This is a genomic window from Ensifer sp. ENS06 (assembly GCF_014852205.1).
In the GTDB taxonomy this organism is placed as follows: domain Bacteria; phylum Pseudomonadota; class Alphaproteobacteria; order Rhizobiales; family Rhizobiaceae; genus Ensifer; species Ensifer adhaerens.
This window is the reverse complement of the sequence record NZ_JACVBC010000022.1, coordinates 1-57,671: the sequence shown is the minus strand read 5'-3', so window position 1 is coordinate 57,671 and position 57,671 is coordinate 1. Positions and strand designations below refer to the sequence as shown.

The 57,671-nt window shown below is 60.5% G+C and carries 33 protein-coding genes and 2 pseudogenes (1 of these 35 running past the window's edge); 16 read left to right on the top strand and 19 right to left on the bottom strand.

The genetic code is table 11. The annotated features are described in order from the left end of the window. Window positions 1-558 carry the 3' portion of a FadR/GntR family transcriptional regulator gene (locus tag IB279_RS35175; protein WP_210338775.1) on the top strand. It extends 177 nt beyond the left edge of the window, so the window shows 558 of its 735 coding nt (coding positions 178-735); its start codon lies beyond the left edge, outside the window; the stop codon is at window positions 556-558. A 633-nt stretch (window positions 559-1,191) separates the two neighbouring features. After that, window positions 1,192-1,680 carry a ProQ/FINO family protein gene (locus tag IB279_RS35170; protein WP_246802259.1) on the top strand — a complete coding sequence of 163 codons (489 nt, stop codon included), beginning with the start codon at window positions 1,192-1,194 and terminating at the stop codon, window positions 1,678-1,680. 277 nt (window positions 1,681-1,957) lie between these two features. Here IB279_RS35170 and IB279_RS35165 read toward each other — a convergent pair whose 3' ends face one another. The 7 genes from IB279_RS35165 to IB279_RS35135 form a co-directional block, all read right to left on the bottom strand. Beyond that, window positions 1,958-2,764: an ABC transporter permease gene (locus IB279_RS35165; RefSeq protein WP_192341059.1), complete on the bottom strand. Its 807-nt coding sequence runs from the start codon at window positions 2,762-2,764 to the stop codon at window positions 1,958-1,960. Further along, on the bottom strand, window positions 2,761-3,612 hold the full coding sequence (locus IB279_RS35160) for an ABC transporter permease (RefSeq protein WP_192341057.1): 852 nt from the start codon (window positions 3,610-3,612) through the stop codon (window positions 2,761-2,763). The genes IB279_RS35165 and IB279_RS35160 overlap by 4 nt, the downstream gene beginning before the upstream one ends. 83 nt (window positions 3,613-3,695) lie before the next feature. After that, entirely contained in the window at window positions 3,696-4,874 is a 1,179-nt protein-coding gene (locus IB279_RS35155) for a PotD/PotF family extracellular solute-binding protein (protein ID WP_192341055.1), read from the bottom strand. Window positions 4,875-4,925: 51 nt separating this feature from the next. Then, a complete protein-coding gene (locus tag IB279_RS35150; RefSeq protein WP_192341053.1) occupies window positions 4,926-6,011 on the bottom strand; it encodes an ABC transporter ATP-binding protein in 1,086 nt (361 codons plus the stop codon). A gap of 1 nt (window position 6,012) precedes the next feature. Then, entirely contained in the window at window positions 6,013-8,067 is a 2,055-nt protein-coding gene (locus tag IB279_RS35145) for a hydantoinase/oxoprolinase family protein (RefSeq protein WP_192341051.1), read from the bottom strand. Continuing rightward, complete coding sequence (locus tag IB279_RS35140) at window positions 8,064-9,758, bottom strand: hydantoinase B/oxoprolinase family protein (RefSeq protein WP_309142333.1); 1,695 nt, start codon at window positions 9,756-9,758, stop codon at window positions 8,064-8,066. The genes IB279_RS35145 and IB279_RS35140 overlap by 4 nt, the downstream gene beginning before the upstream one ends. 111 nt (window positions 9,759-9,869) lie before the next feature. Next, on the bottom strand, window positions 9,870-12,728 hold the full coding sequence (locus tag IB279_RS35135) for a LuxR C-terminal-related transcriptional regulator (protein ID WP_246802258.1): 2,859 nt from the start codon (window positions 12,726-12,728) through the stop codon (window positions 9,870-9,872). A 161-nt stretch (window positions 12,729-12,889) separates the two neighbouring features. On the opposite strand from IB279_RS35135, the gene IB279_RS35130 reads away from it, so the two are divergent. Next, window positions 12,890-13,564, top strand: coding sequence for a response regulator transcription factor (locus IB279_RS35130; protein WP_192341048.1), 675 nt, complete (start codon window positions 12,890-12,892; stop codon window positions 13,562-13,564). Then, a complete protein-coding gene (locus tag IB279_RS35125; RefSeq protein ID WP_192341046.1) occupies window positions 13,561-14,904 on the top strand; it encodes a HAMP domain-containing sensor histidine kinase in 1,344 nt (447 codons plus the stop codon). Before IB279_RS35130 ends, IB279_RS35125 begins: the two co-directional genes overlap by 4 nt. 263 nt (window positions 14,905-15,167) lie before the next feature. Here IB279_RS35125 and IB279_RS35120 read toward each other — a convergent pair whose 3' ends face one another. Further along, window positions 15,168-15,614 (bottom strand): MarR family winged helix-turn-helix transcriptional regulator, encoded by a 447-nt coding sequence (locus IB279_RS35120; protein ID WP_246802257.1) that lies wholly within the window; start codon window positions 15,612-15,614, stop codon window positions 15,168-15,170. Window positions 15,615-15,697: 83 nt separating this feature from the next. Between IB279_RS35120 and IB279_RS35115 the strand changes: the two genes are divergently transcribed. After that, window positions 15,698-16,834: an NAD(P)/FAD-dependent oxidoreductase gene (locus tag IB279_RS35115; protein ID WP_192341044.1), complete on the top strand. Its 1,137-nt coding sequence runs from the start codon at window positions 15,698-15,700 to the stop codon at window positions 16,832-16,834. A 46-nt stretch (window positions 16,835-16,880) separates the two neighbouring features. On the opposite strand, the gene IB279_RS35110 is transcribed toward IB279_RS35115, so the two are convergent. From IB279_RS35110 to IB279_RS35080, 7 genes are all read right to left on the bottom strand, one after another. Beyond that, window positions 16,881-17,396 (bottom strand): sensor histidine kinase KdpD, encoded by a 516-nt coding sequence (locus IB279_RS35110; RefSeq protein ID WP_192341042.1) that lies wholly within the window; start codon window positions 17,394-17,396, stop codon window positions 16,881-16,883. A 19-nt stretch (window positions 17,397-17,415) separates the two neighbouring features. After that, window positions 17,416-17,691 (bottom strand): ABC transporter permease subunit, encoded by a 276-nt coding sequence (locus IB279_RS35105; protein WP_192341040.1) that lies wholly within the window; start codon window positions 17,689-17,691, stop codon window positions 17,416-17,418. A 228-nt stretch (window positions 17,692-17,919) separates the two neighbouring features. Then, window positions 17,920-18,591, bottom strand: a complete 672-nt coding sequence (locus IB279_RS35100) for a 4'-phosphopantetheinyl transferase superfamily protein (RefSeq protein WP_192341038.1) — start codon at window positions 18,589-18,591, stop codon at window positions 17,920-17,922. Continuing rightward, entirely contained in the window at window positions 18,588-22,211 is a 3,624-nt protein-coding gene (locus tag IB279_RS35095; RefSeq protein WP_192341036.1) for an ABC transporter ATP-binding protein, read from the bottom strand. Before IB279_RS35095 ends, IB279_RS35100 begins: the two co-directional genes overlap by 4 nt. A gap of 96 nt (window positions 22,212-22,307) precedes the next feature. Next, window positions 22,308-24,401 carry a TonB-dependent receptor gene (locus IB279_RS35090; protein WP_192341033.1) on the bottom strand — a complete coding sequence of 698 codons (2,094 nt, stop codon included), beginning with the start codon at window positions 24,399-24,401 and terminating at the stop codon, window positions 22,308-22,310. 157 nt (window positions 24,402-24,558) lie between these two features. Next, window positions 24,559-25,842 (bottom strand): MFS transporter, encoded by a 1,284-nt coding sequence (locus IB279_RS35085; RefSeq protein ID WP_192341031.1) that lies wholly within the window; start codon window positions 25,840-25,842, stop codon window positions 24,559-24,561. An 82-nt stretch (window positions 25,843-25,924) separates the two neighbouring features. After that, window positions 25,925-26,467: an aspartate 1-decarboxylase gene (locus tag IB279_RS35080; protein ID WP_090298815.1), complete on the bottom strand. Its 543-nt coding sequence runs from the start codon at window positions 26,465-26,467 to the stop codon at window positions 25,925-25,927. 346 nt (window positions 26,468-26,813) lie between these two features. Between IB279_RS35080 and IB279_RS35075 the strand changes: the two genes are divergently transcribed. From IB279_RS35075 to IB279_RS35045, 7 genes are read left to right on the top strand one after another with little or no spacing between them, the layout of a single operon-like run. After that, window positions 26,814-30,776, top strand: a complete 3,963-nt coding sequence (locus IB279_RS35075; protein ID WP_192341029.1) for an SDR family NAD(P)-dependent oxidoreductase — start codon at window positions 26,814-26,816, stop codon at window positions 30,774-30,776. Window positions 30,777-30,797: 21 nt separating this feature from the next. After that, complete coding sequence (locus IB279_RS35070) at window positions 30,798-33,785, top strand: type I polyketide synthase (RefSeq protein WP_192341026.1); 2,988 nt, start codon at window positions 30,798-30,800, stop codon at window positions 33,783-33,785. 24 nt (window positions 33,786-33,809) lie between these two features. Then, the gene (locus IB279_RS35065) at window positions 33,810-37,094 is read left to right on the top strand and encodes a non-ribosomal peptide synthetase (RefSeq protein WP_192341024.1); all 3,285 of its coding nucleotides are present in this window, start codon (window positions 33,810-33,812) and stop codon (window positions 37,092-37,094) included. Then, entirely contained in the window at window positions 37,091-40,414 is a 3,324-nt protein-coding gene (locus IB279_RS35060) for a condensation domain-containing protein (RefSeq protein WP_192341022.1), read from the top strand. Before IB279_RS35065 ends, IB279_RS35060 begins: the two co-directional genes overlap by 4 nt. Window positions 40,415-40,427: 13 nt before the next feature. After that, window positions 40,428-43,529, top strand: a complete 3,102-nt coding sequence (locus IB279_RS35055) for a type I polyketide synthase (protein ID WP_192341020.1) — start codon at window positions 40,428-40,430, stop codon at window positions 43,527-43,529. A gap of 5 nt (window positions 43,530-43,534) precedes the next feature. Further along, window positions 43,535-47,941 (top strand): non-ribosomal peptide synthetase, encoded by a 4,407-nt coding sequence (locus IB279_RS35050; protein WP_192341018.1) that lies wholly within the window; start codon window positions 43,535-43,537, stop codon window positions 47,939-47,941. Next, window positions 47,938-48,759: a thioesterase II family protein gene (locus IB279_RS35045; RefSeq protein WP_192341016.1), complete on the top strand. Its 822-nt coding sequence runs from the start codon at window positions 47,938-47,940 to the stop codon at window positions 48,757-48,759. Before IB279_RS35050 ends, IB279_RS35045 begins: the two co-directional genes overlap by 4 nt. Window positions 48,760-49,246: 487 nt before the next feature. On the opposite strand, the gene IB279_RS35040 is transcribed toward IB279_RS35045, so the two are convergent. Then, window positions 49,247-50,557, bottom strand: coding sequence for an aspartate aminotransferase family protein (locus IB279_RS35040; RefSeq protein ID WP_192341014.1), 1,311 nt, complete (start codon window positions 50,555-50,557; stop codon window positions 49,247-49,249). 97 nt (window positions 50,558-50,654) lie between these two features. Here IB279_RS35040 and IB279_RS35035 point away from each other — a divergent pair, with 97 nt between their 5' ends. Then, entirely contained in the window at window positions 50,655-51,509 is an 855-nt protein-coding gene (locus IB279_RS35035; RefSeq protein ID WP_192341012.1) for a LysR family transcriptional regulator, read from the top strand. Window positions 51,510-51,588: 79 nt separating this feature from the next. On the opposite strand, the pseudogene IB279_RS37035 reads toward IB279_RS35035, so the two are convergent. The 3 genes and pseudogenes from IB279_RS37035 to traA form a co-directional block, all read right to left on the bottom strand. After that, window positions 51,589-51,976 (bottom strand): annotated as a pseudogene (locus IB279_RS37035) (type II toxin-antitoxin system HigA family antitoxin). 2 nt (window positions 51,977-51,978) lie between these two features. Further along, window positions 51,979-52,271, bottom strand: a pseudogene (locus IB279_RS37030) (type II toxin-antitoxin system HigB family toxin); the annotation flags it as partial. A 407-nt stretch (window positions 52,272-52,678) separates the two neighbouring features. After that, window positions 52,679-55,957: a Ti-type conjugative transfer relaxase TraA gene (traA, locus tag IB279_RS35025; protein ID WP_192341095.1), complete on the bottom strand. Its 3,279-nt coding sequence runs from the start codon at window positions 55,955-55,957 to the stop codon at window positions 52,679-52,681. Window positions 55,958-56,147: 190 nt separating this feature from the next. On the opposite strand from traA, the gene IB279_RS35020 reads away from it, so the two are divergent. From IB279_RS35020 to IB279_RS35010, 3 genes are read left to right on the top strand one after another with little or no spacing between them, the layout of a single operon-like run. Then, window positions 56,148-56,939 (top strand): NYN domain-containing protein, encoded by a 792-nt coding sequence (locus IB279_RS35020; RefSeq protein ID WP_192341010.1) that lies wholly within the window; start codon window positions 56,148-56,150, stop codon window positions 56,937-56,939. 10 nt (window positions 56,940-56,949) lie between these two features. Next, window positions 56,950-57,249, top strand: a complete 300-nt coding sequence (locus IB279_RS35015; protein ID WP_192341008.1) for a mobilization protein — start codon at window positions 56,950-56,952, stop codon at window positions 57,247-57,249. Next, a complete protein-coding gene (locus IB279_RS35010) occupies window positions 57,246-57,509 on the top strand; it encodes a PTS glucitol/sorbitol transporter subunit IIC (protein ID WP_192341006.1) in 264 nt (87 codons plus the stop codon). Before IB279_RS35015 ends, IB279_RS35010 begins: the two co-directional genes overlap by 4 nt. Window positions 57,510-57,671 lie beyond the last annotated feature (162 nt).

Sequence of the window (57,671 nt, the reverse complement as noted above, 5' to 3'; positions counted from 1 at the left end):
GTCATGCAGGCGGGGCCAAATGGCGGTCCGGAAATCCAGGCGACATCGATGGGAACGGTCATCCAGCAGATGCGCCAGTATTTCCACTTCCAGGATCTCGACTTCAAGGATGTCTACGAGCTACGCAAAACGCTCGAGGTGATGATAGCGGAAAACGTGGTCGGCCGGCTAAATGAGGGGCAAATCATGAGGCTTCAAGCCAATATCGACACCTGCATTGAGGCCTCCCGGATAGACGATCGGGAGACCAGTCGCATCGTTGAGATCGAGTTCCACGACATATTGTGCGAGGCTTGCGACAATCCGATACTCGTGTTGATGTGTCGCTTCTTGAACGCTCTGGCCCGGGACCTCGTCATCCGACGAACCGACAGCCTTAGAGAGCATGCAGAATTTGGCCAACACAACATCGGTGCTCACATCAGCCTACTGGATGCGTTGAGGCGCGGGGACGCCCAAGCTGTGCGCCGGGTAATGTCCGAGCACATGCATTGTGTTGAAGGTTTCATGAGTTCACTCGACGCGACATTCCACATGGACCTGCTGAGCCGGGGATAGATGCTGATCTGGAATCATCACCCACGCACTCCTAACAATGGTAGCATGAGAATACGTCCGACCGAGCGGAAGTTTGCAGGCCTTTCGCAAGTCTTTTTTGCATCGCGGCTGTGGAGTTTCCGAAGTAGTGCGACGTATCTGTTTGCGGTCTCCTGCTGGTCGCACTGAACAGCAGGTTCAACTTATCGAGCCGCTGGTGGCAGCAGGCTATGTTACTCGCCAACGGCGGGGTCGCCGGTGGCAATCGGCGAACCGCCGCCGCTTTCTGAAAAGCGACATTGAAGAGCAAACTCGTTACGTCGCCGGTATCCGCTTGCCGGGCAGGCTGATGTTGGAGAAAGAGACCTTAAAGGCTTTGTCGACTCTGTGCGGCGGAGGATGCGGGTTGTCATAGCCTTCTAGTTCCAGGAGTTTCGACGCAACCGAATGCCGACAAATACCAGAAGACGAGATGGATCCTGCTGCGACACGGGCAACGGCGAGTCTTGATGCAGAAGCAGCAATGGGATTAAGAAGCGCGTCCGACCAGCCTGAATGACGAGACCGAAGCGCCGATCTCAGATCTTGATTTCGCCCTCCTTGGACATACCGTTAACCGTGACAGTGCCCATATTCGTTGCTACAGGGGAGAAAATGATGCATGAGAAAACGTCGATGAGCAAATCGTCGAGAGGCAACTCTAGCCTGGTTGCAGCACGCGATACGGATGTGCTGAAAGCGCAGGCAATCAATGCGCTTCTCACTCAGCCGATCGCAATTTTGCCCGCGGAAGCTGGTGACCCGATCAGACCTTTTGCTCTCGGACTCTGGGCTCAAATCAGGCAGCTTCTGCTACCCGATCTTAGTGTCTCGACGCTACGCCGCGCGACGGGGGCTTATATCCACTCAAAGAGGTATCTTCTAGCGGTCGCGCAACGGGGCTCCGTCCGCCACGACATCGACGGGACACCGATCGACAAAGTGTCCGAGGCTGACAGGCTGGCAGCTGGAGAGAAAATTGAGAGCCTCAGGAGACGCGATGACGCCCGAAAGGCGGCACCGGCACTTGACCAGTCCATCTCGCTTTCAAAGGCGGACATGATCAGGGCGACGCTACTTAATCGGAACAGTCCGCCGCGCTAAATCACCTCAAGCTACATCCGATCCTTGGCAGCGCGAGCACTTTTGCCCTGGACAGGCTTGCTCACGTAGGAAATCCATCGGCCTCGCGGCTATGGAAAAGCGCGCGCCAGGTTTCGAGTGAGTATGTGGCCTCTTGCAGACCCGGTAACGAGCGCGGAACTCTCCTCAACTCAGTGAGCACGCGGAATGCCCGTCGTAGCGAGCAATTATTCGCGAGATCCCGGTTCCCGCCTGGAGGCTACCTTCTGGGCTCAGAGTGAGCGCGTCATTCCAGTCACTACACCGAGTGTTTTCTTGCCGCGGCCAGGAGGGAATAAACGGTTATGATCACGACGCAGAGGACCGAAATAAGGAAAATCGCCCCGGACATGGCATAGATAACCGGCGAGGCTCCCGAGTTCATTTTACCGAACAGCGCCACTGGCAGGGTGTTTTGTCGGCCTGCCAGATAAAAGGCGCGCGTGAATTCATTGAGCGATAGGAGAAATGAAAAAATGAAAGCGCTGACCAGTCCCGGACGGATCAAAGGCAGAGTGATATCGTAGAATTGAGACCAACGCGTCGCGCCCAGATCCGCGGCGGCTAGCAGATAGGAACGCCGCACAGCAGCAAAGCTCGTCAAGATGACAATGAACGCAAAAGGCATCGCCCAAAGCAAATGACCGGCGATGACCGTCAGGCCGGACGCCTTGATACCTGAGTGCGTGAAGACGGCCGACAATGCCAGCCCCTGGATAGCACCGGGCACGAACATAGGCAGGATTACTATCAAGAACCACGTCGTTTGCTGTGCGCGTATCTCGAAGTAAGCAAGAGCCGCCAGTAGGGACATCCCCGTCGCAAGGACCGCCGTCGCGGTCGCGATCATCAGCGATTGTTCCAGAGCGCCGACGAGCGCACCTTCCGTCGACAGCGCCAGATACCATTTCAGGCTCAGATTCGACATGTCCGGCAGCCCCGGCTGCAGGGCGGGATTGAAGGAAACCGCCAGCAAATAAAGGGGCGGCGCGTATATAACAAGCAATCCGACGACGGTCACCGTCCAGAGGAGAATGTGATTGACCCAGCCTTCTCGAAGCATCATGGCGCGTGATCCTCGAACAGGGACGAAAGTCTAAAGATCCAGTTCCCGATCAGGACCAGAGCGAAGATAGCCACGAGTACGATGGTCGAAATGGCAAAGGCGAGCGGATAGTTTGCGACACGCATAACATCGTTGATCATAACCGATACGATTGACGCCCCGGCCCCGCCCAACATCTGGACTTCGGTCGAAGACCCCACCACCATCACGAAAACAAAAAGGAACCCCGCAAAAACGCCGGAAACCGTCAGCGGCAAGAGAACGGTAGCTACCGTTGTCCAGAAGCCGGCACCCAGATCCTGTGCCGCCGCCATGAGGGTCCGATCGACACGGCGCATCGACAGAAGCAGCGGAAAGATTGCAAAGGGAAGATAAGAAGCGACCAGCCCAATTAGAACCGCGAAATTGCTGAAGAGGAGCCAATCGAGCGGCGCTGCGGTGAGACCGAGGTCCTGTAGAGCGTTGTTGACGGCACCAGTGCGCCCCAACACGAGCCGCCACGAGAAAGACCGGATCAAATAAGATGTGAAAAACGGAATGGTGATAAGCGCCATCAAAACGACGCTCAACCGGCGTCCCGCCAGGAAATGGACCGCATAGGCGGTAGGATACCCGATAAAAAGGCAAATCAATGCCGTTGCAATAGCCTTCACCAGCGTGGAGACGATGACCTTCCAGCGCCCCGCTTCAAGCACAGCCGCATATCCGGAAAGGCTCAGATCAGGCCTGATCCAGTAGGTCTGCGGATCCCAACTCCAGAAACTCCAGATAACGACCACGCTAAGGGGCACCAGCCCAAGCGCAAGGATCGCCGCCATCGGTGACATTATGAAAAGCGTGGCAATCATCGGTCGGGGTCCGGGCATGCGCTTCCTTCCAGGTAGCCAGGTAGCCGGCAGCGACAAGGAGATCGTCGCTGCCGATAATGGGTCTAGGCGTTGCGCAGTTTCTGCCACCATTCCTCGTAAAGCTGAAAGTTGTCCGGCCGAGCGTTCTGCCAATAGACCTTTCCAGCGAACTTCGCCTTGACGTGATTGGCGAGCCTCTCGACTTCCTCCGGCTTGTATTGATCCGGGTGCGCTTTGGCATAGGCGGAATTGTTGTCGGTCGGCACGAGATAACCCCGCGCCTGGCCAAGTTCACAGCCATAGAGGCCACCAAGCAGCCCGTTTACGAATGCGTGGGCAGCATCCGAAACGCCGCGATCGCCTGCACCTCTGAGAAGAACGGTGTTGTTGCCCCAACCCTCGTAACCCTCTACAGGGGCGGCATACTCGACCTGGAGTCCGCGCTTGCGGCCTTCATAAACGATGGGTTCCCAGCCTGTCATGGCATCGACTTCCTGGTCAGCAACGAGCTGGACGCCCTGTTCCCAGCCGCTCCAAAACGTACGAAATTGACCATCCTTCTTGTGCTTGATCAGGAACTCCATGACGAGACCAAGTTCAGACTCGCTGAGATTTCCCGGATCTGCGATCGGCTTGTTTTCGCTTTCCTTCAAATACATGGCTGCAAAGATGGCGCTGTTGATCCATGCATCCTCCATCGCGACCCTGCCCTTAAGCTTTGGATCGAAAATCGCGCCGTAGCTGTCGACCTTGCCGAGCTTGTCCGGACGATAGATGATGGAGTCCGCATTGACGACGGTAGGAATCCCGTACTGTTTGCCTTCAAGCTTCAGATACGGAATGTCCTTGGCCCAGGTCCAGACACTCTCGTAATTTGGAATCTTAGCAAGATCCCACGGAATGATGGCGCCTTGGCGCGCTAGTTCTTTTTCCGCACCGCCCTGAAAACCGCCGACGTCAAACAGGTCATTGGCGTTGCCAGCGGCCAGGCGGGCGATAACTGGACCGAGATCGTTTCCATTGTCCGTGAATTCAGGAGCAACTCCACTTTGAGCGGCAAGTTCTTGCCATTTGTCTCCGATGTCCAGCGTCGCCGTCGCCCAGAAGGCCACGGTTTTGGTCTCCTGCGCAGCAAGGCGAGAGGCAAAGCCAAGGCTTGCCGCAGAAAGGGCGAGCCCGCCTGCACCCATCAGCTTAACGAAATCGCGTCGTTGCACATTGCTGTGCCGTCGAGAGAGAAGCTGTCCGTCATCCTGTTTCATTTTTGTTCCCCTTTTTGCTTTTTGCACGCACTGTTTTCCATATGAAGATCATCAAGCAGCGGGCGAAAATCCCCGATTTGAGATCAGGACCGCCGCATTCGGCCCAAGACCCACGCGGATCCGCTGCCCGATTGAAAACCGTCCGATTGATACGTCTGCTTCGATCGGGACTACGAGCGTCTGTCCGTCCGAAAATGCCAGCCTTAGGTCATGATGGAGGCCGCGAAACGTGACGTCCGCGACTGTCAGCAGCAGCGTCGGCGGCGTACCGAGCGGCGCCAGAAATAGACGATCGGATCGAATGGCAACTATGGAACCCGCCGGATCAATCGGCCCTACGACGTTGACTGGCAGCGATTGGCCGGCGACAATCACGTGCCCGCCGCTGCCGGCCACGACGACGCTCTCTGGCTGTAGCAACGTGTCGATGCCGACGAACCGAGCGACGAAAGCGTTTGCCGGAGCCTCGAAGAAGCGGCCCGGTGTATCCAGTTGTTCGATCCGCCCCCGGTGCATCACTGCCATCCGGTTTGAGAGACTTAGGGCCTCGTCCTGATTGTGAGTGACAAGGATGAAGGTCGCGCCTGTACGTTTGTGCAGCCGGCCGAACTCGTCACGCATCTGTTGGCGAAGGCGTTCGTCGAGACCCGTCAGGGGCTCGTCGAGTAGCAGGATGCCAGGCTCCATGACCAGCGCGCGGGCCAGCGCCACTCGCTGCCTTTGGCCGCCCGACAGGAGATTGACGTTGCGGGGGCCAAAGCCCGAGAGCTCCACCAGATCGAGTGCTTCGTTGACTTTTGATGACAACGTCCTGCCCGAAAGGCCCCGAAGGCGCAGGCCGTAGGAGACATTTTGCTCAACGTTCATATGCGGAAAGAGCGCCAGGTTCTGGAAGACGGTGTTGACCGGGCGCCTGTTGGCCGGGATGTTCACGACGTCTTTGCCGTCAAAGGCAATGCGGCCGGTTGTTGGCCGGTCGAACCCTCCGATGAGCTTCAGGAGCGAACTCTTTCCGCACCCAGAGGATCCAAGCAGCGTGAAAAACTCGCCCGCCTTGATGTCCAGTGAGACGTTATCGAGCGCCTTGATCGGACCATAATCCCGGCTCACGTCATGGACCTGAATAGATATCGCCATATCAGCCCGCCTCTGCGCTGCGTTCGCGGATGATCAGGACACCGGCATCACTGATGCTCAGTCTCTGGTTTTCCTGAACCAGCGTCGTTGCGGTGGGCTCCTCAACGATCATCGGCCCCAACATGGACTGGCCCGCAGCAAGCAAGCCGCGCGCGTACACCGGGCATGATACCCAGCCGCGATCGCCGAAATAAACACTCCTGTGTCCCGTTAAAGCGGCTGACGCCGACGTCGTGCCTATTTTCGGCAAAGCGATGACCGGGCCATTCAGCACGGCTTCCAAATGCAGCGTGGTGATCTCAATCGCTGATTTTGAAAGCCTGAACGAGTAGGCACGCTCGTGGGCGATGTGGAACCCTTCGGCAAAGGCATTGATGTCGTCACCGCGCCGGAGTTGCGTGAAAACGCCATGCTCCTGACCGCGATACCTGGCCTCGACCCGATAGGTGAAGCGTATGTCGGCGTGCTCTCCGGTGGCGAAATAGGCGATCGCCTCCGTCTCCAGCTCATCGAACCGACGGGCCAACTCCCCCAGCGCGTCCTGCGAAAGGGGGGAAAACCATGTCTCGCGAAAGTCCGCCCGAGGTTCTGCGGCCAGCATGCCCCAGGCGGAAAAGATGCCGGGATAAGGTGGTATGACGGTCGCTTTGACGGTGAGATCGCGCCCGAGCCGCGTTGCCAGCGCGGGGCCGGCGCCGCCGCTGACGACGAGGACCGCATCGCGCGGGTCATGGCCGCGCTGTACGGTTACCAGCTTGAGGGCGTTGATCATGCTGGCATGAGCAATGTCGATGATGGCAAGCGCTGCGTCTTCGATGCTCAGTCCAAGCGGAGCAGCCACAGTTGCGATCGCGTCCACAGCCTTCTGCCTGTCGAGGTGCATGTTGCCGCCGGCAAAGGTCGCTGGATCGAACACCCCGATGGTAAGGATTGCATCTGAAAGGGTCGGCTTTTCACCGCCGCGTCCGTAGCAGGCCGGTCCCGGTGCAGAGCCGGCGCTTTCAGGTCCGACGCGCAAGGCGCCACGTTCGTCAATACGAGCAATGGAGCCCCCACCCGATCCGATCTCAACGATATCGACGACCGGCACTTGCACCGGATGGCCGGGCGCGATGCGGCTGTGTTCCAGCTTGTAGTCAACCTTCAGCGTCGGGCGCCCGTCGTGGATAAGCGAACATTTCGCCGTCGTCCCGCCGACATCGAGTGAAAGAACCTCGCTCTCGCCAAGAGCGCTGCCGATCCTTGCCGCGCCTGCTACTCCGCCCGCCGGTCCAGACTCAACAAGCGTCAAAGGGCTCCTCGCCGCCTGATCGAACGTGGATATGCCGCCGTTCGACTGCATCGCATAATAGGGGCAGGTAAGATTTCGACGGGTCAGCGCGCTTTCCAACCGCTCGAAATAGTGCCGGATAATTGGCTGTACATAGGCATTGAGAACGACAGTATTGGTGCGCTCATACTCGCGCCACTGCCGAGCCACTTCGTGGCTGGCACACACTGTTGTCCCCGGCAGGGCGTCTGCGAGGATGCTGGCGCACAGGGTTTCATGTTCGGGATTGGCATAGCTGTGGAGAAAAAGGATGGCAACCGCCTCGACCGCCTCAGCCTGGCATCGGTCGATGATCGGTCGTAGATCGTCGATTTCCAACGGTACGAGAACATTGCCGATGGCATCGAGTCGTTCCCGGACCTCGAAACGAAGATGCCGCGGCACAAAGGGCTCGGGGCTGTGGAAATGCAGATTATACAGATCAGGTCTGTTGCCACGACCGATCTCCAGCACATCACGAAAACCCGCCGTGGTGACCAGCGCTGTGCGCACACCCTTTCGTTCGGTGATCGCGTTGATGACTGTGGTTCCACCATGAGCAAAGAACGTGACATCGCGCGTGCGCAGACCGTCCTTGTTCTCGGCGGTCGCGATCGCATCAAGGATGCCGATCGACTGGTCTTGCACCGTGGTAAGGCTCTTGGCGGTAAAGAGTTCGCCGCTACGCTCATCATAGCCAACGAGATCCGTAAACGTACCGCCGACATCGGTTGCGAGCCTTATCATTGCTCTTTCCTTCTTTCATAGCCATAGAGGCTGACGGCGTCGAACGCGCTCAAAAATCCATTGCGCAGATCATTTTCGATCAAGTCCGCCTCGCGCTTGCGCGCATCGCCCCATCCGCCACCGCCGCCTGTAACAACCCGAAGGATGTCACCGGCTTTCAGATCGATATGGGCGACACGACCGTGGGATCGTGGCACACCCTGGTCGGCCGGCGCGACCTGCAGAACATTGGGAGTGCCATGACTTCCCCCATCCATTCCCCATGGCAGCGTGGCAGTACGTCCAAAGCTGCCATAGGCGGATGCATGATCGCCGAGAACCTCATATTCGCGCACGATGCCGAAACCGCCGCGCCTGCGTCCCGCTCCCGTGCCGCCTTCAATATTGAAGCCATAGCGTTTGACGCGCAGCGGAAATCGCGCCTCGATGACTTCTACCGAATAATTGTAGGTGTCCCCATCGGTGAGCGCGATCAACGCACTAGCGCCATCGCGGTGCTGACTGGCGCCCCAACCACCATGCTGGGGCTCGATATGAATAAACGGTTGGCCGCTTTTATCCTTCCCGGAAATATAAACGACACAAAGGCTCGAGTAGGAGCCGGCGGAAAATCGCGACGGCATTAATGGAGCAAGCGCCTTCCAGACAAGTTCGGACGCGTGAACCGATCCCTCATAGTACCAGCCCGTCGGTGAGGGTTTCTCTGCAGTGAAGATCGTGCCCGCCGGGGCAATCACGGTGAGCGGGCGGAACCATCCCTCGTTCGACGGATCCTGAGGTCCGACCATGGCCTTGACGATGGTCTTGACGGCCGACTGCAGTGCGCCCCGGGCGCAATTGATCGGTCCGGGGACAGCCGGCGGACAGCCGGTGAAATCGGCGGTGATGCTGTCCCCCATGATGGTTACCACGACCTTCACCGGGATTGACGCCGTGGTCACTCCATCACCGTCAATTATATCGCTGGCTTCATAACGCCCATCGGGAAGCGACGCGATCGCACCGCGACTGCGTTTTTCGCTTTCGTCGAGCAAATTGGCAAAAGCAGTCTGGACGATGTCCGCGCCATACTTGACGCAAAGCTCCATCATCCGCTGAGCGGCCACCCGGACTGCTGCCACCTGCGCATTCAAGTCACCAAGTGCAATTTCTGGCAGGCGGACATTTTCACCGATGATGTGCAGAATCTCGTCTGCAAAAACGCCCGAGCGAACGACTTTCACGCCGGGTAGCCTTAGCCCCTCCTGAAAAACAGACGTGGCATCGGGGGCAAGACTTCCGGGCACCGAGCCACCGACATCCAGGTAGTGCGCCACATTGATCGCGTATCCAAGGATCTCGCCATTGACGAACAATGGTTTGACAATTGCGAAATCGCAGGCGTGCGTACCACCAGCATAGGGATCGTTCGTTAGCAGGATGTCGCCATCCATGAGATCGTCTGCGAACTTTTCGAGTAGTGACTTGACCTGTACGCCGAATGTCCCGGTAAACAGTGTAATACCGTTCATCTGTGCGACCAGTTCGGCATCAGCCGTCAGAAGGCCGCAGGCGAAATCGAGGACCTCGTAGATGACCGGGCTCATGCTGGTGCGAGCCATGACAATTCCCATTTCATCGACGGTCGCCATCAGCTTTCCCTCGATGATCTCCTGCGTTACGGAATCGACAAGTCTCTCGCCGCTGGTCACCAGTTTCACCTCCTCGACACTTGTGGAGGAAAGACTAGGAGCGTTTAGCGCGCAGCGGTAGCCTGCCAGAAGGGTGGGACTGTCTTTCCTCGCCCCACCCATTCGGGCGGGTTACGCGAGTGGGCCGGTATCACGTCCGGCCATCACCGCAGCCGTACGGGTGGTCACATTCAGCTTGGAGAAAATGTTACGCAGGTGAAACTTAACGGTATTATCGCTCAGCTTGAGCCTGCGACCGATTTCCTTATTGCTGAGCCCCGCGCTCAAAAGGCGCATTACGCTGCGCTCGCGGTCGGTTAGGCCATCCGATTTGGGCACGCCATCTGACCCCACCGTCCGAGTTGAGCTTCCTCCGCACTCAAGAGCGCGGGAGAGGCGTTGCGCAACCACTGCGGGGACATTCATGCCAACGACGAGCCGGCGCAGGCTATCTGAGAATTCAACGCCTTCAATATGAATGGACGCCCGATACTCAGCCACCGGTAGCGAGAGCATGAGATCGGAAAGCCGGGTTGCCGCAATGTCCAGCCGACCCTCGCAAAGCAGAAGACGAATATCGAGAAGTCCGAGCTCGATCCTGCGCGGGATGTGGGGCTTTGACGCCTGCTGGACGACTAACCTGTCCAGCAAGCTGCGCGCCCGGACGACGTCGCCCCGTGCCGCATGAATTCGCGCCCAGAGCAGTGCAGGAACGCAACCGCGCAGGTGAACGCTGAGATTGTTGGCTGCTTCGGCGTCGCCACCTCGCATCGGGAAGCCGCTCATGTCGGCGTAGCGTGCCGCCTCCTCAACGTCACCAGCTGCGATAAGGAGTGTCGCTCGTTCGCCATCGATAAGCTTCGTCAATCGGTCGAAGCCGCGCCTGCGAGCAGCTGCTCGCGCACTGTCGATCGCGGCGTCGGCTGCGAGTAGGTCACCGTTCAGCCGGAACACGCGCTGTTGCGCCATGAAGCCCGCCGCGAGCAGATCGAACCATGTATCGTGGCGCTCCAGGTGCGGCAAAGCCCACGACAGAGCGGCGGATCCCGGGTCCGGCTCTACGCGCATTGATAAAACCTCGCTCAACAACACCTGACCGACTGCATCTAAGTCGCTACCTTTGCCGATGTTCTCCTGGGCTTCAGTAATAAGGCAGCGATAGGCGTCGGCGGCGCCGTTACTGTCGCCACTGAAGAATGCCGCCTGGCCGATATGCGTGTAGAGGTGCATAGCGCCAAAGTCCGCGCCGCCGTCTCGAAACGCTCGCATGGCGAGTTGCCCGTAGTGCAGCGCCCGTTCGAGATCCGTGCGGATCAGGAAATTGTAGGACAGCATGTTTAGCGCCAGTGCACGATGGATCAACTCCATGTCGTTCTCATTCACCAGATCTGCTTCTAGAGCAGAAAGGTCGCCGGCGGTTACCCAGCGATCCGTATAGAGCGAAAGAAGCACCCGGACCACACGGAAATCACGTTTAAGCTCGTCACTGTTGCAGGCACGTTCGGCGATCACCAGATAATGGTTGGCCGCATCGAGCTCGCCCGCTTTCGCGCTGACGACTGACAGCCCAAGTGTGGTCAGAGGAAAGCGAGAGAGAGTGATTTCGGCAGCTTTTGCAATCAAGGTCTCAAATAGGAGCGCACCACCGCGGGTCGTGGTATAAACGCGCCGCCATCCACCGGCATTTTCGATGATCTCTGCAGCCAGTCCTGCATCGCCCGCCAGGAGAGCATGGCGCACCGCCGCGTCGCAATCATGGCGAACCTCAAACCAGCGCGCGGCTTTTCGCAGAATTGCGTGTGCATCGATCCCTACCCTTTCCGCTTCCTCCTTGAGAAAGCTGTTGAAGACCGGATGGTATCGAACCCATGTCCCCTGCCCGTCGAGAACGGCGATGGGCAATGCGCATTCTCCAAGGCGGCTGAAGAGCGCTACAGCGTCGTCTCTACCCGAGATAGCTGCAACGAGTGCGCGACCGATAGCGGGCAGCGCCGCCGTCTCTGTCAGGAAACGCCGCATATCCTCAGGCAAACTGGAAAACACTTGCTCGGAAAGATAGCGCCCCATTTCGGCATTGTTGCCGTCGAATGAGTCCAAGATCGTGGTCCTGTCAATGTTTTCGGCCACCAGAACCCGAACCATCTGCAGGGCCACTGCCCATCCTTCGGTGCGTCTGTTGAGGCGTGCGATCTGCTCGTGTGTCAGACCCTTCGCCGCGCTGTCAAAAAACTCCTGCGCCTCCGAATCGGAAAAGCTGAGGTCTGCGACACCTATTTGTCTGAGTTCGCCACTAAGCCGGAGTACCGAGGTTGGAAACCGTGGTGCACTCCGCGAGATCAGCACGAATCTGACATGGCTGAGCTCCGCCGCTGCCAGGAGCTTGGCGATAATCGCCTCAATCGCATCGGTCTGAGCAAAATGATAGTCGTCGAGAAAAAGCGTGAGCGGTTCGATCCGGCACAAACGGGTGACAAGAACTGAATACAACGCGGCAACGGGCATGCTGCTGACGTCAAGGCCGCGGCCCTCCTCCGGCACAACAATCTGAAGGCTATCCAGAAGGGACAGGAGGAAACGCCCTTGATCGCAATCCGCTGGATCAAGCGGTACCCATACAGAGTCCTCCCCATGCTCCTTGACGAGATTATGCCATTGTGCCGCAAACGACGTTTTTCCATAACCGGCGGGCGCCAGGATGGTCGTTAGCCGCCTCGATCCGGAGCGTTGTAGGTGCTGCAACAGCGACCGGCGGCTGATGTGAAAGTAGCCAGTCGCAGGTGGTTGAAATCGCGTTTGATATGTGACCATTTCCACTGTCTGCTCAAGTAAAAAGGCAGATTGCGATCTATGGATAACATCCTCGACGGGCTTCGCAAAGCGGAGCGATGACGAAAACAAAGTTGCACTTTCCGAGCCAAAGGTTGGGAGTGTGGTCGGGTTGAGGAAACTCGGTTGGATTAGTCCGATCGGTAGCAGGATTGCAATGAACATGACGAGCTGAAGATAGGCTCGCGCGAAGGTCGAAATCGAAGCCGAGATCGCATTCTCCAAAGACAAAGGTTACGGTGGCCCGCACCCGTTGCGACGCGGCGTAATGTTCCGGCAACCGTTCTTGCTCTAGGCAGGCGAAAACCACATGGAGGCAGATAGGGATGCGTCTTCTTCTCGTCGAGGATGAATTGCAGATGGCGGAGGCACTGAGTGCAGCCCTCGGGCGCTTCGATATCGTCGTCGACCATGCGCCGACGCTCCAGTTTGCGCAGGAGGCTGTCATGGACGACCTGCACGACGTCATCGTGCTCGATCGCCATCTGCCGGACGGCGACGGTATGGCTTTACTGCCGCATCTGCGATCGATCCGATCGACCGTACCTGTCATCTTTCTTACGGCGCTAGGCTCGCTCGATGAGCGGATCCACGGTCTCGACATGGGAGCGGATGATTATCTCGCCAAACCGTTTGCTGTCGAGGAATTACTAGCCCGCATCCGCGCCGTGCTCCGACGGCCGTCCACGCTGGCGCCAATGGTTGCCCGAATAGGACACCTAGAGTTCGATCTGGGCAATTGCCAGGCCAGGATCGAAGGCGAGACCCTAAACCTGACTCGTCGGGAAGTGCTGGTGTTGGAAGCATTGGTGCGACGGCAGGGGCGAACCGTGCTGCGACGGGAACTGGAAGGGGCGGTTTACAGCTTCGACGACGAGATTCAGTCGAACGCCCTGGACTCGCATCTGTCGCGGCTCCGCAGGAAACTCTCGGAAGCAGGCTCTGGCGTAGAGATTCACAGCATGCGCGGCGTCGGTTATCTCCTCAGGGAATCAAGATGAAATTGTTCGCTCGCGACTCGCTGCGTTGGAAACTGGTATGGCAGCTTCTTGCCTTTCAGGCCGGTATTATCGTGCTGCTGGCCCTCGTGCTTACCGCGCTTATCATACGATCCGATATCGGCGGCATGCTCGCCGACCCGCAAGCTATCGACGTAGTTAGCCATGCCGTCGAGCGCAATCAGGAAGGAAGCCTGGTCCTGATGACGACGCCGGAACTAGCGCAGTTGCGGGCAAAAGCTCCGGGGCTCTGGTTCATCCTGCGCAGTGAAAGTGGCGAGATCCTGCAAGATGGCCCGGTTCCGGACATCTACAGTATCCTGAGCACTCATCTCGATCGGATTAGCTTCGTTGACATTCGTGACAAGGCGTCGCCCTACGTGCTCTCAGCGGCGGGACGTACGACCGAGAGCACGGCCGGCACCCTCGACGTCATGGTCGGTGGGGTCCCTCTCATCGAGGCCAGCTTTGCGGTCCTGTTCCTGTCCAATCTGCTGCTGTTCCTGGTTCTGGTTCTGGTTGCGCTGATCGCCATCATAGCCCTGCCATGGATCGTCGGTCGAGCCTTTAAGGAGTTGTCGGCGGTCGCCGGCGACGCGGAGCGCATCAACATTGACCGGCGCGGCGCACGTTTGGCGCACGCGGGTGTGCCACTTGAAGTGCGTCCGCTGGTGCACGCTATCAACGATGCGCTGGAGCGGCTCGATCGCGGCTACGAACGCCATCGGCGGTTCATCCTTGACGCGGCCCATGAACTGCGCACGCCGATCTCGATCCTTCAAACGCGAATAGAGGCGATGCCGACCGGAACCACGCAGACACGACTATTTGCCGACGCTGGTCGTATTGCCGCGCTGGCGGAACAATTGCTCGACCTGCAGCGTATCGACCGCAACGACGAGACGTTCTCGCGCGTCGATCTCGTAGCCCTTTGCGAGCGTGTTGCGGCAGACTTGGCACCTTTGTCGATCGCCTCTGGCTACCAGCTTGCGCTCGATACCGACGATCGCCCGGTGTTCGTGATGGGATCGGCCGGGGCGCTGGAGCGTTGCGTTATCAATCTCGTGCAGAATGCCATAGAGCATGGCGGCCAGAGGGGCGACATAATTATTCGCGTGGGACCGGGCGGCGTTATCGAGGTTTCGGATGACGGGCCTGGAGTTCCATTGGCAGAGCGTGAACAGATATTCGAGCCGTTCTATCGCCTGCATCCTCGCGAGCGGGGTGCAGGCCTCGGCCTCAACCTGGTCAAGGAGGTCATGAGCCGTCACGGTGGTCATGTCACTGTTCTAGACAGCCTCGCGGCAGGGGCATGCTTTCGACTGACCATGCCAGCATGCTGATGCTCCTCTTCTGATGGCGTGACCATTCGTCCATACCAGGCAGCGCCCCCGGCGAGCCTCTTCATCCTCGAATCTCTATGTACGAAACCTGCAGCCTGCATGCCGTGGGGCCGCCGACAGATTTGCTCGCAACCACACTATCGGCATGCAACTTCCTTTTGAGCAGTCTTCCAAAAGCAAACGGAAGGTAGCGGGCGAGTCGCGTTACGGATTGGTGTGAGCCGAGGCAGTCCGATGGCGGCGTTCGATTGGGACGACGAATTTCAACAGCCCGTCAAGTTCGCGTGGATGCGCTGGAGCAGCTCCGTCAGCGTTCGCACCTCTTCGGGCGAGAGCCCGGCGAGTGCTTCCCTGTTGTTGCCGCGCAGAACATCGCGTCCCGGTTCCAGCCTGCGATAAGCCTCAGCTTCCAGGGATACCAGGCTGCTGCGTTTGTCACTCGGATCTGGCGTTCGCCGGATCAGGCCGTCGCGCTCCATGCGGCCGAGTAGCTGTGCCATACTGGGCTGCTCCACCCCCGCGATGGCTGAGAGTTCCTTCTGTGTCAGCATTTGGCCATTCTTCAGGGCGACCAGCACGGGAAGCTGGGCGACACTGATACCGACGTCCTTCAGCCCCTCGTCATCAAGCCTTGCCAAAAGCCGCGCGATCCGCCCGATCACAAGCGTTGGCATCTCCTGCGGCCGCCAATCAGCTTCGTCATTCGTCATCTTGCATCATCCCGGCTTGCATTTACATAGGGCCCTATTTATACAACATAGGGACCTATGTTTTCAATAAGCGAGATTTTTGAGTGTTACAACATCCCACCGTCGCCATTATCGGAGCAGGTCCAGCAGGGCTTACAGCAGCGTCGATCCTCCAACAGCACGACTGGCAAATCGCGATATTCGATGCTGAACCCTCGGCACAAACGCGCGACCAGGGGGGCACTTTGGATTTGCACGCTGAGACCGGTCAACTGGCCCTTGACAAGGCGGGCTTATTGCCCTGCTTCAATCGGATCGCCCGACACGAAGATCAGGATACCCGCGTGCTCGACTATCGGTCCGCAACGGTCCTGGCGGAAGATCTGCCGGCTCCGGGCGAAGGACAAAGGCCCGAGATTGACCGTCGCGCCTTGCGTGAACTTCTCCTTTCTTCGCTTGCCGCAGGTTCAGTACGCTGGGGTCATCGCCTGGAAAAAGTAACGAATGACGTGAGCGGCAAGCATCGCCTGAATTTTGAGAATGGCAGAAGCGAATGCTTCGACCTTGTCATCGGCGCCGATGGGGCCTGGTCGCGTGTGCGACCGGCTCTCACGGACGTGCAACCCGTCTACACCGGCACAACCTTCGTTGAACTGTGGATTGACGCGATCGATGTGCGGCACCCAGCGCTCGCGCGGATGATCGGTCGCGGAACCATGTTTGCCTTGCACGCCGGATTAGGCCTGGTGGCTCAGCGAAATGGCAATGGGCATGTTCGGGTCTATGCCGCGATCCCAGTCGCGCCGAACGAAGGCCGTCGACCAGATATTGCACTCGCCGGGATAACCAAGAACGGACTCTTGAAGCGGTTCGGGGGCTGGTCTGAGGGACTCCTGCGGCTGATCTCCGATGCCGACGCGATCGCGGCAATCCGCCCGATCTTCGCACTTCCTGCAGGCCTGCGTTGGACGCATCGTCCGGGCCTCACACTCGTTGGCGATGCCGCCCACGTCATGCCGCCGGTCGGAGTTGGCGTAAATCTGGCCATGCTGGATGCAGCCAATCTGGCCGAGGCTCTGGTTTCGGCGTCTGATTGGCCGCTGGCTCTCACCCAATTTGAGACGATGATGCTGGACCGAGCGGCCGGCATCGCCGACAACGCCGCCTCCGGTTTTGCTGACATGTTCTCCGCGGACGCGCCTTCGGGCTTACTGGACCACATGAACAGCAGGCGAGCATGAGGGAACCGACCTGGTCGTTCGTTTTCCAGGTCTATCTGCCGCCGGCCTACTCGATCCCATGGCCGATGAGAGCGGTGCTAACTTGTACATCTCGAGCTGGAGTTCCACCCGGCTGGGACCTTGGGAGCTCCAGTGCGATCGTCAGGCCGCCCGCTTCCTCATTCAAGGCTTCCACTACTCCGCCATGCCACTCGATGGCGTGTTTGGCAATCGCCAAACCCAGCCCATAGCCACCGGTTATACGGGCGGCCTCACCTCGAGAAAATGGGTGGAGGATCCGGCTGAGGTCGGCTGAGGGCACGCCATGTCCTTCGTCCGAGATCGTAATGCGCAATACATCGTTCTCGATTCTCGAAATGACGCATACCTGCGTGCCATCGGCCGTGTATTTGACGGCGTTGCGCACGACATTCTCGATGGCCCGGTAAATCAGTTCGCCATTGACCTTGGCCACGAAGGACGCTGCCCGGTCATGATTGACCGCGGCGCCGCGGGCGTGCGCTTCGAAAGCCGCATCTGCAACGATGTCATCAAGAATATCAATGACATCAAGTGTCTGCACCTCAAGCCCGTCCTTCGACTCATCTGTGGGGCGGGCCAACGTGAGGATCTCTCCGACGAGACCGTCGATTTGGCAAAATGACGCCGTACTCCGGCAACACGAAGTACAGGAAGAAAAGCTGCATCAGGAGCGGCGTGTTTCGCAGAAACTCGATGATTGCAATCGCTGGCCAGGAGATCGCAGGCGAGGAGGAATTCCGTAGCAGTGCGAAAATCAGCCCTGCGACCAGAGCAATAGAAAAACCGTAGATCATGGCGAGGATCGTCGTGCGCAATCCGATTAGGAGAATTAGCATTCGAGGCTCAACGGAACCAAGGGTAATCGCGATGCCATTTTATATCTGGTGGCTACCTAATGCCGGACCAATGTGGCGATGAGCGAGATGAGATGTGCAAGTCGCACCCAGCGCGAACATTGTTGCCGCAATAACGACAGAGCTGCTGACCATGCGGCCCATCCGCCGATACGAGGCGGCGCACTCGAATATCCCAGGTCTGTCGCCACTCCATTAAGCGGCGCTTTTCTAGCGCTGAACCTCGATTTGACATCTGACCGCGGCTGCGACGCAACCGACATACTCGCCACTGTCACAGGTGATATCGTGGCAATGAAAGGCGGATACTCCGTTCTCCGCCCGAGCCAGGCTCCACTGTCCTTGGGGAGATAGCCTGGCTTCAATAGGGACGACCACATCCGAAAGAGCTTGCGATAGACCTTTGCCCAGCGCCTTCACCACCGCTTCCTTGCGGGTCCAAAGCGCCAACAAGCGCATACTGGATATAGTCCGTCCCGTTAGACGCCGCTTCTCGGCGCTTGACCAGACCGATGCGAACCACTCGACACTCGTTGCCCGATCGCAAGCCTCGAGGTCGATCCCCACCGAGCATGTTCCCATGGCAAATAGCGCTCTGTGCGAACTGTGCGAGAGCGAGAATTGCGGGCCTGCGCGAATATGCGGCTTGCCCCATGGATTGAAATCATAGGCAACGTCCCCCGGCGGGCAATCGAGCTCGCTGGCGAGAAGCCAGCGCATGGCCTTGTGGGAGGCCTCGTAGTTGCGCGCATCATCAACATGCAGAAACCGTGCGCAACGCTCCCGTTCCGTTTCGTCAAGCCAGATGTTTCCGTCGAGTTTTTTCCATTTCGGATCTCGAAGGTCAAGTGACCAGACCCGCACCACTGGCAGAACCGTCATGCCTCACCTTCGGCTGCAGACGTTTCGTCGTCAAGCGAGCGAAGGGTCCAGCTTCTGGATTTCTGATAAAGCCTTCGTAACGTTGCATAGGTGGCATTCGCCCGCAGGAGTTCTTGGTCGGTGCCGCGCTCGATGATGGCACCATCGGCAAGCACGATTATCTGGTCGGCCTCCGCTGCGATATCCATGTTATGAGTGGCGACGAGCACGGTCTTTCCCATCGCCGCCACCTTCAGCGCCGTGCGTATCTTCTGCTCTGCCTCCGGATCCACGGACGCCGTCGGCTCGTCCAGGAGCAAAATTGGAGCGTCATTGAGGATCGCCCGAGCAATACCGATGCGTTGGCGCTCGCCTCCTGAGAGCGACAGGCCACCGTCACCGACGACGGTATCGTATCCGTCGGGCAGCCCCTCGATGAATTCGTGCGCCATGGCCGAGCGCGCTGCCCCTTCCACGTCCTCAGCAGTCGCGTCCGGAACGCCCAGCCGAATGTTCGCGGCGATTGAACCGCATATCAAAAACGTCTCCTGAAAAACGACAGAAAACGAACCATGCACCGCCCGCGGAGCAAGGTCGCGAAGATCCGTTCCTCCCAGACGCACCGTGCCGTCGAGCGCATCCCAGAACCGCGTCGCAAGCGCAAGAACTGTGCTCTTGCCAGAGCCCGAAGGCCCAACGAGGGCTGTCATCGTCCCCTTGGTGGCGGAGAAGGAGATATTACTCAGCCCAGCACCACTCTCGTAGCGGAAACCAACCTTTTCGAAGCGGAGATCATGCGTCTGTCCGCGGAGCAAAGCGCCATTCCCCTCTTGCAACGTAGGCTTCGATAGAATGCCTCGAACCTCGCGGGCCGAGCGGGCAACGGCTCGCCCATAGCTCATCAGATCAAGCACCTCGAACATCGGCCGGTAGAAGACCAGCCCGACGACGACAAACAGCACGAAGAGGTCGAGGTCGATCTGGCGGCCGACCAACAGGCTGGCTCCGGCAATGATGACGCCGACAAATCCGAGCTCAAGGACGGCTGGTGCAGCAGCTGCCGAGAGTGCAAGCGACCGCGTTGCGGCCCAACTTGCCGCCCTCTCGTGCGCCAATGCATCGCTGAACCTGGAAAGCTTGCCATCGAGGAGGCGATAGGCGCGGATGACCGGAAGCCCAAGCAGGAACTCAACGCTACGCGCATTGGCCTCCTCGCGCGAGGCCACCAGTCTGTTCCACGCCTTGCCGTAGCTCTCGCTGCTGGCAGCAAGCACCAGAAGAAAGATCGGGACGCCTGCAAAGAGCGCCAAGCCAAGCCGCCAATCGAGGACGATCAGAACGATGCCTGACAGCAAGGGAACGAAAACGGCTCGGACCATTTGCCCCGGTGGCGTCACGAAGTCCAGCTGGAAGAGGTGCGCGGAGAACAGCGTGTTGAGCATCGCTGCGCCCCGTGACTGAAAGAAACCGATCGGCAGTGCGGCAAGCTTTGCCACGATCGCGCGCTGCAGATTGGAAACCGCATCACGTTGGACCCCGAACAGGCAGCGCTGCGCTGCAAAGCTGAAAACCCCAGCCAGAAGATAGCAGGCAAAAAGCGCCGCAGTGGCGGCGGCAAGAGCCGATGCAGTTAGTCCCCCCTGCGCTGCCGCCAGTAATACGCCAATCGAAATCGCAACGGGGGCCGATACCGCAAGTACTTCTAGCGACAAGAGCGGAACCGCCCTGCTGAAGATGGCGCGGCTTGACTTGCCGCTGAGCTGCAACCAGTCGCGCCAGCCTTGTGCAAAGCGCGCGGCACCTTCCTGGGATTCCCCAGACTCGGAGCAGACTTCTCGGCGGTGCGCTGGATTTGAACCTGTTTCGCGACCGTTGGTCATCGGCAGGGCGAAGTCTTCGAGGGCCAGCGGTACGGGACCGGTGCCCTCGTGCGCCTTCCAGAAACGGGCGTATTCGAGATCGGCGAGCAGGTCGACATGTGTCCCGGCCGCGGTGATCTTTCCCGCCTGCATGAAAACGATCTGATCCGCGTGGCGAATGGTGTGCAGCCGATGGGCGATGACAATCAATGTTCGGTCGCGCGACAACTCGCTCAGCGCCTCCTGCACGAGCGCTTCACAATCGGGATCCAGCGACGCGGTCGCCTCGTCCAGGAGCACGATGGGCGCATCCTTGAGGATAAGTCGGGCGATCGCGATCCGCTGACGCTGCCCGCCCGAGAGATTTCCGCCGTTATCGCCAACGCGCGTGTCGAGGCCTTCCGGCATCCGGTCGGCAAATTCCAGTACCTGGGCGCGCCGGGCGGCCACCCGCACTTCGTCAACTGAAGCGTCGGGTCTGCCTATGAGAATGTTCTCAAAGATCGTGTCGTTAAACAGGAAAGTATCCTGGAACATGATGCCGATGCGGCCTAGCAGATCGGCCTCGGGCATCGTCCTGACGTCGACGCCGCCGATGCTCACGACGCCACTCTGCGGATCCATAAACCGGGCGATAATGCGAGCCAGCGAGCTCTTGCCGGCACCGGAGGGCCCGATCAGCGCCGTCATGGTTCCGGGCTCGACCCGCAGGTTGATGTCGCGCAGAACGCCAACCCCGCCATAGGCAAGGCTCACATCGCGCAAGACGATGGTATCATCCTCTGGAAGCGTGCTGCCACCAGTCGCCGCCAGTTCATCCGCTTCCATCAGCCAGGTGATGTTCCTTCCGGCGAGCGATACCTTCCAGAAGAAGGAGCCCGCCGTGTAAACGAGGTTGAGCAGCGGCTGGGTGAAGACGAGCGCGATCAGCACGAAGAGTGCGAACGTGATGACATCGAGTTGACCGGCGAGATAAAGAGCGCCGCCCACGGGCACGATCAGCATTAAGGCCGCGCGCAACCCGACGAGAAAGACCACCCAGGGCTTCAGACTGGCAAGCTCAGCGCGCCGATTGATGTCGGCAAGATCACTGATAATCTCCATCAGCCGCGCCGAGACCGCTTCGTCTGCGCCAAAGGATTTGAGCGTCTTCATGCCACGAACGAACTCGATCGCAAGTCCGTTGAAGGCGACGATCTTGCGCCCGTATTCGCCGATCAATGCACGTTTGCTGCGCATCGTCAGCATGTACACCGCGATCAGCAGCGGCAAAAGCAGAGCGAGGACCAAGGTTAGCCGCCAATCGAAGAAGGCGAGAAAAGCCAGCATCAGGATCGGTGTCGCAATGCCGCAGGCAATATCGGAAATAGCATGAGCGAGCGCGTCTTCAAGGCTATCGACATCATCGCGCATGACACTCTTCAACCGGCCGGTCGCGTTGCGCGAAAAGAAGTCCAGCGGCAGAAGTACACATTTGCGCGCGATCGCCAACCGAAGCTCGTGCAGCACGCCGAAGGAGGCCGCATGCGCAACGAGAGTGGAGGCGACAAGGCAGAGATGTTTCAGCACGATCGCGGCAACGGCAGTCGCGGCAAGCCAGGGCAGATCGTAGGCCATTTGAGACATGTCGGCTGCCAACGCCAGGGCAATCAGCCGATAAGCGACGAGGTAAGGCAGGATCGTCAAGGCGGAAGCCACGATCGCCAGAGCGCATGAAAGAGCAAGCAGCCACGCCCGTGATTTGGCGTGTGCAGCGATCGGTCTGGCCCAAGCAAATGTCATGTCACCTCCGCATGGAAACAAGGCCTGCCGCAGCCGCGCACCCTGCTTCCGAAAAAAAGTGATGGCGGCGCGCGTGACGTCGCCATCTTCAGGCTGTCAGAACTTCGCGGTCATGCCGACGCCGACGGTGCGCCCTTGGCCAACCACAAGCCCGATCGCGGATGGTGAGAGGAAGGAACCGAAGGCTTCGTATCGGTTGTCAAAGACGTTGCGGGCAAAAGCATAGACCTCGAGATTGTCCTTACGAAAGCCGGTCGATAAGTTCACCAGACCGTAGTTTTTCAGGAAGGTATTGTTGACCGGGTCGGCCGCGCGTCGGCCAACGAACTGGTACTCCGCGGTTCCGAACACCTCACCATTGATGAAGCCGTTCTCGACGGGATGGTTGACGTCAAGCGCCGCATTGGCGGTCCACTCCGGTGCGTTGGGAACCTTGTTACCGCTTCGCACGCCTGCTGGGTCGCCCGCCGGCACGTTCTTGAGCTCGGCATGCGTATAACCGACGCCGCCGCGCAGAGAGAGCCAGTCGTTGGCGGCAAACCGCCCTTCGAGTTCGAAACCCTTGGTCTCGTAGTCATAGGGCAGGATGGTGAAGCTCTGGGTCGCGACACTGTAGTTGTAGGTGGGGCCGTTCTTGACGTCGTTGAAGAAGACACTGCCGTAAAGGCTCGCCCGATCGTCGAGGAAGGATAGCTTTGCACCCGCCTCATAGGCCCAAGAGGTCGCGGGGTCGAACGGCGTTTCCGGCAGACCAACGGCCGCGTTCGTCATGAACACGTCAAAGCCACCGGAGGAATGCCCCCTACCGATGCTGACATAGGTCATCAACTCGTCCGTCCACTCGTAACTAAGTGACGCGCGCCCAGTCGCGTAGGTCTCGCCAGTCTTTCCGTCCTGGTTGAAGAATGGGACCGTGCCCGGAAACCCGTTGGAGACGTACCGTCCCTTGTAGTCCTGTTCATCGCGGGCAAAACGAAGCCCGGTCGTCAGTTTGAGACGGTCCGCCAGCGGCACAGTCACCTCGCCGAAAGCGCCATAAGTCTGACTGTCGAGCGATGCGTCGAACGTGCCGTTCGCATAGGGCGAGAAGCTTCCGACGATGTTGCGAAGCTGATTGTAGCCGGAGCGGAAGTAGCTCACGCCGCCCACCCACTGAATCTCGCTGTCCTCGTAGGAACTCAGACGCACCTCCTGGCTGAAGATCCGCTCGCGCTGCGCCAAGCGGGCATGGTCGGTGGCCGGATTGGCGAAGAACGACGGGGGCAGCCCGAAGAGTGCCGAATAGAGATAGGAGTCCGTCGTGTCGACGATGTTCACAGCATTGATGCGCTGCCCGCCTGTGACCGATGTCAGCCGCCCGAACTCGAATTCATGCTCGACGGTGAGAGTGCCGCCGAGAATGTTGCGGCTGGCTTCCTGGTGAATGTCCGTACCGCTGATAGGATATTTGGGATGTCCACGCAAAATGAACTGCGGCAGGTTGACCATCCCATTTTCATAGAAGCCGCTGAAGGTCACTGTTGTGCCTTCGGAGCCTTCCCATTTCAGCGTGCCGCGCGCGGCCGACAGGTCGCGGTTACCGTCCTTGCCACCGATGATGCCGTTCGGAATGTCGCCGTCGAAATTGCTATAGCGCACCGCGCCACGGGCGTAGAGTTGATCGGGTATCAAGGTCCCGCCAGCAACGAGATCGACGAAACGATAGCCATCGCTGCCGACCTCAGCCCGGGCCAACGCCTCGGGCGTACCGTCGGCCTCGTTGGTCACGACGTTTACAACGCCACCGAGCGTGCTGCGTCCATAGAGCGAGCTCTGTGGCCCACGAACGACCTCGATCGTCTGCACATCGAGCGGCTGCATTCCGGCGCCGAGCAAGGTTGTCGGTGCGCCGTCATAATTGAAGGTTACCGTCGTGTCGGTCGAGTTCAGCGGACGGATGAGAGCGCCCATACCGCGCATGGTGTAGGAGGCCTGCGTCGGGTCGCCGATGTCGGCAAAGTAGAAGTTCGGCGCCGACCGCGTGATCGAACCAGGCGCATCGGCAACCGTGTTACGCAGGTCGTCCGCTGTCAGCACGGTGATGCTCAGCGGCACACGAGCAATGTCTTCTTCGTGCTTGCGCGCCGTAACGACGATGCCTTCGAGAACCGTGGTATCTCCGTTGGCCGTATTCGGTTTCTCTTCGGACAATGGTTTCGGCGCTGGTAGTCTCGCCTGCTTCCCCTCCTGTGCGATCGCATTTGTGGCCATTAGGCTCACGAGTACCGAGCAGACTGAGGCATTCAGGAGATGCATGCGGTAGTCCTTTGACACGATCTAGTCCCTTTCGACCATCGTACTGAAATTGCTAGGAGATATGATGCGGGGTTGCAGCCGCCGGCCGTCCGGCGGCAAAGGCAACGATGGCGGCGGCGACAAGCAGGAATGCAGAAAGCAGGAAGACGAGCGAATAGCCAATGACACCTGCAACCAGGCTCGCGCCAAGGCCCGCGCCGATTGCAAGGGCGGAGTCGACGCTCTGCAGCAACGAAAAATCCGTGCCCGCCTGATGTGCCGCGCACCACCCCATCATCTTGACGAACAGGCCGACATAGGCGAGCGCGAACAGCGCGCTTTCCAGTATGACGAGAACGATGATCGCTTCGACGGCATATGACGGCTTGCCGATGGCAACGCCCCAGAGCCCGACGACGCAAGCGGCATGAAGCAGCGCGAACAGGCAGAGGAAACGGGATACGCCGAGCCCGCGAATGAAGATCGGGCCGATCACAGCACCGCAAATCCCGGCGATCACGGTTCCGATGCCGACGACCCATGAAACCGTTGCCAGCGACAGACCTGCGTCAATCATGAAGGGGCCCAGCAAGGACGCCGCCAAGCGTCCGCCGAGCTGGTAGAGGACGAGGAACCCTATTCCTGTAACCAGTTGCGGACGCCGGAGCGCGCCGAGCAAGCTTGGCGCGGGATGGTTTTCCACTCGAAACGCTGGAGCAGAAAGGGAGCCCGAAGCGACCTTCACCACGGCGGTCAGGACCGCCAAAATGAAGGCCAAAACACCCATGGCGACAGACCAACCGAACGCCACGTAGAGCGGCAACCAGGCGCTGGCCCCGAGAACGTAGCCGACATAGGTTCCTGCGACTTGCGTGCTTCCGGCAATCCCGCGGCGGCTGGTGGGGACCGCTTCGATGGCGAGCGCATCCGTCGAGATATCCTGAGACGCGATGACGACCATAACCAGGAGCAGCGCGGCCGCCATCCATGCGGGATTGAAGGTTTGAGAGAGGTTTTCCGGATTCAGCAGTGCCGCACAAAGGAAAATCAGCACGAGTGAAACTTGGCAAAGGTGGATGACGGCGAGGCGTCTGGTCGCCAGGCCCATTGACCACCGATCCATCGCCGGCGCCCAGAACGGTTTCAGCACGAGCGGCGAGAACAACAGATATGTCAGGCCGATCTGGGCAAGCGGGACGCCCTTGTCGCGCAGAATCGACGGCAGCACGAATTGTGCGAGGCTGGCGGTGAAGCCTTGCGCCGCATAGAGAATTCCAAAAACGGAGACAACGGTGACCGCGGTCACGCTCCGCGCCGCTGCAGCCGCTCTTTCGTCGGCCAGATCATTAACTGCCATGGAGCGATACCACCCTCTTGCCACTGGCCGCAGGAAAACACGCGGCCAGGCGAACCGAGCCGCGTGCCTTCAGAATTTTTTTTCAAAGGACCGATTTCAGATGACGCGAAACGACGTCCGCGACAGCGTGGTCATCAAGCCCGCGCTGCCTCAGATCCGTCGTGAATGCGTCCACGTCCACGGATCCGATCTTGCGGACGTTTGCGCGGGTCGGCGGCTCGATCACCATACGGAAATCGAATGCGCGCTCCGGCGTCTGGTTGACTTCGTAGTGCAGAACTTCCTCGACTTCGTTTGAAGGGCCGAAGGTAAGGACCTTGGGCCGGATGTCGTAAAGCTGCTGTTCCGGAATGTAGGTCGAGGCGCAAATGATCAGAGAGTCGCCCTTCTGGCAATTGCGGGCAGACGGTCCATTGAGGACGCAGCAACGCGACCCCGGATCGCCATAAATCACGTAGGTGTACCAACGCGCGCCGTTGCTCTTGTTGAAGAGATCGACGAATTCCAGAGGTCGGATCCCCGCCTGTTCGCATTGATCGGGGTCCAAGGTGATTGAGCCGTGATAGTCGAGATCGGATCCGGTTACCCGAATGCCATGCATCTTTGCCCTTACAACCTGTAGCATAGAAAACTCTCCGTCGACGTTTAATCAAACGGTGAATTAAGAAACATGACTATAAGAGTCAACAAATATTTCGCGGTAACGGCTGAACTTTTTTGCGGTGCAAAAAGTCACACTTTAGAAGCCCTCAAAAGTAGCAAACGGCGAAACATTTATTCTTGACTCTTCGAATCATGTTTTCTATAGGAATCGTCTGCAAGTTGGAAATGGCCCAACTTATCCATTGATTGTATTGCGCTTTCCAAAAAAATAATCCGCCGGCGACCTAAAAATGCCGCCGACGCGATCGCTGACAATGCTCGTATAAATTGATCACAGATTGATGACGTCTGTGGCGTGAGGAGCGTTCATGAACCGCGTAATCATCCAATCCGATTTCTGCGAAGGCGATGTGACGAAACTTGATTTTTCCTCTTCGCTCGGCGAGATCGAAGCGCTCGCAAAAAGTGTATACAATGTTGTCGACGCGGCGCTGCTGGGCGACCGGCTCTTTGTCGTAGCGCGTGATACCGGCGGAAGCCCCGAATTGGTCGAACGCCTGGCCAAGCAATTGGGCGGAGCCCTCGACAAGCTGGACGTCATCCTTGTCAACGCCATCCCGCGTACGCCATGCGGGAGTGTCGACACCCGGTCGCTTGAGGCGATCGCTCCCATTTCCACTCGTATCGTCGGGGCTCTTACGGGCCATTGCCAAGCGCTTCCCACCCTGAGGCGGATAAGAACCGCTCCTGCGCTGCGTCACATCGACGACGTCACCACCCCTAGTCCATTGCTCGGGGAGTTGTACGAGGCGGTGACGCTTGACCGTCTTGCGGTTGGAACGGACGTGATCGACCGGCCGGCCTCCTATATTGACGGTGATGCTGTACCCCCCACGGAGGAAACGATCGCAATCGTTGACGTCCTCGAAAGGGCAGGGCGGACGAAAGGAGGTATTCGTTTTCTTTCAACGACCGGCACAAAACACATTGCCTACAGCCAGTTTCGAGACAGGGTCGTGCAACGCTCCGCGGCATTGCGCGCGGAAGGCTTCGGGCCGGGACAAAGCTTGATCCTTTGCCTCCGTGACGCCGAAGACTTTGTTGTCGCCTTCTGGGCATGCCTGCATGCTGGCGTGACCGCGATCCCGCTTCGACCGCCGCGCCAATGGTCCGAGGAGGACCCTATAGCCAGGCGTTTTCGCCATATGTTCAGCCTTCTCGACGCGCCGGCGGTTCTGGCCGACTTGCCCGACCATGATGGTATCCGCGCCGTCCTGTTCGGCGCCGATCTCCCCTCTCCGCATTTGCCGGTGGCAGCTGAAGGCCATGCCTTCGCTTCCCCGGCTTATCAGTGGCCGGCCGCGCAGGCGGCGATGATCACCTTTACGTCCGGCAGCACCGGCCTGCCGAAGGGCGTTCCGCTCAGCGCCGCCAACCTAGTCTCCACGCCTCTGAACCTGCGGAAGAGTCTCCACCTCGCGTCAGGCGACGCTCTTTTGAGCATCATGGCACTCGACCATGCCGGTTCGCTCGTCGGTTTTTGCGGGGCAGCAATCTGGTCCGGCGCCGATCTGGTCGTTGCTCCGCTCGACCCTGTACTTGCGGAACCATCGCTGCTGGTTGAATGGCTCGCGCGCGAGCGCATCACGCACTCCTGGGCACCGGACTTTCTCTGGCAATTGCTTGCCGGGGCCGCCGCCGCAAACGAACCGACCGATCTCACGCGGCTGAAAGCGCTGATATCGGGCGGAGAGAGCGTTCGCCGGGAAACATTCGTCAAACTCAAGCACGCGCTTGAATGCCACGGCGTCTCTGACAACATTTTTCGGACCGCCTGGGGCATGTCGGAGACGACGTCCTTCATGACGCTTTCCGCCCCTTGGGACGATGGTGAAAGCCACGCGGTGAAGGGCGGTATCCTGGACAACGGAAGACCGCTTGGCGGCAACGCGTTCCGGATCGTCGATGCGGCGGGAAACACGCTACCGGAGACGATGACGGGACGCCTTCAGGCACGCGGGGTTTCGGTGTTTTCGGGCTATTCGAAAAACCAGGAGCTTTGCCACACCGAAGACGGTTGGATGACGACAGGCGACCTTGCCGAGATGCATGATGGGCGCACCATCATATGCGGGCGCGAGAAGGAAATGCTGATCGTCAACGGTCAGAACATTCCGCAGGTCGAAATCGAAGGGCAAATCGAACGGCTGGAGGGCGTTCTGCCGAACCACATCGTCGCCGTTGCTACGCGCAATGTTCTCAGCGAGCGCGAAGAACTGATCGTCTTCGCGGTACCGGTGGATGAGGATTTGGCGGACGAAGAACGAGCCGAACTGATCAGGCAGATTGCCGGAACGGTCTCGGGGTTCTGCGGCGTCAGACCCGCCCATGTCCTGCTTGTCGCACGCGCCGACATTCCGAAGACCGGAATAGGCAAGCTTCAGCGCAGTCTGCTTCGAAAGCGTTTCGAGAGGGGGGATTTCGCGGCCGAAGTGCGAGCCAACGACGTTCTGCTGCAAGGCGAAAGGCATGTCTTGGCCGATGTGCGGCAGCCGTATTGGGAGTCGATACTCCCGACGGGTGGCGAATTCCGGCTCTCGCAACGCTCTTTCGTTCTTCTCGGCGACGAGCTAGGCGAAGTCGCAGCCCTGCTTTGCAAAGACGGTGCGCAGGTGATCGAGACACAGGCGGAGAACCTCGAGCTTCCCACGACTCGAGATGATCTTACCATTATCGACGCTCGCCCTCTGGCGATCCGACCGGACGATGCCGCCGCACTCCATGCTGCCGTCGCCGGTGTCGCCACGCTCTGCGTCGAGTTAGTACGGCAAGGCGTCTCGCGAGCAGAACTGATTGTCGTAACCCGTCAGGGCATGACCCTCGTCGACGATCGTGCGACCCGTCTGCCGGCAGGCGACGTCGTTTTTGGCGCCATCAGCGCCCTTCATGCCGAGAGCCCGGGCCTGACGACCCGTCTCGTGGATATCGACACCGAAAGCCGAGCGGCGGTCATCGTCCCCTGGATAAGGGCGCGACTTCCTGCGAGAGCCTTGGCCTTCAGGCAGGACAGCTGGCGCGCTCTGCGTCTCGGGCCACCGATCGGCCGAAGCGATGCCAAACACTTTTCATCTCTCTCAGCCGGTGACGTGGTTCTCATCACCGGCGGTCTCGGGCGCATCGGACGGCATCTGGCGCGCCGCCTTGCCGTTGTTGGTGGTTGCCGCGTGCTCCTCGCCGGGCGCCGCGCGTCCGCTCAGATTGCCCGGGACCTCGCCGAGGTGTCCGAGCACGCCGACGGTCGTATTGCCTATGTCCAAGCAGACATTCGCGATCCCGCCGCGGTGGTGCGAGCCTTCGAGTTTGCGCAGGAGAAATTCGGGCAATCACCCGCGTTCGTTCTCCATTTTGCCGGCGAAACCGGTCGCTCTCCGATCGCTTCGATCGATGAAGCGACGATCGAAGCATTCCTCGGCGCGCGCATCGATGGTACCGCCAATCTCACCCGAAGCCTCGACTCCCATGGCGGCGGTACACTGGTCACGTTTTCATCGGCCTTTGCCTACATCGGTACGCACGACCACCTGGCGCGTTTGGCGGGGGAGGCAGCACTTACAGGTATGGCTACCCGTTTGACACAAGCATACCTAAACGTGCGGCAGGTTTGCCTCGTTAGCGCGCCGTGGCTCACCGAAGAACAACCCCAGGGGTTCAGCAGCTACTTGCGCCGACAAGGGCTGCATGCGCTTTCACCTCTTCAGGGAGCGGCGGGCATCGCCGTCGCCCTCGCTTCGACCGAGATCTCGGCCGTTACGACGCTCGGAATAGACAGTGGGTCCGCGGCCTGGGCGGATTTCGCCTTCGCTCCGGCAAGCGGTATCGAGGAAATCTCCGTCGAGAGCGAAACGGCTCGCAGCGCTTGCCTTGCTGTTCTCGATGAACTAGCTCCCGGACATGTTTTCCCCATTGCCGTGGTCAACCGGCCGGCCGCGCGGACGGACAATGCCGGCCAGTTGGTCGGCATCATCATCGAGGTCTGGCAGGATGTGCTCGGCAGCGACCGGCCCTTCCATCCAGACCTCAATTTCTTCGATGCCGGCGGCACCTCGATCGCAGCGACGAAGGTTCACGCGCGCCTTGTTGCCAACGGATTTGAAACCGTCGGCCTGATCGACATCTTCGTGCACCCTACACCGAATGCGCTCGCAGCGTTCCTGGACGCCCGTTCCAACACAGCCCCCGTGCGGGGGAATTCCTTGCTGGACGAGGCCCGGCGTCGCCAGAAACGTCGACAGGTCGCGCGGCGCGACCGCAAGCCTGCACCACGCGCTTGATTGCAATCATACGAGGACGACATGCTTCACAATCCCACGCACGGCATGACCACTGATCCAGCCGCTGCTGATCAGGCCATCGCCATTGTCGGCATGGCCGGTAGGTTTCCGGGGGCCGACGACATCGAAGCCTTCTGGAAATTGCTTCGTGAGGGCGGTTCGACCCTCAGGACGCTCGACCGTGACACGCTGAAGGAAAACGGCCGTAGCGACGAGGAGATCGAGGGCCCGGGTTTCGTGCCCGTCGGCGGCCACATGGACGATGTCAGCCGGTTCGATGCCGCCTTCTTCGGCTTCACGCCGCGCGAAGCCTCCTTCATGGATCCGCAGCTGCGCGCAATGCTCGAGACCGCCTGGCATGTTTTCGAGGATGCGGGCAAGGACCCGTTCAGGAACGGCACCAACACTGGCGTCTTCGCCAGCATGAAGATCAGCAGTTATCTGCTGCGCAATCTGGTGCATGAACTGGAACGTGGCGGCACCAACATCGAGACGCTCTGCGTTACCATGAATGGCCAAGACTACGTTGCTACCTGGATCGCCTACAAGCTTGGCCTGACCGGGCCGGCCATGAACGTGCAGACAGCTTGCTCCAGCGGCCTTTCCAGCGTGGCCATCGCCTGCCAGCATCTGCTCGACTACGGCTGCGATACGGCACTTGCCATCGCCGGTGCGATTACGGTTCCGCAGAACCGCGGCTACATTGCCGAGACGGACAGCATCCTCGCTAATGGCGGTGCGTGCAGGCCCTTCGACGCTTCGGCCGACGGGACCATCTTTGCAGACGGAGTAGCGGGACTTCTGCTGCGGCGGCTGGACGACGCCGTCGCCGACGGAGATCGTATCGTTGCGGTCATTCGCGGCTTCGCCATGAACAATGACGGCAATCGCAAGGTGAGCTACAGCGCCCCGAGCGCCGACGGCCAGGCAGAGGTCATCGCTTCCGCCCTCGCCATGTCGGGCCTCGATCCGGCCGATATCGACTACATTGAAGCGCATGGGACGGGGACACACCTTGGCGATCCCATTGAATTCACGGCTCTCGACAGGATCTATGGCGGCATCGAGCGGGAAGATCCCTGCACGATCGGCGCCGTCAAGGGCAATGTCGGACACACGGCCGAGGCGGCGGGCGCGGTCGGATTGATCAAAGCTGCACTCGCTGTCGAACGTGGTTTCATCCCCGCCAACGCCAATTTCGATAGGCTGAATCCGCATATACGCCTCGAAGGACGCGGTTTCCGGATTGCGGACCAGGCGATCGAATGGCAAAGGGCAGGTTCAAAGCGCCGCGCAGCCGTGAGTTCGCTTGGTTTCGGCGGAACCAATTGCCACATCGTATTGGAAGAGGCGCCGGCCCCAGCACCCATTGCCGCACGCGCGCAAGGTCCGCAGACCCTAGTGCTTTCCGCGCGCTCGCGCGACGCGCTCGACCGTCTTCGCACCCGTTACGTCGGCAAACTGAATGGTCTTCATCAGGACCAGCTGGCTTCGGTCTGCCATACTGCGCTTGCCGGACGGGCTCATCTGCCCTGGCGGCTTGCGGCGAGCGGAAGTGATGCTGTCTCTTTGCGCCGCGCGCTGGCAAGCCAACTCCTGCCATCGGCGAAAATCACGGATGCCCCTCGCCTCGCATTCATCTTCGGCGGTCACGGTATCGAGAGTTTCGGCAATCTTTCATCGCTCGCCGCGCATGTTCCTGCGTTCTCCGATACCCTCAACGAAGGCCTCGCCTTGCTCGGCGAGCGAGGAGAACCGGTGCGGCGGACACTATTCGACCAAGCCATTCTGGTCGGTGCGGAAGCGGCAGTCCTGCAAACAGCAATCGTGCTGCATGGTATCGCCATCGCACGAGGGTGGCAGTCTCTCGGCGTTCAGGCGGATATTGTCGTCGGTCACAGTCTCGGTGAAATTGCCGCCGCTCATATCGCCGGAGTATTCGACCTGAGTTCCGCGCTCGACCTTGCCTGGGCACGTGGCTCGGCGATGCAAACCTATGCCGAATCCGGTGCAATGCTTGCCGTGACCACCGACGAGGAAAAGGCACGCGCACTTGCCCATCAGCATCGTCTCGACGGAGTGCTGGTCGTTTCGGTGATCAACGGTGACAGCCAGTGCGTTATTTCCGGCGACCTCGCCTCGGTCAACCGGCTCGCCGCCGCCTGCAAGGACGGCGGTATCAAGGCCAAGCGACTGCCTGTCGCCTATGCCTATCATTCACCCTTCATGCGGCGCGCGGCGGACGCGATGTCCTCAGCGGTTGCCCGAATTCCTTTCCGCGCACCGACCCTACCGATCATTTCGGGCATGAAGGCGACCCACGAGGACGGCTCCGAGATGGCGACGGCAGCCTATTGGCGCGATCAGATCGTTCAGCCTGTGCGGTTCCGCGACGCTATCCTGGCACTTGCCTCCCAAGGCATCACCACCTTCCTGGAACTGTCTGCGGAGCCGCTCTATGCGGCGGCCGCCCGCGCGACGCTGACAGCCAAATCGGTCGACGCGGCCGTCATATTAACCGCGGACGGCGAAACCAACCCGGCTTTGGCTTTCGAGAGCGCACGTGGCCGACTGTTTGTCGCCGGGCATGCGGCTCAATCGAGCTCCGCCGGCGGGTGGGCCGACCTGCCCAAGTACCCGTTCGCCGAGACACGCTTCTGGATCGATCCGGTCAAGCGCGAACCCGCTTCCACTCCCTTTCCCGCGGTTCAGTCGCTGGCGGACGTCGCCTCATCTCGACAAGACGGCGAGCCCCCTGAGGAAGATGCCCTTCTGCGTGAATTGAGGGCGATCTGGAGCGAACGGATCGGCACCTCGGTTGCGGCCGACAGCGATTTCTTTGCGCTTGGCGGCAGCTCGATCGTCGCCTTGGGCATTCTCGCCGACATTGAGATGGCGCTTGGCATTCGCCCGCCCCTGACGAGCTTCCTCGAAGCGCGAACGGTGCGTGGCCTCGCCGACGTCATCGAGCAGATGCTGAATGCCGAACTTTTGCTTGAAACCGCCTGACACAACACGGACCCGAAAGCGATCATGAACGCTCCTCATCTCACCCGCAGCTCCCGAGACAGTATCGCCGAACGTCTGGCCGCCCGGCGCGACCGCCGCTCCCCTGTTGTCGCTGATCCGGCTGCCCGTCACGAGCCCTTTCCCCTTTCGGACATGCAATATGCCTATTGGGTCGGGCGCGACAACGCGCTCGAGGACGCAGGCGCTATTCAGTTCTATCTCGAATTCCGGACAGGCGATCTCGATCTCGCAAAGTTGGAAGCCGCCTGGAACCGGTTGATCGAGCGCCATGACATGCTGCGTGCGGTCGTTACCGACGACGGCAAACAGCGCGTCCTTGCGACCGTCCCCCGTCAGACGATCGCGATGGAGGATTTGTCACGGGCAACCGAAGTGGAACAGGATCGGCTCCTTGAGGAAAAGCGCAACCGTCTCCAGAAGGAAAGTGCGGACCTCACGTCCTGGCCGCACTCGCATCTTTCCTTCACGAAGCTTGCTGCCGACGGTGTCGGGCATTTGCACATGAAACTCGACATCTGGTGCACGGATGGCCGCAGCATCCAGATCATGTTCGATGAACTGGCAGCCTTTTACGAAGACCCAGATCGCGCGATGCCGGAAACCGACCTGTCGTTCCGCGACTATATGCTGGCGGTAGAACGCTTCGAAAACGGTCCGGAATGGCAGAAATCTTTCGGATGGTGGCAGGAACGGTTGCGCCACCTGCCGCCACCGCCACCTCTGCCAATCCGACGGATTTCGCGCGCCGGGGGCCTGCAAACGTTTGTCCGGCTCGACGATCGTCTTGATGCCGAGCAGATCAGATCATTGCGTGCCCACGCATCTGGTCGCGGGCTGACGCTGGCTTGCGTCGTCCTTGCCGCCTACGCAGAAGTCCTTGGACGTTGGAGCGGCACTAACGATTTCACGGTCAACGTTCCCCGGTTCAATCGTCTCGATTGGCACAAGGACATTGACCAGATCATTGGCGAATTCGCCTCCTTCAGCCTGCTCGAGGTGCGTGGCGACGGTGGCCAATCCTTCGAGGGTCGCGCGCGCGCCATTCAGCAACAGATGTGGCAGGACCTCGAGCACCAGAGCGTCTCGGGCGTGCGGCAGCTACGCGAATATGCGCGCCATCGCGGCGGCATGGAGGCGGGCGCGATGCCGATCGTTTTTACTACGCTGCCTGAACGCCGGCCAGGCGATTCCGGCGACATCACCCATCGTCTGGGCTTTCTTGGCGAGATCGTTCAACTCGTAAGCCGTACGCCGCAAGTCTGGATCGACTGCCAGTATGGCGAGTACGGCGATGCGTTGATGTTTAATTGGGACGTCATAGAATCCCTGTTCCCGCCGGGATTGGTGCGTTCCATGTTCGAGAGTTTCTCGTCGCTTCTGAAGCGACTGGCAACCGACAGTGACACCTGGTCCTCGCCAGCGCCGCTCGAGTTGCCGGCCGAGCAACTCACGCGCCGAACCGCCGTAAATGCCACCGTGTTTGCCTCTGAGGAGAAGACACCCCTCTCCCGGTTTCTTGGCCATGCGGCACGCACTCCCGACGCCGTCGCCGTTGTCGATGCGGCCGGAGCAGAGCTAACATATGGCGGGCTCGCCTTGGAAGCCGCGGGTATCGCCGCCCAACTGACGGCAGCGGGCGCAAAGGCTGGCGACCGTGTTGCCATACTGTTAGCCAAAGGATGGCGGCAGCCTGCCGCAATCATGGCAACCCAAATGCTTGGTTGCGCCTATGTGCCGCTTGATCCAGCCAATCCGGCCGAACGCGTAGCGCGCATATTATCGATCGCCAAGCCCGTAGCGCTGATTGCCGATCGCGACGTGGCTCCCGGAGACGAGATCGCCGTGATCGGGCTCGCGGAAAAGCCGGCCGGATTGGCTCGAGCAATTCCCGCCGCGCCGGCCTTCGACGGAGATGCCATCCTTTCCATCATTTTCACCTCGGGTACGACGGGTCAGCCCAAGGGCGTGATGATCTCGATGCGCGGCATCGCCAACGCACTGCAATTCAGCGAGCGCCATTTCGACCTTTCGTCGAGGGACCGCTTCATCGCCATCACCGGGCTCCACCACGACATGGCCATGTTCGACATCTTCGGGCCGCTAGGCGTGGGTGGCGCGGTCGTTTTCCCGGACGCCAGACGCGATGTCGATCCCGGCCATTGGCTGGATCTCATCCACCGTTACGGCGTCACCCTCTGGAACAGCGTGCCACGCTTCATGGAGCTCCTGGCAACCGAGGCAGAACGACAATCGATGCGGCTGCCCGAAGGTTTCCGCCAGGTAATCCTTGGCGGCGACTGGTTACCCGTCGACTTGCCGGCACGGCTGCGGGCATTGCAACCGACGATCCGGGTGACAAGCGCCGGCGGTCCGACCGAGACTACGCTCTGGAACATCACTCACGATGCCTTCGACCGGCCGGAAGATTGCCCGAGCATTCCTTATGGAAAGCCGATCGGCAACAGCCACTATCATATCCTCGACGAAGCGCTGCGCGATTGCCCGGAATGGATGCCTGGCGAAATGTATTGCTCGGGCGTTTGCGTTTCGCCGGGCTACTTCGACGATCCCGTCCTGACGGCGGAAAAGTTCGTCATCCACCCGACGACAGGCGAACGGCTCTACCGCACCGGTGACCGCGGTTGCTATCGGCCGGATGGTTCGATCGAATTCCTGGGACGCAGCGACTTCCAGCTCAATCTTGGTGGATATCGCGCCGACGCGCTCGAGATCGAGGCCGCAATCAACGCCTGCCCGGGTATTCAGGATGCGGTGGTCGTATCGCATGGCGACAAAGAGAGCGCGGCGAAGATCGTCGCCTTCTACCGCACGAATGGCGTCCCGCCCTCCGAGATGGAGTTGCGTGCCTGGTGCGGCGAGCGCCTGCCGCCCCCGTTGGTCCCAAGGGCCTTCCAGTTGGTGGACCTCTACCCGTTGAACGCCAACGGCAAAGTCGATCGTCGCGTGCTCGGGACGGTCGACTTGCAGGTGGAGCCGGGGGCGGCCGGAGGCGTGCCGCAAACGCCGCTGGAAAGTTTCGTTGCGGCTCTGTGGCAGGAAGTGCTCCAGCAGCCGGTTGCCACCACCGACGCTAACTATTTCGAACTTGGCGGTGACTCCCTCAACGCCATGCGGATCCTGCTGAAGATCGAGGAAACACTCGGTCTTCGGCCACCGCTGGCGCTGGTTTTCACCCATGCGACCGTCGGAGAGTTTGCCGCCGGCCTCTTGGAGCTCATCGCCGCCCGCACGGCCACGCCCCCCACGATTGAGGAAAGCCTCGGATGAATATCAATGCCATCTCCACGCTTTCAGTCGAGGCACTCGCCGACCTCGTGCGCAAGGGTCCCGCCACCTCGGCCCCGGACCCTCAGGCCGACCAGTTCCCAAGCGCGGACCCGGCAAACCCGGAACTCTCCTGGGCGCAGGAACGCCTTTGGTTTCTGGATCGCCTTGCGCCGTCCAATCCATTCTACAACCTTCCCTTCTGCCTGGAGATCAGCGGTCCGCTTGATGCCTCCGCGCTCAAGCGCGCTTTAAATGCCATCGTTCAGCGCCATGAACCGCTGCGCAGCGTTTTTCCCCACGATGGACCGTCGCGCCAGCAGGTGATTGAAACACTCGAAATCGCGGTACCGCAAATCGATCTCAGGCAGCTTGAGCCGGAAGCCCGGAAGCTGGCGGTCGCAGACGACATCCGGCGCGAGGTCTCCGAGCCGTTCGATCTTTCGACCGGACCGCTTCTGCGCGCCCGGATCCTCAGCGTCGAGGATGGCAAGCATTTCCTCGTCTACGGCTTCCACCACATCGTCTTCGACGGCTGGTCGGCCAGCATCTTCAATCGCCAGCTGGTGGCGCATTATCTTGCCACCATCGGCGACGGCACGCTGTCATCGGCGGGAAATGTCGAGCGCTATGCGGATTTTGCCTTGTGGCAGCGCGAAGCGTTCTCCGGCGAGAAGCTCGACCAGGAAATTGAGTTCTGGCGGGCACGCATCGAGGACGTACCACCTCTGCAATTGCCGACCGATCGGTCACGCCCACCGGTGCAATCCTTCCGCGGCAAGACGGCGCTCTTTCATTTGGACATGGCGACGCGAAGCGCCGTTGAAGAGCTAGCACGAAAACACGCTGCCACGCCTTTCATGGTTATGCTTGCCGCCTTCCAGATCGCGATGGGCCGCTATGCGGGCATGGATCGCTTCCTGATTGGCAGCTCCGTTGCCGGACGCACCCATCCTTCAACGCAGGAGATGATCGGCTTCTTCATCAACAATCTGATCCTCAGAACCGATCTCAAGAACAGTCAAAGCTTCCGATCGATGGTCGAGCAGGCCCGCTCGGAAGTGCTCGAAGCCATCGCTCACCAGGACTATCCATTCCAGCAACTGGTGGAACGCATCGGCGGAGCACGCGACCTCGGCCGCAATCCGATTTATCAGGTTTCCTTCACCTATCAGGCGCCACCGCTCGAAGATGGCAGTGCCGGACCACTCACGCTACGGGCGGTTCCGATCGAACAGGACGCCACCCATATGGACCTTGAGGTTCTTGCTTGGCCGGAACCCGAAGGCATCTGCGTCTGCACGCTCTTTGCCGAGGACCTCTTCACAAAAGAAACCGTTCAACGGCTCCTCGACGCCTTTCGGCACGTCCTAGTCGCGGGATTGAAGGACCCCGAGACGCCGATCGCCCGGTTGCCGCTCGCCAGCGCCGAAGCGGTCAGGCGTTGGGCCCATGTTCCAGGGGCAGCGCCTAAGCCACGCCGCGACCTCTGGCTCGAAATCGTCAAGCAGGCGGAACAGCAACCGAACAAGCCAGTCCTTTTCTTCGAAGATGGACGAAAGCTGTCGTGGCAAGAGTTGATGACAGAGGCAGAACGCCTGGCGGGCGTTATCGCCGCACACGCGCCGGCTAACGAGCCCGTCGCAGTCCGCTTGCAACCTGATCTCGGTTACATCGCGACGATCCTCGCGGCACTGCGGCTCTCGCGTCCCTGGATGCCGATCGACCCCCGCCGTCCCGGTGAAGCCGTCGGCGAGATGCTTGAAAGCGCCGCGCCTGGCTGCCTCGTCACTTCCCACGACCTCTGGGAACAGACGCTCTGGGACGGCCCCACGTTCTTCGTCGAGGATTTGCCTTCGGGTGCTCCAGTCGTTGCCGCTTACCGTGTGCCGGACGATGATGACTGCGCCTTTATCCAGTTTACCTCCGGTTCCTCCGGACGCCCGAAAGCGGTGGAGGTTACCTACCGCGGATTCATGAACCGTCTACCATGGGCGCTTGGCACCGGGCCCATGTCGCACGACGATCTCGGTTGCCTGAAGACGTCGCCGGCGTTCGTTGACGCTGTTGGTGAGTTGTTGGATTCGCTTGCGGCAGGGCTCTCCCTTGTGGTGCCGCATCCAGACACCGCACGCAGCCCTCACGACCTTGTTGCGCTGATCCGGCGCATGAACATCACGCGCCTGATGCTGACGCCTTCGCTCGCCGATGCAATCCTGACGACGCCCGGCATCGACAGCTTGCCGCTGCGCACACTCATCCTCGGCGGAGAGAACATCCGCGTTGACCTTGCAAAACGGATCCTCGCGGCGTTGCCTGCCGATGCCCATCTCGTCAACTACTACGGTTCCACCGAAGTCAGTTCGGATGCTGCCTCGCACCGCATCCTTGCGGACGATCTGGACGGGGCCTACGCCTTTGTGCCCATCGGCCGGCCGCTGCCCGGCACCGAGATCTGGCTTCTCGACGAAAACAGTGATCCGGTCGCACCGGGAATACCGGGCCAGATCCACGTTGCGGGGGCCAACCTTGCCAGCGGCTACCGACGGCAGCCGGATCTGACGGCCGAGGCGTACCGTACCTGGCAGGCACCTGACGGCCGGAGCCTGCGTCTCTATGCGACCGGTGACATCGCCACCCGCCGGGCTGACGGCATGCTTGTCTGCCTCGGGCGGCGAGACACGCAGATTAAGATACGCGGAATTCGTATTGAAGCGGGAGAGGTCGAGACACGGCTTCGCGAGTATCCGGGTGTCGCCGACGCGGCCCTAGTGCTTCATGCCAAAGGTGACAACGCGTCTCGGCTGGTTGCCCATGTGCGGCGCGATCCGCATGCGGCACTCGATGCCGCGACCCTTCGCGCTCATCTGGCCCGTTTTTTCTCCCAAAGCGTTCTGCCGGAATTCATCCTGGTTCACGATGCGCTGCCAATGACAGCGACCGGAAAAGTCGATCGACGTCGCCTGCCCCCGCCGCCGGATCGGGTCACAGAAACAGCAAGACCTGTGACGCAGCCATCGAGCCCACTCCAATCACTGCTACGGGCGTTCTGGGAGGAGGTGCTTGGCGTCAAGGGGATCGGCGTCAATGACAGCTTCTTCGATCTCGGCGGAAACTCGCTGCTGCTGGCGCAGCTACATCAGCGGTTACTGGCAAGCATCGGCTTTCAATTTCCTCTGACAGACCTGTTCCAGTATCCGACGATCGAGACGCTCGCCGCGCATCTCGACCGTTCGGCGTCCAACTCGGACAATGCTGCAACAGCCGGTTTGCGCGCCGATGCGCGCCGCCAGGCCCTGCGACGCCGCGCGCGACGGACTTGAGGGACGGTCAAGCATGAACGACACAAGAGATACCTCCGGCGATATCGCCGTCGTCGGCATGGCCGGACGGTTCCCCGGCGCGCGGAACGTCGAAGAGCTTTGGCAAATGCTGTGCGAGGGCAGAGATGCCTATCGGGTGGTGCCAGAGGGCGAGCTCGCGCGGTCAATCCATCGCGGCATTTATCGGGACCCGGCCTATGTACCTGTCGCGCTCCCGCTCGACGGATATGAGTACTTTGACGCGGCCTTCTTCGGCTACTCGCCGCGCGAAGCCTCGTTCATGGAACCGCAGCAGCGCCTGCTCTTGGAGTGCGCCTGGCACGCCTTCGAAGCGGCGGGGCGCGTTCCCGGCGACCGGGATGGCCAGAGAACCGCCGTCTTCGCCAGCACCAGCGCAAGCAGCTATTTGGTCGGACACGTGATGCCACACGTAATTTCGGGCGATGCGGACATGCTGGATGCGACAATCGGCACCGACAAGGACTACGCCGCGACCCGCATTGCCTATCGCCTTGGCCTGCAGGGGCCGGCGTTGGCGGTACAGACGGCGTGCTCGTCCTCTCTCGTCGCAGTGCATCTCGCCTGCCAGTCCTTGCTGACGCAAGAATCCGACGCGGCACTTGTCGCCGCTTGCTCTCTGCCGCTGCCGAGCGAAATCGGCTATCTCCACGCCGCGGCCGGGATCAGAGCGCGCGACGGCCGTTGCCGCCCGTTCGATGGAAAGAGCAGCGGGACGCTGTTTGGAGCAGGCGCTGCAGCCGTGCTTCTGCGGCGCTATGACGACGCACTTTCCGATGGCGACCCGATCGTCGCGATCATTCGCGGCAGCGCCATCAACAATGACGGTGCGACGCGGCTCGGTTTTACGGCACCAGCAATCGACGGCCAGGTCAGGGTGATCACCGAGGCGCTCGGAGTCGCAGGCGTCGATCCCGCCGAGATCGGCTTCATCGAATGCCACGGGACGGGCACGCCGATCGGCGATCCCGTCGAAATCTCGGCGCTTCGGCAGGTCATGCGCGACGCCTCCGATCAATCCGTCGAGCTAAGGCGTGGCCGGTGCACAATCGGCTCCATCAAAAGCAATATCGGCCATCTCGACACAGTTGCGGGGCTCGCCGGTCTAATCAAGGCGGCGCTCGTCGTTTCCAGGGGCCGGATACCGGCCATGGCGACCTTCTCTTCCCCCAACCCAGCGCTCGGTCTCGAGACTACGCCGTTCCGGATCAATCACATGGCGGAGGACTGGGACGTCCTTGTCGAAAATCGACTTGCCGGGGTCAGTTCGTTCGGGTTTGGCGGAACCAACGCCCACGTCATCCTCAGCGGAGCTGCGAAACCAATCGTAACGCCAGCAGACGCTGGCAGGTCGCGTCTCATTCCTCTCAGCGCGGACGCACCACAGAGCCTCGACGAACTTTGCGCGGCCATCGCGAAAATGGCCGTCGATACCGATGTTGGACAGCTTGCGGACAGCCTGACCTTTGACCGCAAGGAACTGCGATACAGGCATTTCGCGGTGGCAAGAACAGGCACCGAGGCAGCAACACAGCTCGCTGCTGCCACCGGAGTGACACGGCAGAAGCGCAAGGTCGCCTTCCTGTTTCCCGGCCAGGGCTCGCAATTTGCAGGCATGGCAAGAGCGCCCGCGGCCGCCATCCCCGGTTACCACGAGCATCTTGAAGACGTGGTGCGGGCCTTCGAGACCATCGGCCGACCCGACGTTCGATCCTTCCTCTGGGGGACGTCAACACCCGACGACAACCGCGCCACCGTCTTGGCGCAACCCGCCCTGTTCACCACGCAGTACGCCCTCAGCCGGCTGTTGATCGACTGGGGCATCGCACCGGAGGCGATGATCGGACATAGTATAGGCGAATACGTTGCTGGGTGCCTTGCAGGCGTCTTTGATTTGGCCACGGCTGTCCGGTTGGTTTCGGCGCGCGCGGAAGCGATGGCACTGTGCCCTCCCGGTGCCATGGCGCTGGTCGGCCTCCTGGACGAAGAGGTCGAGGAAATCATTGTAAAGGCCGGACTTAATGTTTCAGTTGCCTGCGGCAACTCTCCGCGTCACAGCATCGTCGGCGGACCGGAATCGGCGATCGACGCATTCCTGCGTCTTTGCGTGGACAAGCAGATTGTCGCAAAACGCCTGGAAACGTCCCACGCCTTTCACACTGCCGACATGAATGCCGCCTGCGGACCGCTTGCTGCGGCCTTTGCCGGCGTATCGCTTCACGCTCCGAAAGTGCCGATCGTATCGACCCGATCCGGCCGCTGGCTTTCCGACAGCGAGGCCGTCGATCCTGCCGACTGGGTCGCTCAGCTGCGTGACAAAGTCCGCTTCCGTGCGGCGGTCGAGCAACTCTGCAAAGAGGGCGACTGGGCGATGGCCGAGGTGGGAGCCGCGGGCGGGCTCTCCGGCTTCGTCCGGGCGACGCGTCCGGAACAGATGGTAACAGAGCTTTTGCCAGGGCGCGGATCGCCGGACACGGATCCGGAGGCGAAGCTGCTGAACGGTGTCGGCAGGCTGTGGCAGCAGGGCGCAACTCTTGACTGGAACGCGCTTGCCGGGCCTCGGCAAACGGAAAAAATTGCTTTGCCGCTCTATCCGTTTCGCAGGGACCGCCATTGGTTGGAGCCGGCCTACGACACTCTCATAGCTGCCTTTGCGGGGCCACGCCTAGCGGTGACGGCGGCTCCCCAAACGCTCGAGCCTGAGCTCGACGCCCCAACCCAGGGGGCAACGGAACGTTTCGCGCCCCGCCCTTTGCTCGATACCGATTACGGGCCGCCCGTCGGCGCGCTGGAAACCGAACTCACCGCCCTTTTTGAAGCTGTTCTCTATACGCGTCCGATCGGGCGAGACGACGACTTCTTCAGCCTCGGCGGCCAGTCGATCCTGATCCTCGATCTCGTCAGACGCGCCCGAACCGTCGAAATCCACCTCGAGCCAAGCGATCTTTTCGAGAACCGTACGATCGCAGCGCTTGCCGCCGCCATCGACGCACGAACCGCTAGTTCATCGTCCCCGCCTGAAACGCGGTCGCTCGACCCGCAGCTCGACGTCGAAGGCGATGATCTCCAGCGACTTCTCGACATGATCGAAGGATGAGCTATATGCAGCAGAACAGAAACGTAGAAGACATCTTTGCCGCAACGCCCCTGCAGCAGGGAATGCTCTATCACGCGCTGAGTGAACAGGATCCAAGCGCCTATCTGGAGCAATACACCTTTGTCGTCGATCGCGCCCTGGATGGACCGGCCTACCAGAAAGCCTGGCAGAAGCTCACGGATCGCCAACCGATGCTGCGTTCCTCCTTCCACTGGGAGGGACTGCAAAAAGCCTATCTCGTCACACACAAAACGGCGTCGTCGCCGGTGACGCTCGACGACATTGCGCATCTATCCGCGCATGACCAGAACACAGCTGTCGAGGAGTGGCTGAGACGGGACCGTGATCGGGGATTTCGGCTCGACAAGGCACCCCTCTTTCGGGTCCATGTCCATCGCCTGGCCGAAGAACGCCACCGCATCACCCTGACGCTTCACCACGCTATCGCCGATGGTTGGTCACTCACGATCCTGCTCAACGAATTGAACGTAATTTATGAGGCGACGCTTGCGGGAGGGAATGCCGACCTTGGCGCGGCACCGTCGGTCCGCGCCTACCTGGAATGGCTCGGCAAAAGGGATCATCAGGGGGCCCGAGGCTTCTGGCGGGAGCGTCTTTCGACTGTCGGTGCTGCCACCCCGATACCGCTTGCCACCGAAGGCGGTTCAGGTTCTACGAAAGGACAAAGCCGATCCCGTTCGCTCGTGTTTGACGAGAGCGACAGCCAGGCTTTCCGCGCCGCATCGCGCAAGATCGGCGTCACCGAAAGCACGGTTTTTTCGGCAGCCTGGGCCCTCGTGCTTTCCCGCTACGGCGCGCTGGATCAGGTCATGTTCGGCGAAACAGTATCGACGCGCCCGGCTGAAATCCCAGACGTCGAGCGAACTATTGGCCTGTTTCTCAACGTCCTGCCGAATGTTGTCGAGATTGATGAGGAGGCCACCTGCCGCGACTGGCTTCGGGGGGTACAGAGCACAAAGGCCGCGGCGCGCCGGCAGGATTTCTTTCCTCTGGTCGAGATGCAGCCGCTGTCGGGTCTTCCACCAGGTACGCCACTGTTTTCGACCATGGTCGTTTGGGAAAACCAGCCGGGTGGCGGGGAAGGCAGCGAGACCGGAAGCAATTGCACTGAGCCGGTTCGCTCCTACGAAAAGAACAACTATGCGCTGATGCTGGGAGGTTATCCAGAAAAGCGCATTCGATTGGCCCTGACTTATGATCCCGTGCGCTTCGACGAAAACGCCATCGATTGCCTGCTTCATCAGGTTCGCGGCTTTATGCTGCAGCTGGTGGCTGCCCCCGATGGGACAGTATCGACCTTGCGGCTCGACGCCACGCGATCGGCAACGGAGAGTGTTGCGCGTGGCGGCCCTGCCCTGACACTTGCCCACGGCGATCCCTGGTCTTGTTTCGACACGCTGGTAAGTCAAGCAGGCGAAGCGCCGGCACTTGTCGACGAACACGGCGACGAAATCAGCCGCGGCGAGCTCAGTAAGCGCGCCATCGCGATCGCCACGCGCGTCGAGGCGGCCTTGCCCGGTCGCGGACAACTTGGCATCTGGCTTCATCCGGGGGTCGACTATGCGGCTTCGATCCTGGCCGCTCTGCGTCTCAACCGCCCATGGCTTGCGCTCGACCCGAGGCGGCCGCAAGCAGCCATCCTGGAAACGCTTGCCGAACACGGTCCCTGCGTCATCGTCACCAGCGGCGATCTGTGGACCATGGACGAGATCGATCTTTCCGGCGCCAACCCGGTTGTCGATTGCGCGACCATCGGACCGGCTGGGCCGGGCCCAACGCTGCCAACTTTCACACCACCGGCGCCTGAAGACATCGCCTGTGTCGTCTTTACGTCGGGCTCGACGGGAAGACCAAAGGGTGTCCAGCTGCCCCATATGGCCCTCGCCAACCGATTGGCATGGATGGCACGCGATGTCCCAACGGGACCTCGTGGCTTGGGCTGCCTGAAAACATCTCCGGCCTTCGTCGATGCCGTATGCGAAATTCTCTCGCCGCTCGTCTTGGGATACCCGGCCGTTGTACCGGATCCGGATACGGCACACGATCCCGTGGAACTGTGGCGCGTGGTCGCCGAACGGAATGTGACACATCTCGTGTTGACGCCAACGGTCCTGTCGGCTCTGATCGCGCAGAACGACGGAACGCTGCCTGGGGTCCGCGTCCTCCAGGTTAGTGGCGAGGCCTTCTCGCCGGTACTCGCCACACGCGCGCAAGATCGCTTTCCAAACGCCCGAATTCTGAATTTTTATGGCTCCTCGGAAGTGATGGGCGACGCGACCTGGTATGAACTGCGGGGCGGCGAAAGCGAGATAACCATCGGCCGGCCGATTGCCGGCATTGATGCCTGGATCCTCGACGCCGAGGCCCGCCCATTGCCCGATGGCGCAGTGGGCGAATTGATGATCTCCGGGGCCGGGCTCGCCACCGGCTATCTCGGCGATCCGGACGGATCGGCCAAGGTTTTCCGCATGTGGACTGGACCGGATGGCAAGGCGCGCCGTCTCTATCGCACGGGCGACATGGCCTTAAGGCGGGCCGATGGCGCGTTGATGTTTCGCGGCCGCAGGGACAGTCAACTGAAGATCCGCGGCATCCGCATCGAGCCCGGGGAGATCGAGGTGCATCTCAAGGCGCACGACGCAGTCGACCAGGCTGTTGTCGCACCGTTTGCGGCCACGAGCGACGACCCGCGCCTGGTGGCCTACGTCACGCGACAACAAGGCACCTACATCGAAACCCAGGAACTCGCTTCGCAGCTGCGTACCCTGCTTGTGCGTCGCCTACCCCGGTCGATGGTTCCCGATGCGATCGTCGTGCTCGATGCGATGCCGAAGACAGCGACAGGAAAGGTCGACCGCCGTAATCTGCCTGCGCCCTCCTTCGCAGCAAGGACAGAAAACGGCGTCATCGAGCCCCCCGCAACCGAAACCGAGCGGCAGATGCTCGAACTGTGGACCACAACGCTCGGACGTCCCGTCGACAGCACGAACGTCGATTTCTTCGAAGCGGGTGGCAACTCGATCCTGATGACCCAGCTTTGCTTCAACATCCGACGGCAATTCGAGGTGGCGTTCCCGATCCGCGCCGCCCTCGAGCACCCGGACGCGCGCGGTCAGGCAATGCTGGTCGACGCGCTGAAGACAGGCACCACGGCACCCCTGAACTCAGATGGGCCAGTGGATCTGGAAAAGGAGTCCCGGCTTGCCGAAGACATCGCGATCCCGACTGGCCAGGTGGCCAAATGGCCATCCTCCGGCGCTCGCATCTTTCTTTCCGGCGCCGAGGGCTTCATCAACGCCTGGCTGCTTGCCCGATTGCTCGACGAGCCCGGTGCCCTCGTCAGCTGCCTCGCCTCGGCAAAAGATGATGCCGAGGCCCTCGACCGCATCGCCTCCCATCTTCGAAGCTTCGCATTGTGGACGGAAGCACGCGGCCGAAAGCTGCGCGCCGTTGCCGGAGACCTAGGTTCGCCGCAGCTAGGCCTCAGTTCCAGACGTTGGGCAGAACTCGCTCACGATACGGACGTGTTGTTCCACACGGGCGTCCGCATCAACTTCGTTTCGCCCTATGACCGTCTGCGCCCTTCGAATGTGCAGTCGACCCGCACAATGATCGAACTCGCCGTTTCCGGCACGACGAAACCCTTGCACTTCGTCGGCAGTCTCGGCGTCATCGACCACAGCACGGCGCGCGCCGACAGCCCTGCGGCAGATGAAGCTTCCCCAATCGATTGCTGGCAGGGGCTGCCCAATGGCTACCTGCAGGTACGCTGGGTATCCGATCGGATGATGCGGCGCGCACTCGAGCGAGGACTTCCGGGGTCGGTGATGCGCATGACGACCGTATGCGGCGATCTCGTAAATCACCGACCCAATCCGCAGGACATGTTCTGGCGTCTCGTCGAGCTCATGATCCAGAGCGGTGCGGTTCCCGATGGGGAACGGCCGGTGAACTTCGTGCCGGTGGACCAGGCGGCCGACGCGATGATTACCTTGGCAAAGGGTCAAACAGCAGGGGGTGCCATCCACCACCTCTGCAACGCCGCCGACCTGAAATGGCGAGACATTGGCCGCGTTCTTCGTGATCTCGGCTATTCCATCGATTGCCTGAGCGGCCCCGACTGGGTCGCGCGCGTGGCCTCAACGGTCGATCGCGCTTCCCCCCTCTGGCAGGAAACGCTGCCGCTGATCGGCGATGCATGGCGCGATTACGAACACTTCATCCCGATCCGCTCGGAAAAAACCAGAGCACGCCTCGCCGCCAACAACGTCAAGTTCCACCCCGTCGACGACGAGCTTCTGGCGCGCAACATCCGAGCGCTGATAGACCTTGAGAGACTTTCCTCCCCCTCCAAACGCGTCGCGACGACGAAAACCAACGAGTTCCTATGATCCGAACCCAGTCCCCCTTCGCCCGATCCCCTTCTCCCTGGCTGAGCTATGTCACGCGGCGGGAGAACGCGCGACTGCGCCTCTTCTGCCTTCCGTTTGCGGGTGGCGGTGCGGAATTCTATCGGGATTGGTCGACGATGCTGCCCGACGACGTCGAAGTCTGGCCGGTGCAATTGCCCGGCCGCAGCACGCGTATGAGGGAGCCCGCGATCGATGACATGGCAGTGTTGGTTTCAACGCTTTCGGATGCGCTCGCTCCCTACCTTTCCGAACTGCCTTTCGTCTTTTTCGGGCACAGCATGGGCGCTCTCGTCTCCTACGAATTGACCCACCGACTGCGAACAATGAGTTTACCCATGCCCGACGCCCTGTTCCTGAGTGGCCGTTCGGCACCGTCGCATCCCGTCGGTCGGTTCAAGCATACGCTGCCCGACCAGGACCTCGTCGAAGAGCTTAAGCGCTTCGACGGCACGCCCAGAGACGTGCTGGACGCGACAGAGTTGCTCGCGCTCGTCCTTCCGGTTCTGCGAAACGACCTTAAACTACTCGAGACCTATGCCTTTGACCTGAACCGCACACCGCTCGACATCCCCTTGTTCGTGAGTGGCGGCAATGCTGACGGCTTGGTTTCCGTTGAAAGCCTTTCCGGCTGGTCGGAGGTTTCGACTGGACGAACGGAGGGTCGGATCTGGGATGGAGGGCACTTCTATCTTACAAGGCAGAAGGATGCCTTTCTGTCGGCCCTCTGCGCGACGCTACGGAACGTGCCGATACGAGAACGGCAGCGCGATGCGATCACCGAGTCGGGGCATGTTTAGTGCCGACCTTGCCTCCGCGGCAGTTCCTTGACATAGGGCCAGCCCGCCTCCCATCGGTCGACAGCTTGCCGGTCACGCCCCATGGACGAGCTCCAAAGCTTTCTTGCACATAGGAGTCCGGAAAGTTCGCAAGCGCTTTCTCGAACTTGGTGCGTGAACACGGCCGTCATGTTCGGAGCGGCGTGGATCGCAAAGGTGCCAAAGCCGGCAGCCGTCCGATTGGGTACGACGTTCGACAGCTGCTCGATCGTGAGCGAGCCAACGTCAACGTCGTTGCCAGAATTGACTATCCTTGTGGCCGTCTTCAGGCAAGCATCTCAAAGCAACTCTAAAAATCTGGGATCATCGTCCTAAAATGACTGTCCGATAGAGTGTCTTGAAATTGCGGCCCTTAACCGGACAGCAGCAACAGTACGTTGATGTGGTGATACTGGCTTCTGTTCGGACTTGCGGCCCCACCACGCCCGATGGGACCGGCGACGTTCATTCACATGGCGCTGACCATCGCCCCGATCGAATCCGACAGAATCTCCAGCCCCCGATCAATCTCTTCAGGCGTGACGGTCAAGGGAGGAGCAATACGGAACACGCCGCCCATTCCCGGAAGCTTGACGATGTTCATGCTGAGGCCGCGCCGCATCGCTTCCTCCATGATCCATGCGCCCATCTCGAAGCCCGGTGCCTTCGTCTGGCGGTCGGCGACGACCTCAAGGCCAAGGAGCAGACCACGCCCCCTGACGTCGCCGATGCATTCGAAGCGCTGTTGCAGCGACAGCAAACCGCGTCGCAACTGAGCGCCGCGGACGAGCGCTTTTTCCACTAATCCATCGCGAGCGACGACGTCGAGCACCGTCACGCCGACGGCAGCCGGCAATGGGTCGGAGACATGGGTGGTGTAGAAGAGAAAGCCCCGTTCGTGCGCCTTCTGCTCGATCTCTTCGGTGGTCATGACCGCCGCAAGCGGAAGACCTGCCCCCAGGGTCTTCGACAGGGTGAGAATATCGGGCGTCACGCCGTCCCGCTGGAAGGCGAACATATGCCCGGTCCGGCCAATGCCCGTCTGAGCCTCGTCGAGGATGAGCAACATGCCCCGTTCATTGCATTTCGACTTGAGCGCGGCAAGGTAGCCGGGCGGCAGCTCAAGGACCCCGCCGCTCGACAGAATAGGCTCGGCAATGAAAGCCGCGAGATTGCCCGTTGACTGCCGATCGATCAGCGCGAAGGCGTCGTCGAGTTCCGCCTGCCAATCGTTTCTGCCGTCGGGCCGGGTGAACCGCGGTCGGTAGGAATTGGGGGCCGGTATCATGAAGGAGCCGGTGGCGGCAGGGCCATAACCCTTCCGGCCCGCACTATAGGTCGCTGAGGCTGCAGCACCCGTCATGCCGTGCCAGCTCTGCGCAAAGGCAACCACCTCATGACCGCCAGTCACCAGCTTTGCCATGCGAATGGCTGCCTCATTCGATTCGGCACCCGTGGTCAGGAGTTGTACCCGGTCGAGGCCGGGCGCGAGCGCAGCAAGGCGGCTCGCAAGTTCGACGACGGGTCTGGACAGCATACCGCTGAAGAGATGGGCGACCGACCGCATTTGCCGGTCGACGGTTGCGACGATATCGGGATGGGTGTGGCCAAGAACTCCGCTCATTTGGCCCGACGTAAAATCGAGGATCGCCCGACTGTCCGCATCGTAGACGAAGCTTCCCTCCGCCCGCTCCACGATGATGGTTTCGAAGTCGGGGCCATAACGCGTGAGATGCCTGTTAGCAAACGCCCAGAACTGAGGATCGGAATTCAGCGACATCGGAGGGTTCCTCGTTGGCAATGCCCAATGGCTACCGCGCGTCTGGACTTCGGGCAAATTGATAGTATTCAAATCCGATATCGAGTATTTCGATATCATGAGAAATCTCGATCTCGCGCTCCTCAGAAACTTCACCGTGATTGCCCGAACGGGCTCGATTAGCCTTGCATCGCAGCAGATTGGGCGCACCCAGTCGACGCTCAGCATGCAGATGCAGCGGCTCGAGGCGTTTTTCGAGCAGGCGCTCTTCCATCGCACCGGGTCGGGGGTGCGCCTGACGGCGGTCGGCGAAAAACTTCTGGCGAACGCGGACCGTCTGCTCGCCGGGCACGATGAGATGCTGGCCGAGATGGGAGGCACGGGGCTCAACGGATTAGTCGCGCTGGGTTGCCCGGAAGATTATTCCATCGCATTCCTGCCAGGTGTCCTTGAGAGCTTTTTTGAACGCCACCCGGACGTCGAACTCCGCATGGTTTGCGCGCCGACCACCGAGCTGCGGCCGCTTCTCCTACGGCGACAGCTCGACCTCGCGCTTGTTTCGGTCGCAGATATGGCAAACGGCGAAGTCATTCGGAATGAGGACTTCGTTTGGGTCGGCAAAACTGCAGAACCGGCGATCCTTAGCCGTGCCGCCCTTCCGCTCGCGCTGTCTGCCCCCACGACGCTCGACTACCGAGCCGCCTGCGACGCGATGGAAACGATCAACCGCCGCTACCGTGTCGCCTTTGCTAGCAACAGCCTCGCGGGTCTGATTGCGATTGCCCGTTCCGGCCATGCGATCAGCGTTTTGACCAGGACTGCGGTGCCATCCGACCTCCACATCATATCGGCAGAGTTGCTGCCAATGCTTCCGACGATCGGCATAGCGCTGGAGTTTGCCGAACCCCGCCCCTCCGCCCTGGTAAAGGCCTTAGCCGCCCATATCAGTGCGCTCCTCCCGGACGCACAGTGAGGGCTCTCAACGAGGTGCATTGCCTATTGGCGCCAGAGCGCTTGGCGGGCCAGAGAGCCGTGGTTTGAGATCCGCCTTGTCAAGCTACCTCGCTTTCGCGGCCGACCAGATGATACGGTTCCACAGAGGGAATACTCCACACTTTATGAAGCCGGTGGATCATCTCCACGGTCAAAGCGCGCCTCTTACTTAGGACTTCAGACGCCCGAGAGCGCAAACCTTAAATCACGGCCAGGTCGGCCGGAGTGCGGCCGAACATTTCCATGTGCGCCTTTATTAGCTCAATGGGTTCAGGTGCCTCGATCGGGTAGTGCGCGTCTTCATATGCCTCGATGAGGGCCGATAGAACGTCGAAGCGGTCAGCCTCTTCAGTCCCGGGTTCCGGCTGGTTCTCGAAATATGCCGAGACCTCTGCAATAGCCCAGCGCAACGTCATCATCATTCCTGATGGCTCGAATGTTGTCCATGACACCGTCTCCGGGTTGATCTGATTATACTCTTTGTTGGTGCCAACAAACTTGATCAGCACCCGATTAGCGAAACAGGCAACGTGGACGATCAGGCGATACTTGTTGCCGGAAATGTCGAATATGATGCGATTATCGCTCACAAAGTCGATGTTGGCACCGAACATCGTCTTCACATCCGCTGGTCCGTCCACGCCGCGCTGCCAACCATTGCGTACTAGGTCTTCAGAGGTACTTTCGCTTGGGGATGCCGCGGTGGATCACCACCGCACACGGGACCGTTCCTTGCGGCGATGGCGGTAGTGCTCCCAGCGCGCGATTCTGCTTCTCGGTGCGTGCGAAATCGCACTTAACCCTCAAAATTCGCGCGGTAACCACTCGACCGCAGAAAAAAAAAACGCGGTTGCGTTTAACCTGCCTGAAACCCACGCAGACTGGCCGGGACCTGTTCGTTGTGGCGGCAACCTATTCCGCGATACTCTCGCCACACGGATTTTGGGAACGATAGGATGTCTCGAGAAGAGTGGCTTGCAATGTTGATCGAATGGGTGAAACGCGGGGCGACTCTACTGCGCCTGGTTCCACCTGCGTCCGTGAAAACCGAGAGTTTCGAAATTCACGGCGCGACGGCGAGGAATGTCGTGCGGATCTTAGAGGCGTTAAAACAGCACGGCGACCCGCGATCCTCAAGGCCGTGACGGCTCACATTCTCAGTCCCAATCCCTTTTTCAGCCCGCGAGTGAGTTCGTACTTGCGGGTCAGCTCAGCCCGCTGTGCTCGATCGGTAATGCGCGCGACATCCTTGATCCGATCAAGCTTGGCGGAGACCTCCGGCCCGAGCCGCGCGGTTTGGTTCTTCCAGTCGCGCGGATCGGCGCTGCCAAACCGCTGCTCGAGCGCTTGGGCGATGTTCTTTGCCTCCTCGATTGCCTGCTTCCCCTCCGGCGTACCGGATAGCTGCTCGAGGAATTTCGGCTTCTCCGATTGCGACAAGCCGTCGAGCTGCTTCAGGATGGCCTCGCTTCGGGGTGTGAGCCCCGGAACCTCGACCACATCCCGCCTCTCACGGTTCCACTTTTCTGACCGGCACTCGGCCTCAAGCCGACGCTCCCAGGTCCGACCAGCCGATGCGACGTGATGACTGAGCGCCTTGGCATAATGGCGCGAGGCCTTACGGTCCTTGTTATCGCCCAGCAGACCAGTCCTGCCGCGCAACTCCCCGAACTGCTCCGGCCGCTCGGCAACGGAAGTCGCCAACGCTTGCCCCCCCATGCCCTTGTCGACGATGGCAGCGCTGAACCTGGCAGCGACGCCATCTGGCTCGACATAGACATGCCGCCCAACCGCACGCACCGCCGCCATCGCCCGTTCCAAGTCGGGTCTTGCCTTCTCACGCGCTACATCCTCGACGCTGCGAGAATAGCGCGTGACCGCCGGTACAAGCGGTTCGACCTTTTCGGACGGCCAGCTCGTTTGCGGCCCGACTGAGGGCTGATGACCGCCGGGGGAACGAACGAGCGCATCGCGGGCGCTGTCTACAGCCCGGTCTGGCGAGAGGTTCACGGTAATTTCGCTCGGAACGCCAAACTCTTCCGCAAGGCCGCGCCGCTCGGCAAAGGTGCTGGTATAGTCGAGCGTCGTTTCCTTCGCCCCCGATCGGCTCATGCTGGCGCTGAGCGCCTTCATGTCCTTCAACTCTTCGCGACCGGCAAAGAGCTGCACATGATCGCGGTGGCGCGTCATCGCCACATAGGTCAGATGCCGGTCCATGGTGCTCGATGTCATGACAAAGGCGCGATCGACCGTCGCGCCCTGAGACTTATGGATGGTGGTCGCATAACCATGGTCAAAGCTTTGGTAACTGTTGACGGGTATGGACACCGCTCGGGCATTGTTCTGCCCGCCGCCGTCGAGACGTATCTGTAGTGCGTCCGGCTCGACGGCCTCCACGGTCCCCAGCATGCCGTTCTTCACACCAAGGTCGCGATTGTTTTCGAGAAGCACAATCCGATCGCCTGGTGCAAAGGACCGCTTGCCGTCGTTGGTCTGGTAGACCACTTCACGACCCAGCGCGCTTTGCTCATCCTCGCCACGCGCCAGCCGGCCGCGCTCCTGAAGCGATGCACGGATATCCGTATTGATCGCACGGACATCGACCCGCCGATGCGCCAATGCAATGCGAGATCCGGGCGAACGTTCTTCCAGATCGGAGACGTAGTCGCGAACCAAACTTGCTCGGGCCTCATCCCTGTTTTCCGAAAACTGAACTGCGCCGCGATCGGCATAGATCGCCAACCCCTCGCCGGTCCGATGGGTGGCAAACGCGATCGACGCCTCGCGCTGCCAGCCCTGGCTCTGCCGCCGGATTTCGGAGAGTTCGACCGCGCCGACACGCTCGGCAATCGCCCGGAACGGAGAGCCTGCCCCGATCGCCTGCAGCTGCTCATGATCGCCAACCAGAACAAGTTTCGCACCCCGTGCTTCGGCCTCGATCACGAACCTCGCCAACTGCCGACTTCCGACCATACCCGCCTCGTCGATGACGAGAACGTCACCCTTGCCAAGCTGTCCCCTGCCCGCCTGCCAGCCATACTCCCACGACGCTAACGTGCGCGCGACAATGCCGGAGGACTCCTCCAATCCCTCCGCCGCTTTTCCGGCAAGTGCTGCACCATGAACCCGGTAACCCTGCTTTACCCAGGCATCGCGTGCAGCAGCAAGCATGGTCGATTTTCCGGCGCCGGCAAAGCCAATCACCGCCGCGATCTGCTGCGAACCGGTGATGTGCTGCACGGCTGCACGCTGCTCCTCGCTCAACCCGGAACGCTCGATCGCCCGCTCCCGATCGGTGAGCAACATTTCACCGCGTTCGACTTTCCCAGAGAGCGAGGCCGCGGTTCTAGCCCTGATCGCATCGTCCTGGAGGCTCAATGCCTGATCGACATGATGTCGATTAACGCCATGGCCAGAGCACTGTCCCATTCGTTCAGCGCTCGTGGCCATGGCGTGTTCGATCTCCACCATCTCCCGCGTCGAATACCGAGCCAATTCTCTCTCGGTCTCAGGCTTCAGCTCGACTAATGCCGGCGACGCCATGACAGCGGCAAAGGCGTTGCGAAACCCGTCGACATCGTCGATGTAGCGATGCAGCGCGCGAGCGACATCATGGCGATCAAACACACTCTTCTCGCCAGTGATGATCGACAGAACCTGCTCGGGTTTTTTGCGGATCAGGTCGGCATTGGATCGCGCCGCCTTCCGCTCGATCCGTTCACGCGAGACGGCCAACCCACGCCGATCCATCTGCGAGGCATGCACACCCATATGCTCGGTCGGCTCGATCTCCAGACCACGTTCGAGATGCGAGCGGTGATCGACCCGAACATCCAATCCGAGCCGTGCCAGATGGCGGTTTGTTTGGTGCTCCCAGAGCTGCCGGATATCGCGAAGCTGCATGTGCGAAGTTGGCTGATCGTTGTTCAACAGCCATTTGTTCTCGCGCTCGATCAGCGTCTTTTCGCCAAGCCCGTGTTCGCTCACCACCCGCGTCGTCATCACCACATGCGCGTGATAATTCCGGATATCACTTTCGCCTTGCGGCTGGTGAATGGAGAAGTCCACCGCAGCGCCATAGCGGTCTGCCAGATCCCGCGCAAAGTCGCGGGTGAGCGCCAAACGATCGGCCGCACTCATCTCATGTGGAAGTGCTACCTCGAACTCACGCGCAACCCGCGCATCCTTGCGAACCTCCGCCCGCTCCACCGCATTCCAGAGCGTCGAGCGATCCAATGCCCAAGGCGCCTCGACACCATCGGGAAGAACGATCTCGGAATGCTCGACGCCCCGCTTCTGCGTGAAATCGTGCGTGATGCCGTCGCGCTCGTTGACGATCTTCGTCGCGGTTCGATAGGCGATGGCGGCAACCGCGCTGCGGCCACCACTTCTTGCGATCGGCTTCATGCTGCAATGGTAGATGGCCAAGCGACACCCTCCAAAGTCGCACAACCATACCAAGCACTGAGTTGCGCAGCAACTCGTAAGTGCGCCCTTAGCACTTCGTTCGCTACGCTCCCTGCGTTCGGGATTGGGCAAGACGCACACTCCCCGTGCCAATTCAGGGTTGCGCAAAACGCAGAAGCGCCTAATTTCAATGCAACCGGTGGAGGGCCAAATGGCAACAGAGAATTCCGCAACACTGGCACTGCTGATCGACGGCGACAACGCTTCGCCAAAGATTGTCGTCGGCCTCATGACCGAGATCGCCAACTACGGGATCGCCAGCGTCAAACGTATCTACGGCGACTGGACTGGTCCAAACCTCAAAGGCTGGAAAGAGTGCCTGCTCGAGCATTCCATTCAGCCCATTCAGCAGTTCGCCTATACGACCGGAAAGAACGCAACCGACGGCGCGATGATCATCGATGCCATGGACCTTCTTTATACCGGCCGCTTCTCCGGCTTCTGCATCGTCTCCAGTGACAGCGACTTCGCGCGCCTTGCTGCCCGCATCCGTGAACAGGGTGTCACGGTCTATGGCTTCGGTGAGCGCAAGACCCCTCGCCCGTTCATTACCGCTTGCGACAAGTTCGTCTATTTCGATGTGCTCAGTGCACCGATCGAAGAGATTGAAGAAGCCGCGTTGGCCGACCGCCAGAAACCGACGGAAGTCAAACCTGCCGCTGCGAAGCCCGTCCCGCGAAAGACGGGTCTCGACAGGGCGGCACGGGCGATGCTGACGAAGGCGGTCATCGCGACGGCCGACGAAGACGGACGAGCCAATCTGTCCCAAGTGGGCGGGCACCTGGCCAAGCAAGCGCCCGACTTCGATGCCCGCAACTACGGCTTTCCAAGGCTGAGCGATCTCGTCAAAGCCTCGGGTCTCGTCGATGTCGAGCGGGCCGCCGATAACCCCAAGGCAATCCTGGTTCGTCTCAAAAAGACGTCGGCGGGCAATCTGAAATAGAGGGATGAAGATGGCGCGCAAGTCGATCGAACAGCGCATCGCTGAATTGGAAGAACGCAAGAAGACGCTCAAGGCACGGCTGGGGAAACAGGAACGCGCTCAGGACACGAGGCGCAAGGTTCTGCTCGGGGCACTCGTCTTGCATCGGCTGGAGAATTCCAACGATGCCGACTTCACCCGGCGCCTCGGCGACTGGCTGCGCAAGGAGCTGCCCGGGTTTCTCACCCGCGATGGCGACAAGGCCCTGTTCGACGACATTCTTCAGCCCGCGTCTTCGCCTCAAGGGGTGAGCCCCGGAAATTCGGAATGACATTCCCCCGGCTCCTGAAATCGATCGTCAAAGCTCCCTTCATGGCGATCGCGTCCGCGGTCTTCGGCGTCCTGATTGCGGCCCTGCTTCTGCTGGCCAGTTTTCTCATCCATCTGATCGGGGGCTTGGAGCAAGAGCAAATCAACCAGATTGTCCATGCCGTCGCCAAGCACCTGCCGCTGGTGTTCGGCGTGCTCGGCTTCCTCGGGGCATTCATGACGGATGCGCCTATCGCCTCCGTGTTCGGCTCCGCCCGCTAGATGGTCGTCCCGCAGCGGGGGGCTGCGGGCCGCTTTTTTTTTACGAACTGGTTTCTGTCGCCACCCCTCGTTCGGGGGATGGCGCTGGCCCCCATGAGAGCGTAGAGAACGGCGCACGGCAGTAGCCGTAGGGATATTCGGTGCAACGAGACGAGGCGGCGC

Coding starts and splice junctions, on each gene's coding strand:
- IB279_RS35015 (WP_192341008.1), top strand. CDS start 56,950: ATGGCGCGCAAGTCGATCGAACAGCGCATCGCTGAATTGGAAGAACGC.
- IB279_RS35010 (WP_192341006.1), top strand. CDS start 57,246: ATGACATTCCCCCGGCTCCTGAAATCGATCGTCAAAGCTCCCTTCATG.
- IB279_RS35135 (WP_246802258.1), bottom strand. CDS start 12,728: ATGTTCATTGCAATCCTGCTACCGATCGGACTAATCCAACCGAGTTTC.
- IB279_RS35160 (WP_192341057.1), bottom strand. CDS start 3,612: ATGATTGCCACGCTTTTCATAATGTCACCGATGGCGGCGATCCTTGCG.
- IB279_RS35095 (WP_192341036.1), bottom strand. CDS start 22,211: ATGACATTTGCTTGGGCCAGACCGATCGCTGCACACGCCAAATCACGG.
- IB279_RS35125 (WP_192341046.1), top strand. CDS start 13,561: ATGAAATTGTTCGCTCGCGACTCGCTGCGTTGGAAACTGGTATGGCAG.
- IB279_RS35155 (WP_192341055.1), bottom strand. CDS start 4,874: ATGAAACAGGATGACGGACAGCTTCTCTCTCGACGGCACAGCAATGTG.
- IB279_RS35040 (WP_192341014.1), bottom strand. CDS start 50,557: ATGTCGCTGAATTCCGATCCTCAGTTCTGGGCGTTTGCTAACAGGCAT.
- IB279_RS35165 (WP_192341059.1), bottom strand. CDS start 2,764: ATGATGCTTCGAGAAGGCTGGGTCAATCACATTCTCCTCTGGACGGTG.
- IB279_RS35050 (WP_192341018.1), top strand. CDS start 43,535: ATGCAGCAGAACAGAAACGTAGAAGACATCTTTGCCGCAACGCCCCTG.
- IB279_RS35060 (WP_192341022.1), top strand. CDS start 37,091: ATGAATATCAATGCCATCTCCACGCTTTCAGTCGAGGCACTCGCCGAC.
- IB279_RS35020 (WP_192341010.1), top strand. CDS start 56,148: ATGGCAACAGAGAATTCCGCAACACTGGCACTGCTGATCGACGGCGAC.
- IB279_RS35080 (WP_090298815.1), bottom strand. CDS start 26,467: ATGCTACAGGTTGTAAGGGCAAAGATGCATGGCATTCGGGTAACCGGA.
- IB279_RS35105 (WP_192341040.1), bottom strand. CDS start 17,691: ATGCTAATTCTCCTAATCGGATTGCGCACGACGATCCTCGCCATGATC.
- IB279_RS35070 (WP_192341026.1), top strand. CDS start 30,798: ATGCTTCACAATCCCACGCACGGCATGACCACTGATCCAGCCGCTGCT.
- IB279_RS35170 (WP_246802259.1), top strand. CDS start 1,192: ATGATGCATGAGAAAACGTCGATGAGCAAATCGTCGAGAGGCAACTCT.
- IB279_RS35100 (WP_192341038.1), bottom strand. CDS start 18,591: ATGACGGTTCTGCCAGTGGTGCGGGTCTGGTCACTTGACCTTCGAGAT.
- IB279_RS35055 (WP_192341020.1), top strand. CDS start 40,428: ATGAACGACACAAGAGATACCTCCGGCGATATCGCCGTCGTCGGCATG.
- IB279_RS35130 (WP_192341048.1), top strand. CDS start 12,890: ATGCGTCTTCTTCTCGTCGAGGATGAATTGCAGATGGCGGAGGCACTG.
- IB279_RS35075 (WP_192341029.1), top strand. CDS start 26,814: ATGAACCGCGTAATCATCCAATCCGATTTCTGCGAAGGCGATGTGACG.
- IB279_RS35045 (WP_192341016.1), top strand. CDS start 47,938: ATGATCCGAACCCAGTCCCCCTTCGCCCGATCCCCTTCTCCCTGGCTG.
- IB279_RS35085 (WP_192341031.1), bottom strand. CDS start 25,842: ATGGCAGTTAATGATCTGGCCGACGAAAGAGCGGCTGCAGCGGCGCGG.
- IB279_RS35120 (WP_246802257.1), bottom strand. CDS start 15,614: ATGACGAATGACGAAGCTGATTGGCGGCCGCAGGAGATGCCAACGCTT.
- IB279_RS35150 (WP_192341053.1), bottom strand. CDS start 6,011: ATGGCGATATCTATTCAGGTCCATGACGTGAGCCGGGATTATGGTCCG.
- IB279_RS35035 (WP_192341012.1), top strand. CDS start 50,655: ATGAGAAATCTCGATCTCGCGCTCCTCAGAAACTTCACCGTGATTGCC.
- IB279_RS35145 (WP_192341051.1), bottom strand. CDS start 8,067: ATGATAAGGCTCGCAACCGATGTCGGCGGTACGTTTACGGATCTCGTT.
- IB279_RS35065 (WP_192341024.1), top strand. CDS start 33,810: ATGAACGCTCCTCATCTCACCCGCAGCTCCCGAGACAGTATCGCCGAA.